This window comes from Roseovarius albus (assembly GCF_900172335.1).
In the GTDB taxonomy this organism is placed as follows: Bacteria; Pseudomonadota; Alphaproteobacteria; order Rhodobacterales; family Rhodobacteraceae; genus Roseovarius; species Roseovarius albus.
The window spans coordinates 227,964-285,634 of the sequence record NZ_FWFX01000006.1 but is presented as its reverse complement, the minus strand read 5'-3'; the positions used below and the strand labels follow the sequence as shown (position 1 = coordinate 285,634).

56 protein-coding genes (2 of these 56 cut by a window edge) are annotated in these 57,671 nt (G+C 55.2%); 37 read left to right on the top strand and 19 right to left on the bottom strand.

Annotation, left to right across the window (positions count from 1 at the left end; all coding sequences use genetic code 11):
* Nucleotides 1–3,324: the 5' portion of an indolepyruvate ferredoxin oxidoreductase family protein gene (locus tag ROA7450_RS11700; RefSeq protein WP_085805919.1), read on the bottom strand. The gene continues 96 nt to the left of window position 1, outside the view; only the first 3,324 of its 3,420 coding nucleotides appear in the window; the start codon lies at nt 3,322–3,324; its stop codon lies off the left edge, out of view.
* 166 nt (nt 3,325–3,490) lie between these two features.
* Here ROA7450_RS11700 and ROA7450_RS11695 point away from each other — a divergent pair, with 166 nt between their 5' ends.
* Complete coding sequence (locus tag ROA7450_RS11695) at nt 3,491–4,396, top strand: LysR family transcriptional regulator (RefSeq protein WP_085805917.1); 906 nt, start codon at nt 3,491–3,493, stop codon at nt 4,394–4,396.
* 298 nt (nt 4,397–4,694) lie between these two features.
* On the opposite strand, the gene ROA7450_RS11690 is transcribed toward ROA7450_RS11695, so the two are convergent.
* Both ROA7450_RS11690 and ROA7450_RS11685 read right to left on the bottom strand, forming a co-directional pair.
* Complete coding sequence (locus ROA7450_RS11690) at nt 4,695–5,825, bottom strand: M24 family metallopeptidase (RefSeq protein WP_085805915.1); 1,131 nt, start codon at nt 5,823–5,825, stop codon at nt 4,695–4,697.
* Complete coding sequence (locus tag ROA7450_RS11685; RefSeq protein ID WP_085805913.1) at nt 5,822–6,853, bottom strand: pyridoxal-phosphate dependent enzyme; 1,032 nt, start codon at nt 6,851–6,853, stop codon at nt 5,822–5,824. Before ROA7450_RS11685 ends, ROA7450_RS11690 begins: the two co-directional genes overlap by 4 nt.
* Before the next feature lie 145 nt (nt 6,854–6,998).
* On the opposite strand from ROA7450_RS11685, the gene purL reads away from it, so the two are divergent.
* The 6 genes from purL to ROA7450_RS11655 all read left to right on the top strand — a co-directional run bounded on the left by purL (nt 6,999) and on the right by ROA7450_RS11655 (nt 12,334).
* Nucleotides 6,999–9,164 (top strand): phosphoribosylformylglycinamidine synthase subunit PurL, encoded by a 2,166-nt coding sequence (gene purL, locus ROA7450_RS11680; RefSeq protein ID WP_085805911.1) that lies wholly within the window; start codon nt 6,999–7,001, stop codon nt 9,162–9,164.
* A gap of 87 nt (nt 9,165–9,251) precedes the next feature.
* Nucleotides 9,252–9,833: a hypothetical protein gene (locus ROA7450_RS11675; protein WP_085805909.1), complete on the top strand. Its 582-nt coding sequence runs from the start codon at nt 9,252–9,254 to the stop codon at nt 9,831–9,833.
* Nucleotides 9,834–9,915: 82 nt separating this feature from the next.
* Nucleotides 9,916–10,158: a BolA/IbaG family iron-sulfur metabolism protein gene (locus tag ROA7450_RS11670; RefSeq protein ID WP_085805906.1), complete on the top strand. Its 243-nt coding sequence runs from the start codon at nt 9,916–9,918 to the stop codon at nt 10,156–10,158.
* Nucleotides 10,158–10,403 (top strand): hypothetical protein, encoded by a 246-nt coding sequence (locus ROA7450_RS11665; RefSeq protein WP_085805903.1) that lies wholly within the window; start codon nt 10,158–10,160, stop codon nt 10,401–10,403. The genes ROA7450_RS11670 and ROA7450_RS11665 overlap by 1 nt, the downstream gene beginning before the upstream one ends.
* Before the next feature lie 93 nt (nt 10,404–10,496).
* Entirely contained in the window at nt 10,497–10,859 is a 363-nt protein-coding gene (gene grxD, locus ROA7450_RS11660; RefSeq protein WP_085805901.1) for a Grx4 family monothiol glutaredoxin, read from the top strand.
* A gap of 473 nt (nt 10,860–11,332) precedes the next feature.
* Nucleotides 11,333–12,334, top strand: coding sequence for a Hint domain-containing protein (locus ROA7450_RS11655; RefSeq protein ID WP_085805898.1), 1,002 nt, complete (start codon nt 11,333–11,335; stop codon nt 12,332–12,334).
* Between the two features lie 128 nt (nt 12,335–12,462).
* Here the strand turns inward: ROA7450_RS11655 and ROA7450_RS11650 are convergent, their stop codons facing one another.
* From ROA7450_RS11650 to ROA7450_RS11635, 4 genes are read right to left on the bottom strand one after another with little or no spacing between them, the layout of a single operon-like run.
* Nucleotides 12,463–13,128 (bottom strand): alpha/beta hydrolase, encoded by a 666-nt coding sequence (locus tag ROA7450_RS11650; protein WP_085805896.1) that lies wholly within the window; start codon nt 13,126–13,128, stop codon nt 12,463–12,465.
* Entirely contained in the window at nt 13,125–13,751 is a 627-nt protein-coding gene (locus ROA7450_RS11645) for a DNA-3-methyladenine glycosylase family protein (RefSeq protein ID WP_085805893.1), read from the bottom strand. The genes ROA7450_RS11650 and ROA7450_RS11645 overlap by 4 nt, the downstream gene beginning before the upstream one ends.
* Nucleotides 13,751–14,482 carry a cobalt-precorrin-6A reductase gene (locus ROA7450_RS11640; RefSeq protein WP_085805891.1) on the bottom strand — a complete coding sequence of 244 codons (732 nt, stop codon included), beginning with the start codon at nt 14,480–14,482 and terminating at the stop codon, nt 13,751–13,753. Before ROA7450_RS11640 ends, ROA7450_RS11645 begins: the two co-directional genes overlap by 1 nt.
* A complete protein-coding gene (locus ROA7450_RS11635; protein WP_085805975.1) occupies nt 14,479–15,525 on the bottom strand; it encodes a cobalt-precorrin-5B (C(1))-methyltransferase in 1,047 nt (348 codons plus the stop codon). The genes ROA7450_RS11640 and ROA7450_RS11635 overlap by 4 nt, the downstream gene beginning before the upstream one ends.
* Nucleotides 15,526–15,695: 170 nt before the next feature.
* Between ROA7450_RS11635 and cobA the strand changes: the two genes are divergently transcribed.
* The 3 genes from cobA to ROA7450_RS11620 are packed head-to-tail and all read left to right on the top strand — an operon-like array spanning nt 15,696 to nt 19,098.
* Nucleotides 15,696–16,547 carry a uroporphyrinogen-III C-methyltransferase gene (gene cobA, locus ROA7450_RS11630; protein WP_085805973.1) on the top strand — a complete coding sequence of 284 codons (852 nt, stop codon included), beginning with the start codon at nt 15,696–15,698 and terminating at the stop codon, nt 16,545–16,547.
* Complete coding sequence (locus ROA7450_RS11625; protein WP_085805888.1) at nt 16,544–17,833, top strand: cobyrinic acid a,c-diamide synthase CobB; 1,290 nt, start codon at nt 16,544–16,546, stop codon at nt 17,831–17,833. Before cobA ends, ROA7450_RS11625 begins: the two co-directional genes overlap by 4 nt.
* Nucleotides 17,834–17,874: 41 nt before the next feature.
* A complete protein-coding gene (locus ROA7450_RS11620) occupies nt 17,875–19,098 on the top strand; it encodes an MFS transporter (RefSeq protein WP_085805885.1) in 1,224 nt (407 codons plus the stop codon).
* Between the two features lie 265 nt (nt 19,099–19,363).
* Here the strand turns inward: ROA7450_RS11620 and ROA7450_RS11615 are convergent, their stop codons facing one another.
* Genes ROA7450_RS11615 through ROA7450_RS11605 form a run of 3 tightly spaced genes read right to left on the bottom strand, consistent with a single transcriptional unit; the run spans nt 19,364 to nt 23,060 of the window.
* Nucleotides 19,364–20,149 carry an FAD binding domain-containing protein gene (locus ROA7450_RS11615; protein WP_085805882.1) on the bottom strand — a complete coding sequence of 262 codons (786 nt, stop codon included), beginning with the start codon at nt 20,147–20,149 and terminating at the stop codon, nt 19,364–19,366.
* An 11-nt stretch (nt 20,150–20,160) separates the two neighbouring features.
* Nucleotides 20,161–22,527 (bottom strand): xanthine dehydrogenase family protein molybdopterin-binding subunit, encoded by a 2,367-nt coding sequence (locus ROA7450_RS11610; protein WP_085805879.1) that lies wholly within the window; start codon nt 22,525–22,527, stop codon nt 20,161–20,163.
* 47 nt (nt 22,528–22,574) lie between these two features.
* Entirely contained in the window at nt 22,575–23,060 is a 486-nt protein-coding gene (locus ROA7450_RS11605) for a (2Fe-2S)-binding protein (protein WP_085805878.1), read from the bottom strand.
* A gap of 170 nt (nt 23,061–23,230) precedes the next feature.
* Between ROA7450_RS11605 and ROA7450_RS11600 the strand changes: the two genes are divergently transcribed.
* On the top strand, nt 23,231–23,584 hold the full coding sequence (locus ROA7450_RS11600) for an ArsR/SmtB family transcription factor (protein ID WP_085805877.1): 354 nt from the start codon (nt 23,231–23,233) through the stop codon (nt 23,582–23,584).
* Complete coding sequence (locus tag ROA7450_RS11595) at nt 23,565–23,996, top strand: SRPBCC family protein (protein ID WP_085805876.1); 432 nt, start codon at nt 23,565–23,567, stop codon at nt 23,994–23,996. Before ROA7450_RS11600 ends, ROA7450_RS11595 begins: the two co-directional genes overlap by 20 nt.
* Here the strand turns inward: ROA7450_RS11595 and ROA7450_RS11590 are convergent.
* From ROA7450_RS11590 to ROA7450_RS11570, 5 genes are all read right to left on the bottom strand, one after another.
* Nucleotides 23,993–24,985, bottom strand: a complete 993-nt coding sequence (locus tag ROA7450_RS11590) for a molybdopterin-binding protein (RefSeq protein ID WP_085805875.1) — start codon at nt 24,983–24,985, stop codon at nt 23,993–23,995. The genes ROA7450_RS11595 and ROA7450_RS11590 overlap by 4 nt on opposite strands.
* Nucleotides 24,982–25,950: an XdhC family protein gene (locus tag ROA7450_RS11585; protein WP_085805971.1), complete on the bottom strand. Its 969-nt coding sequence runs from the start codon at nt 25,948–25,950 to the stop codon at nt 24,982–24,984. The genes ROA7450_RS11590 and ROA7450_RS11585 overlap by 4 nt, the downstream gene beginning before the upstream one ends.
* Before the next feature lie 72 nt (nt 25,951–26,022).
* Nucleotides 26,023–27,273 carry a vWA domain-containing protein gene (locus tag ROA7450_RS11580; RefSeq protein ID WP_085805969.1) on the bottom strand — a complete coding sequence of 417 codons (1,251 nt, stop codon included), beginning with the start codon at nt 27,271–27,273 and terminating at the stop codon, nt 26,023–26,025.
* Nucleotides 27,266–28,144, bottom strand: a complete 879-nt coding sequence (locus ROA7450_RS11575; protein WP_200812954.1) for an MBL fold metallo-hydrolase — start codon at nt 28,142–28,144, stop codon at nt 27,266–27,268. Before ROA7450_RS11575 ends, ROA7450_RS11580 begins: the two co-directional genes overlap by 8 nt.
* A gap of 20 nt (nt 28,145–28,164) precedes the next feature.
* The gene (locus ROA7450_RS11570) at nt 28,165–29,070 is read right to left on the bottom strand and encodes an AAA family ATPase (RefSeq protein WP_085805873.1); all 906 of its coding nucleotides are present in this window, start codon (nt 29,068–29,070) and stop codon (nt 28,165–28,167) included.
* A 181-nt stretch (nt 29,071–29,251) separates the two neighbouring features.
* On the opposite strand from ROA7450_RS11570, the gene ROA7450_RS11565 reads away from it, so the two are divergent.
* The 5 genes from ROA7450_RS11565 (at nt 29,252) to ROA7450_RS11545 (ending at nt 34,884) form a co-directional block, all read left to right on the top strand.
* The gene (locus ROA7450_RS11565; protein WP_085805872.1) at nt 29,252–30,211 is read left to right on the top strand and encodes a phosphoadenosine phosphosulfate reductase; all 960 of its coding nucleotides are present in this window, start codon (nt 29,252–29,254) and stop codon (nt 30,209–30,211) included.
* Nucleotides 30,212–30,263: 52 nt separating this feature from the next.
* Complete coding sequence (gene pyrC / locus ROA7450_RS11560) at nt 30,264–31,301, top strand: dihydroorotase (RefSeq protein ID WP_085805871.1); 1,038 nt, start codon at nt 30,264–30,266, stop codon at nt 31,299–31,301.
* Nucleotides 31,302–31,337: 36 nt separating this feature from the next.
* Nucleotides 31,338–32,012 carry an orotate phosphoribosyltransferase gene (locus tag ROA7450_RS11555; RefSeq protein ID WP_085805870.1) on the top strand — a complete coding sequence of 225 codons (675 nt, stop codon included), beginning with the start codon at nt 31,338–31,340 and terminating at the stop codon, nt 32,010–32,012.
* A gap of 231 nt (nt 32,013–32,243) precedes the next feature.
* The gene (locus ROA7450_RS11550) at nt 32,244–33,734 is read left to right on the top strand and encodes a replicative DNA helicase (RefSeq protein WP_085805869.1); all 1,491 of its coding nucleotides are present in this window, start codon (nt 32,244–32,246) and stop codon (nt 33,732–33,734) included.
* Nucleotides 33,735–33,810: 76 nt separating this feature from the next.
* Complete coding sequence (locus ROA7450_RS11545; protein ID WP_085805868.1) at nt 33,811–34,884, top strand: agmatine deiminase family protein; 1,074 nt, start codon at nt 33,811–33,813, stop codon at nt 34,882–34,884.
* A 19-nt stretch (nt 34,885–34,903) separates the two neighbouring features.
* On the opposite strand, the gene ROA7450_RS11540 is transcribed toward ROA7450_RS11545, so the two are convergent.
* The gene (locus tag ROA7450_RS11540) at nt 34,904–35,422 is read right to left on the bottom strand and encodes a hypothetical protein (RefSeq protein ID WP_085805867.1); all 519 of its coding nucleotides are present in this window, start codon (nt 35,420–35,422) and stop codon (nt 34,904–34,906) included.
* A 159-nt stretch (nt 35,423–35,581) separates the two neighbouring features.
* Between ROA7450_RS11540 and alr the strand changes: the two genes are divergently transcribed.
* The 19 genes from alr (at nt 35,582) to ROA7450_RS11445 (ending at nt 53,663) form a co-directional block, all read left to right on the top strand.
* Nucleotides 35,582–36,619 (top strand): alanine racemase, encoded by a 1,038-nt coding sequence (alr, locus tag ROA7450_RS11535; RefSeq protein ID WP_085805866.1) that lies wholly within the window; start codon nt 35,582–35,584, stop codon nt 36,617–36,619.
* Nucleotides 36,616–37,401: an MlaE family ABC transporter permease gene (locus tag ROA7450_RS11530; protein WP_085805865.1), complete on the top strand. Its 786-nt coding sequence runs from the start codon at nt 36,616–36,618 to the stop codon at nt 37,399–37,401. Before alr ends, ROA7450_RS11530 begins: the two co-directional genes overlap by 4 nt.
* The gene (locus ROA7450_RS11525) at nt 37,398–38,144 is read left to right on the top strand and encodes an ABC transporter ATP-binding protein (protein ID WP_085805864.1); all 747 of its coding nucleotides are present in this window, start codon (nt 37,398–37,400) and stop codon (nt 38,142–38,144) included. The genes ROA7450_RS11530 and ROA7450_RS11525 overlap by 4 nt, the downstream gene beginning before the upstream one ends.
* On the top strand, nt 38,141–38,698 hold the full coding sequence (locus tag ROA7450_RS11520) for a HEPN domain-containing protein (RefSeq protein ID WP_085805863.1): 558 nt from the start codon (nt 38,141–38,143) through the stop codon (nt 38,696–38,698). The genes ROA7450_RS11525 and ROA7450_RS11520 overlap by 4 nt, the downstream gene beginning before the upstream one ends.
* 105 nt (nt 38,699–38,803) lie before the next feature.
* The gene (locus ROA7450_RS11515) at nt 38,804–39,238 is read left to right on the top strand and encodes a paraquat-inducible protein A (protein ID WP_085805862.1); all 435 of its coding nucleotides are present in this window, start codon (nt 38,804–38,806) and stop codon (nt 39,236–39,238) included.
* Nucleotides 39,239–39,364: 126 nt separating this feature from the next.
* Complete coding sequence (locus ROA7450_RS11510; RefSeq protein ID WP_085805861.1) at nt 39,365–40,135, top strand: DNA repair protein; 771 nt, start codon at nt 39,365–39,367, stop codon at nt 40,133–40,135.
* 39 nt (nt 40,136–40,174) lie between these two features.
* Nucleotides 40,175–41,563, top strand: coding sequence for a DNA repair protein RadA (gene radA, locus ROA7450_RS11505; RefSeq protein ID WP_085805860.1), 1,389 nt, complete (start codon nt 40,175–40,177; stop codon nt 41,561–41,563).
* Between the two features lie 4 nt (nt 41,564–41,567).
* Entirely contained in the window at nt 41,568–42,128 is a 561-nt protein-coding gene (locus tag ROA7450_RS11500; protein ID WP_085805859.1) for a CvpA family protein, read from the top strand.
* Nucleotides 42,129–42,500: 372 nt separating this feature from the next.
* Nucleotides 42,501–43,568: a Hint domain-containing protein gene (locus tag ROA7450_RS11495; RefSeq protein WP_159454039.1), complete on the top strand. Its 1,068-nt coding sequence runs from the start codon at nt 42,501–42,503 to the stop codon at nt 43,566–43,568.
* Nucleotides 43,569–43,716: 148 nt separating this feature from the next.
* Nucleotides 43,717–45,171, top strand: a complete 1,455-nt coding sequence (gene purF, locus ROA7450_RS11490) for an amidophosphoribosyltransferase (protein WP_085805857.1) — start codon at nt 43,717–43,719, stop codon at nt 45,169–45,171.
* 31 nt (nt 45,172–45,202) lie between these two features.
* Nucleotides 45,203–45,634, top strand: a complete 432-nt coding sequence (locus ROA7450_RS11485; protein WP_085805856.1) for a DUF1284 domain-containing protein — start codon at nt 45,203–45,205, stop codon at nt 45,632–45,634.
* A gap of 274 nt (nt 45,635–45,908) precedes the next feature.
* Entirely contained in the window at nt 45,909–47,357 is a 1,449-nt protein-coding gene (locus ROA7450_RS11480) for an amino acid permease (protein WP_085805855.1), read from the top strand.
* Between the two features lie 68 nt (nt 47,358–47,425).
* Nucleotides 47,426–48,832, top strand: coding sequence for a glutamate decarboxylase (gene gad / locus ROA7450_RS11475; protein ID WP_085805854.1), 1,407 nt, complete (start codon nt 47,426–47,428; stop codon nt 48,830–48,832).
* Between the two features lie 101 nt (nt 48,833–48,933).
* Entirely contained in the window at nt 48,934–49,584 is a 651-nt protein-coding gene (locus ROA7450_RS11470; RefSeq protein WP_085805853.1) for an SDR family NAD(P)-dependent oxidoreductase, read from the top strand.
* A gap of 70 nt (nt 49,585–49,654) precedes the next feature.
* The gene (locus ROA7450_RS11465; RefSeq protein WP_085805852.1) at nt 49,655–50,182 is read left to right on the top strand and encodes a hypothetical protein; all 528 of its coding nucleotides are present in this window, start codon (nt 49,655–49,657) and stop codon (nt 50,180–50,182) included.
* A 260-nt stretch (nt 50,183–50,442) separates the two neighbouring features.
* Complete coding sequence (locus tag ROA7450_RS11460) at nt 50,443–50,769, top strand: hypothetical protein (RefSeq protein ID WP_085805851.1); 327 nt, start codon at nt 50,443–50,445, stop codon at nt 50,767–50,769.
* 210 nt (nt 50,770–50,979) lie between these two features.
* Complete coding sequence (surE, locus tag ROA7450_RS11455; RefSeq protein WP_085805850.1) at nt 50,980–51,765, top strand: 5'/3'-nucleotidase SurE; 786 nt, start codon at nt 50,980–50,982, stop codon at nt 51,763–51,765.
* A complete protein-coding gene (locus ROA7450_RS11450) occupies nt 51,762–52,418 on the top strand; it encodes a protein-L-isoaspartate(D-aspartate) O-methyltransferase (protein ID WP_085805849.1) in 657 nt (218 codons plus the stop codon). The genes surE and ROA7450_RS11450 overlap by 4 nt, the downstream gene beginning before the upstream one ends.
* Nucleotides 52,419–52,487: 69 nt before the next feature.
* A complete protein-coding gene (locus ROA7450_RS11445; protein WP_085805848.1) occupies nt 52,488–53,663 on the top strand; it encodes a M23 family metallopeptidase in 1,176 nt (391 codons plus the stop codon).
* Here ROA7450_RS11445 and ROA7450_RS11440 read toward each other — a convergent pair.
* Nucleotides 53,660–54,559, bottom strand: a complete 900-nt coding sequence (locus ROA7450_RS11440) for an AEC family transporter (RefSeq protein ID WP_234999502.1) — start codon at nt 54,557–54,559, stop codon at nt 53,660–53,662. The genes ROA7450_RS11445 and ROA7450_RS11440 overlap by 4 nt on opposite strands.
* A 244-nt stretch (nt 54,560–54,803) precedes the next feature.
* Between ROA7450_RS11440 and ROA7450_RS11435 the strand changes: the two genes are divergently transcribed.
* On the top strand, nt 54,804–56,105 hold the full coding sequence (locus tag ROA7450_RS11435; protein ID WP_085805847.1) for an ATP-grasp domain-containing protein: 1,302 nt from the start codon (nt 54,804–54,806) through the stop codon (nt 56,103–56,105).
* 20 nt (nt 56,106–56,125) lie between these two features.
* Here ROA7450_RS11435 and ROA7450_RS11430 read toward each other — a convergent pair whose 3' ends face one another.
* Together ROA7450_RS11430 and tatC are read right to left on the bottom strand one after the other, a co-directional pair.
* Nucleotides 56,126–56,962 (bottom strand): ATP-binding protein, encoded by an 837-nt coding sequence (locus ROA7450_RS11430; protein WP_085805846.1) that lies wholly within the window; start codon nt 56,960–56,962, stop codon nt 56,126–56,128.
* Nucleotides 56,959–57,671 carry the 3' portion of a twin-arginine translocase subunit TatC gene (tatC, locus tag ROA7450_RS11425; protein ID WP_085805845.1) on the bottom strand. The gene runs 190 nt beyond the window's last position, so only the last 713 of its 903 coding nucleotides appear in the window; its start codon lies beyond the right edge, outside the window — the gene reads right to left on this strand; it ends in the stop codon at nt 56,959–56,961. The genes ROA7450_RS11430 and tatC overlap by 4 nt, the downstream gene beginning before the upstream one ends.

Below are 57,671 nucleotides of genomic sequence, written 5' to 3'. Positions count from 1 at the left end.
CACAGGACCAAATCCACGAATGCTTAGAGGCAGTCGCGCCAGCGCAACCACGGCCTCACGGTTGTCATCTGAGACCTTTGCTAACACCGCTCTCATATCCGCCTCATATTGCCGGATCAGCGCGCGCTCCATCTTGCGTTCGGCCGAATAGCCAAACGGGTCAAACGGTGTGCCACGCAAGCCTGTCATTTTGGTCAGCACTTTCAACGGCCCAGTCAGCCAATTGCCAAATTTGCGCTTCAGTGGCCGACCATCCGGCCCCTTACCCCCAAAGATCGGCGGCGCCAGATGGTAACTCATCTCGAACTCGCCCTCAAAACTCTCCGCCGCCTGCTCTCGACTCCGCAACAACAGCCGTGCGACCTCATATTCATCCTTGTAAGACAAGAGTTTATGATACCCAAGTGCCACGGCCTCTTTTACCTCAGCGTTCGTAACACCGTCGACCAGCTTGCGATAACGCTTAGCCAACCGGCGCCCCTGATAATCTACCAAATGCGAAGCACGATAAGTGATTTTATCTTCCAAAGTCTTCGGCAGTTCCACCACATCCACATGCGCTTGCGCCATCACAGCCTCTGGGTCACACACGGCCCAACGACCAATTTCAAAAGCCCGCAGATTCCGCTCCACAGCGGTGCCATTCAACTCAATCGCATCCCGGATCGCACCAGCACTCAGCGGGATCAATCCCGCCTGCCAGGCCGCCCCCATCACGATCATGTTGGAGTAAATCGCATCGCCCATGATCTGAGTTGCCAGCACCGTCGCATCAAACAGATGCGCGCGGTCTTTCAATCGCGCCGTCAGAGACAGTTCCAAGCGCTCGGTCGGCAGGCGAAACTCTGTGTTGCGGGTGAAATCCCCCGTCATGGTTTCATGGCTGTTCACCACCGCACCTGATTTGCCCGTCTGCGTCAGTCGCAGGGCCTGCGCCCCGGCGCTCACCACCAGATCGCCGCCAATCAAAGCATCTGCCTCACCCACAGCCACTCGAATGGCGCTGATATCTTCGGGCTTGTTCGCCAGACGGCAATGGATGTGCACCGCGCCGCCCTTTTGCGCGAGGCCCGCCATCTCCATCACACCCGCGCCTTTTCCGTCGATCTCAGCTGCCTGCGCTAAAATGGCCCCAAGCGTCACTACCCCTGTACCGCCAACGCCGGTGATCACGATGTTATGCGTGCCCTTAATCACGGGCAGCGTAGGTGTTGGCAACTCCGGGATCTCAACTGCCTTACCACCGTGTTTGCGCGGCTTTGCCCCCTTCAGCGTCACAAACGACGGGCAAAACCCTTTCAGACAACTGAAATCCTTGTTGCAGGCTGATTGATCGACCGCACGCTTGCGCCCAAATTCGGTTTCTACCGGCACAATCGCCACGCAATTTGATTGCACGCCGCAATCGCCGCAGCCCTCGCAAATATCGGTGTTAATGAAAACCCGCTGATCCGGATCGGGAAACGCCCCTCGCTTGCGCCGGCGGCGTTTCTCGGCGGCGCAGGTCTGGATATAGACAATCGCAGACACGCCTTCCAACTCAGCAAACCGTTCCTGAACCTGCATTAGCGCCGCACGTTCATGTGCCTCAACACCCGCAGGAAACTGTTTCAGATCAACTTCTTCCTTGTCATCATAGACAACCGCAATCTCACGCACACCCATCGCGCGCAGCTCTGCCACGATACGCGGCGCATCCAGCCCGCCCTCGTTGGCCTGCCCGCCGGTCATGGCCACGGCATCATTGTAAAGGATCTTAAAGGTCACATTCACATCCGTCGCTAACGCAGCCCGGATCGACTGGATCCCCGAATGATTATAGGTCCCGTCGCCCATGTTCTGGAAAATATGCGCGCGGGTGGAAAACGGCGCCTCGCCAATCCAATTGGCCCCTTCACCGCCCATATGAGTGTATCCGGTGGTTTCACGATCCATCCACATCGCCATGATATGACAGCCAATCCCGGCATATGCCCGGCTGCCTTCCGGCAGTTTGGTTGATGTGTTGTGCGGACAACCCGCGCAGAAATACGGCAGGCGCGCTGCGATGTCTTCGGCATTATCTGCCTGCCGCGCCTCAACAATCCGCGCCATTCCAGCCTGCATCCGGTCGGTATTGCGGCCCTCTTCTTGCAAGATACCACCGATCTTTTCAGCAATCATAACAGGGTTCAGTGCCATGCGCGTTGGGAACAGCTCTTCTTGGTGCAAGCCGCCAGCGCCCCCTTTGTACCAGCCATAGACCCGCCGCCCGCGCCGGTCGTCAAAGATCGCCTCTTTAATCTGCACTTCGATCAGCTTGCGCTTTTCCTCGATCACTACAATCAGATCCAGCCCTTCGGCCCAATTGTGAAACCCGTGCATATCCATCGGAAACGTCTGGCCAATCTTGTAGGTAGTAATACCTAGCCGTTCTGCTTCAGACGCATCAATGTCTAGCAGGCTCAGCGCATGCACCAAATCCAACCAGTTCTTACCAGCTGCGACGAACCCGATTTTTGCACCCCGCTTCCCCCAAACTCGTTTGTCGATTTTATTTGCATGAGCAAAGGCTTCTGCCGCAAACCTCTTGTGATCAATGATCCGTGCTTCTTGTTGGATCCAATGATCTTGCAAACGGATATTCAACCCGCCGTCCGGCATGTCAAACTCCGGATCAACAAACTGCATCCGGTCCGGCCGCCCGTCGACAACGCTGGTTACCTCAACCGTATCTTTCATCAGCTTCAGCCCAGCCCAGACCCCGGCGTAACGCGACAAGGCATAACCATAAAGCCCATAGTCCAGGATCTCCTGCACACCAGCAGGCGACAGCACCGGCATATAGGCATCGACCATCGCCCAGTCGGATTGGTGGCACACGGTTGAACTTTCCCCGGTGTGGTCATCTCCCATCGCCATCAACACGCCGCCATATTTCGACGTCCCCGCCATATTGGCATGGCGCATCACATCACCGGACCTGTCTACACCTGGCCCTTTGCCGTACCAGAGGCCAAAAACGCCATCATATTTGCCCTCACCGCGCAACTCCGCCTGCTGTGTGCCCCACAGCGCCGTGGCCGCCAAATCCTCGTTCAATCCCTCCTGAAACTTGATCTGCGCCTCGGCCAATTTTGCTTCGGCCCGATGCATTTGTAGATCTACCGCACCCAAAGGGGATCCACGATATCCTGAAACATACCCTGCTGTTTTCAGCCCCGCCGCGCGATCTCGTTGGGCTTGCATCAATACCAATCGCACCAATGCTTGTGTTCCGTTCAACAAGATCTGTGATTTATCCAGATCGAAACGATCATCCAATGAAACCTGCTGCCTGGTCATAACGTACCTCCGGTCACGGGTTATCCCTGTATTATAACGCTATATTAGGTCATAATTTATGACCTACAAAGAACTATTTTTTCAAAACTTCATCGCAACCCTGTGATTCTGCGTCGGTTTTCTGCTATTGCGTTGATCAGATGAAACCATGCCGAAAGTGTCGCATATGGATTGGGATAAGCTCAGAATCTTTCACGCCGTCGCCGATGTCGGCAGCCTGACCCATGCAGGCGACCAGCTCCACCTGTCCCAATCGGCGGTCTCGCGGCAGATCAGGGCCCTCGAAGAGGCGCTCGATTCCACCCTTTTTCACCGCCATGCCCGCGGACTGATTCTCACGGAACAGGGTGAATTGCTGTTTGAGGCCACCAAAGACATGATGAAACGGCTCGATACTGCGACCGCCCGCATTCATGACAGCGAGGAAGAGATCTTTGGCGAAATCCGCGTCACCACCACAAATGCCTTTGGCACGCTCTGGTTGGCCCCGCGTCTGCCCCAACTGTACGAAAAATACCCGGATCTTAAAATCGACCTAATGCTCGAAGAACGCGTGCTAGACCTGCCCATGCGCGAGGCGGATGTCGCCATTCGCATGAAAGAACCCAGCCAGGCCGACCTTATCCGCAAGCGCCTGATGGACGTGCATATGCGGCTCTATGCTTCCAGAGAGTATCTGGAGCAGCACGGCACGCCCCAGGACTTCAAAGATCTGAAATCCCATCGCCTGATCTGTCAAAGCCCCAACGCCCATCAAATCAGCGCAGGCGCCCGCCTGATCCGCGATCTGATGACTCACAACGTTCAGGTCGGCCTCACCGTCAACAACTACTACGGCGTTTTGCAGGCCGTGCGGCACGGCCTTGGGGTCGGTGTGCTGCCCGACTACCTGATGCAGGACTATCCCGAGGTTGTGCGCATCCTGCCCGATGTACAATCCAGCGACGTACCGGTCTATCTCGCCTACCCCGAGGAGCTGCGCCATTCCAAGCGGATCGAAGCCTTCAACGACTTCGTCAAAGACGAGATCATCGCCCACCGAAAACGTGAACGGGCGCAAGCCGCTGAATGAATCTCACTCAACTCAAAGCTGTTGCAGTTTCGCCACAAGCCTGAGCGACCATCCCTTGAAATGAATTAATATTAAATTCAAATATTTAGTAATTTTTTTGTTCAAAAACATTACCCATGCAATAACTGCATAGCGGACATGACATAATGTTTGTTTGATTTTTCTTGAATGTGAAACCACAGATCCCTATCTGCATCTCATGACAGTAACAGCGCAAGCCGCGTTACTCTCATACCTCCCTGTTGGACTAAGGCCGAGCTTATAGCTCGGCCCCTTTTTTTTGCACAATCAAAACTTTTTATATCTGAACGATTTCCGGATCAGCTAGCGGCGAAATCACCCTTGGAACCCCCTCGGTGATCACAATGTTTTCTTCATGTACCATGATCTTTCCGGGTGACACTTGGGTGCCCGGCTCCAATGTGATCACCATACCGGGTTTCAGCACGGTTTCATCGCGAGGTGTCAGGGACAGCCCTTCGGTCAACTGCATTCCAAGCGCGTGGCCTAGTCGCCCTGCTTCCTCGCCTGCGCCCGCTATATCCGCCATCGCTCTCCAAACATCGCGTGCGGTGACTCCAGGGCGCGCGGCCTCCAGCCCTGCATGGGTTGCGTCAATCAAACGCGCATGCGCCGATTGTACGGCCTCAGACGGCTTACCAATGGAAAAGTTACGATCATAATCACAGAAATAGCCATCCCAAATGGCCCCGGTGTCCAGCATCAGAACATCACCCGCCGCCATCGGATCGGGTGACGCAAGTGAGATCACATCGTCATACCCGCCCGGTGCAGCCGCGCCCGAGATATAGGGCACCCAATCGGCCCCCTCTTCCAGTAGCAACCTTTGAAAGTCGCGAAAGACCTGCTCAACTGATATGCCTTCACGCGCGATCTCACCCATTCGGGCAAAGGAGCGCGCAGCAATGCCACAGGCCACTTCGATCTTGGCAATCTCCGCCTCGGACTTCACTGCCCTCAGATCAGCCACAATCCCGGCATCACCGGTAAATTCCAATCCGCTCAGGGTTTTGACGCGTTCAAAGTCGGCCAAAGGCATTCGCAAATGCGTCTCGTACCCCGATGGCACGCCAATCGGACCGCCGACTTCGCGCAGGGTATCGGCCAAAAGCGTGACTCCGTCGTCTTCAAGGTTCGGAGCTGACCAAGTGCGGATATCTTTGACCCAGCCACGCCCCATCAACACGGACCCAATCGATGGGATGACCGCAATCGGCTCACCTGCGGCAGGCACAATCAAGAACCACGGGCGGCTTGGGCTCTCCCAGAATCGCGTGAGGAAACCACTAAAATAGCGGACATTCGGCTCAGTAGTCATCAAAATTGCCCCCAAGCCCTGCGCGGCCATCAAAGCCTGTGCATTGCTGACCCGTGTGCGGAACTCGGCCTCAGGAAACCCGCGCGTCATGCTTCAGCCTCTTCGCTCAGAATGCACAGAACCCGCGCCTCGGGACCCAGTTCCATCAAATCAAGCACAGCAATTCCTGCGGCTCCCGATTCAGTCGACGCCAAATCAAGCTCGGCAATCTTGGGCAGGATATCATGACCTTCCTCCTCGGAAATCAAGGCAAAGGCATCCGCATCGCGCGACAGGCCTTTGAGCGCAATCAAAGATGCTTCTTTGCAATCCAGTCGCCCCATATTCGACACTGGCCCTTGCGTACTGACCATGTGCCCGGCCTCGACGCTTTCTTTCAGTGCCGGCGCAAACTCTGGCTCTACCACGATGATTCGCGGCTCATTCCCCCAGGCGGAACGAAAATAGGCCGCGCAGGCCCCTGCCAACCCACCGACGCCAGCCTGCAACAGGATATGCGTCGGCGCCTCTGGTATCTGCGCTACGACCTCAGCAGCCATAGCAGTGTAGCCTTCCATCAAACGATGCGGCAACTCGGAGTAACCGGGCCAAGAACTGTCTGACAACAAAGTCCAATCATTGTCATCCGCCGCCTTCAGCGCCGCTGCCATGCTGGCCTCATATTCAGCCCCGGCACGCACGACGTCGGCACCCAAACCCCGCAGGCGTTCGGCAAAGCCCTCTGGCACGGTTTCCGCCAGAAAGACCACCGCCTGCGCGCCAAACTGGGCTGCCCCAGCCGCTACAGACATCCCATGATTTCCGGCACTTGCGGTGACATAAACCCGGCCCGACAGGGCTGTTGACAGATCGTCCGCGCCAGTTTCAGCCGCCTGATGCGCAATGACATAAGCCGCACCAAGCGCCTTGAAGCTCCCCAGATCCATCCGACCTCGTTCATCCTTGACCCACAGCTTGGTGCCAAACGCATCCAGCGCATGCAGCGGCGTTTCCTTGCAACCAAAACACCGTGCCATCAACGCCGCCGGAGCGGCGGCATCCACGCTTGGATAAGGGATGTTCGACAGGTCGCCATCCGTGAGGCCTGTGCCGCGATGCGGGTTCTCGATGATGTCCATGATGTCTCCTCTCTCTTGCCGCCCACAGGATGGGAAAATCTAGCTTACGTCAAGCACTGACATCTTACCTCACACAGCCTCTTTCCCCCTGACGCACAATGCCCTAAAGAGGCCACAAAACCAGCCACCCGAGGATCAGTCCCAGATGCAAGAACCGGCCATCACGCCCGACCTTATCGAAGCCCACGGTCTTAAGCCCGATGAATATGAGCGCATTCTGGAAATCATCGGTCGTGAACCCACCTTTACCGAGTTGGGCATCTTCTCGGCGATGTGGAACGAGCACTGCTCTTACAAGTCCTCAAAAAAATGGCTGCGCACCCTGCCCACCGACGGCCCACAGGTGATCTGCGGACCTGGTGAAAATGCCGGCGTGGTTGATATCGGCGATGGTCAGGCTGTGATCTTCAAAATGGAAAGCCATAACCACCCGTCATATATTGAGCCCTATCAAGGTGCTGCCACCGGCGTGGGTGGCATCCTGCGCGACGTCTTCACAATGGGCGCGCGTCCGATTGCCTCGATGAACTCGCTCAGCTTTGGCGAGCCTGACCACCACAAAACCCGTCAGCTGGTGCACGGTGTTGTCGCGGGCGTTGGCGGCTACGGCAACTGTTTTGGCGTGCCATGTGCGGGCGGCGAGGTTCGTTTCGACCCCGCCTATAACGGCAACTGCCTTGTGAACGCCTTCGCTGCGGGCCTCGCCGACAGCGACAAGATCTTCTACTCCGCCGCCTCCGGTGTTGGCATGCCTGTTGTGTATCTCGGCGCCAAAACTGGCCGTGACGGCGTTGGCGGGGCAACCATGGCCTCAGCGGAGTTCGACGACACGATCGAAGAAAAACGCCCCACCGTTCAGGTTGGTGATCCGTTTACTGAGAAGCGCCTGATGGAGGCCACTCTAGAGCTGATGCAAACCGGTGCCGTGATCTCGATTCAGGATATGGGTGCTGCGGGCCTCACCTGCTCTGCTGTGGAAATGGGCGACAAAGGCAACCTTGGCGTCAAACTGCAACTCGACAACGTGCCACAGCGCGAAGACAACATGACCGCCTACGAGATGATGCTGTCAGAGTCACAAGAACGCATGCTGATGGTGCTCAAGCCCGAAAAAGAGGCCGAGGCCCGCGCTGTGTTCGAGAAATGGGACCTCGACTTTGCCATCGTCGGCGAAACCGTCGCCGAAGACCGCTTCCTGATCATGCACGGCAACGAGGTCAAAGCCGACCTGCCACTGGCCACGCTGGCCGGCTCGGCCCCAGAATACGACCGCCCTTGGATTGAACCCACACCAGCCGAAACACTCGATCCCGACACAGTTACATCTGTTGACCCGGTTGATGGCCTCAAGGCCCTGCTGACATCCGCCAACTACTGCTCGCGCCAATGGGTCTTTGAGCAATACGACACCTCTGTCATGGCCGACAGCGCCCGCCGTCCCGGCCAAGGCGGTGGTCTGGTCCGTGTTCACGGTACTGAAAAATTGCTGGCCTTCACCTCGGACGTGACCCCGCGCTACGTCAAGGCGAACCCGGTTGAGGGCGGCAAACAAGCCGTTGCCGAAGCCTACCGCAACCTGACCGCCGTTGGCGCGGTGCCACTGGCTACCACCGACAACCTGAACTTCGGCAACCCCGAAAAGCCCGAAATCATGGGCCAGTTCGTCGGCGCGATCAAAGGCATTGGCGAGGCGGTTGGAGCCCTGAACGTGCCAATCGTGTCTGGCAACGTTTCGCTCTACAACGAAACCGACGGTCAGGCGATCCTGCCAACCCCAACCATTGGCGCCGTTGGCCTGATCACCGATCCTGAAACCGCCATCACCGATGTGGCCCGTGACGGTCACGTCGCGCTGGTTATCGGCGAAACCAAAGGCCATCTAGGGCAGTCAGCCCTGCTGGCCGAGGTCTTCAACCGCGCCGAGGGCGACGCCCCTGCTGTTGATCTGGACGCCGAAAAACGCAACGGCGACTTCATCCGCGCCAACCACCAGTGGATCAAGGCCTGCACTGACCTGTCAGATGGCGGTTTGGCCCTGGCGGCATTTGAAATGGCCGAAGCTGGCGATGTGGGCGTTTGTCTTGATAGCAGCGACACCGCCTTCCTCTTTGGTGAAGACCAAGGTCGCTATCTGATCGCCTGTAACTTTGATCAAGCCGAAGCTTTGATGATCGCCGCCGGTCAGGCTGGCGTTACCCTCCAATCGGTTGGCCGTTTCATGGGTGATACTGTTAAATTTGGCGATGCCGAGGCCCCTCTGGCTGAGCTGTCTGACCTGTTCCGCGGCCGCTTTGGCGAGCTGTTCGACTAAAACCCACAGCCGATCACGTTTCCTTTAGCGTGGCTGTTCCAATCGGGGCAGCCATGTACATTGAGGGCAACCCTGAAAGGATGCCCGATGAAACACCTGCTCGCCGCTGCCACACTGACACTTTTGCCCTTCGCCGCCATGGCGCAGGAAGAGCCATCTGAGGCACCCGCCCCGGAGTCAGAGGCCCAATCCGAACAGCAGCCAGCCACGCCCGAAGCTCCGATGACGCTGGGGCGCATGAACGAGATCATCACCATTCTCGACCCGGAAGTTGAATCAAACGGCAAACTGTGGAAATTCACCATCGCCGAAACTGAGCTGCTGATTGTCACAGATGCCAAATCTGACCGCATGCGTATCCTGTCTCCCATCCGCAACGCAAGCGAGGTCCCTGAGAAAGAGCTCAGCCGCTTGATGCAGGCCAATTTCGACAGCGCATTGGATGCGCGTTATGCCATGGCGCAGGGCACGCTCTGGTCAATCTACATCCACCCGCTTTCCCCGCTTGAGAAAGACCAGCTCATTTCCGGCATTGGGCAGGTGGTCAATCTGGTTAAGACATACGGCACACTCTATTCCGGTGGCGCATTGCAATATGGCGGCGGCGACAGCGCCCCATTGCAGCGCAAACTGATCGATGATCTGTTGAAGAAAGGGCAAGAAATCTAATCCCCCACTCCTTCGGTTCACCTTGCGCAGGGCCTCCACGCGTTCTACATCTTGTAAAAAGACTTCAAAGGAACGAACACCCATGTCCATGCAAGCTCAGGAACTCGAGAATCTCATTCGCGAAACCTTCCCCGATGCCCAGATCACCATCACCGATCTGGCCGGTGATGGAAACCATTACGCGGCCGAGGTTATCGACGAAAGCTTCCGTGGCAAGAACCGGGTACAACAGCAACGCGCCGTCTACGCCGCTCTCAAAGGCAAGATGGACGGCCCCAGCGGCGATCTCCATGCCCTCGCCCTAACCACCAAAGCGCCTGACTGATGCTTTCAAACTTCGGCCTGATATTGCTGGTTCTGGTTGTGATTGCCGCCATCGCGCTGGCCATCACCAACCAGCGCCGCTTTCCGGGCCGACGCGGCAGCAAGCCGGGCACTGGTGATCATATCCTGCACAGCGATTACACCTCTGGCGTGGGCGGCGGGCAAGCCGTGACATGGAAGGTGCCAAAGGATCCACAGGAGTATAACAAGCTCTTTGTACCCAAAGAATCCGACGACAAAAAATGACCCCTTTTTTATTTGGGTCAAAACGCCTATTTCATGGCTAAGACAGCTTTATCTTCGGCGTGAACGACGCCGCGCCTATGAACGGAACAAGACATGACCGACGTAAAAACCCAAATCGACGAAACCGTCAAAGCCAACGACGTGGTGCTCTACATGAAAGGCACCAAGGACATGCCGCAATGTGGCTTCTCCTCGCGCGTCGCTGGCGTGCTGAACTACATGGGCATTGATTATGCTGACATCAACGTTCTGGCAGATGAAGAAGTCCGCCAGGGCATTAAGGATTATTCCGACTGGCCAACCGTGCCCCAGCTCTATGTCAAAGGTGAATTTGTCGGTGGTTGTGACATCATCACCGAGATGACCCTGTCGGGCGAGCTAGACACATTGTTCGACGACAATGGCGTTGCCTACAACAAAGACGCCGCCGACAAAATCCGCGAAGCTAACGCCTAAGGCCCCCGGCAGCAAACCACAGCTGATTGTGATTTGCTGCCTATCACAATGTCCAAATTCAGCTGTAAAACCTGCCCTAGCGGACTATGGGTTGTTGCCCTGTGTCCTTTGATGTTTTTTCCGGTTTAGTGCTGGTATTGGGGATTTTCTGCCCTCGCTCATCAAGAACACCACACCATTTCAGAACGCCTTAAATCACATAAATAACTGAAATTATTATATTTTATCGACCTTAAAATTTACACAATTTTGTGCGATAGATAAGTGTAACGGTAATTAGAAAGCATTTTAAGCAACGGCAGACATGATTCACTCATCCGGCCCATCACCTGAAAAGAAGACTGAGAGAGCCTCAGAGAGTTCGCTGCATGAATTTGGAACTCCTCTAATGGGGTGGATGAGCCGAAAGCAGATCATATCCTTAGTCAAGCAACTCGACATAGAACGTCGAAACAAACTCGAGGGCGCGAACGATGGCGACCTATGAAATAAATGGTTGGGTATGGAGCGGTTTAGGAAGTGCAACCACTCTTTCGACGATTACGATCACTGACGACGATCCAACAATGTCGCCCTATTTCACCGACGATTTCACTGAAACCCTAGAAATCGGTGGAACAACCTACACCAATCCTCGAGGCGGCACATACGAGCTGACATTTACTGATTCTGGCGGGACATCTCATACTGAAGATTTTCTACTGTGGTTCACCGGAAGCAACTTCATTTTTGCCCCGTTACCGGGCTCCAATTTTGATGACGGCTCTGTACTAGACTCGCTCGGAGGCTGGCAGGAATTCAGTAGTGGATTTAACTGGGAAGACATCACCTGTTTCACATCGGGCACTCTGATCGAGACGATCAATGGGTCGACTCCAATTGAAACCCTGTGCGCCGGAGACCTGATTAAAACCCAAAATCATGGATACAGGCCCCTCCTTTGGATTGGCAAAAGCTTTGTCTCATTTGCAGACCTATCCTCAGAAAATGCAGATAAACTGTATCCCGTGAAGATACCGGCCCACTCGTTAGGATTGGGCCTGCCTAGCCGGGATTTATGCGTGTCACGCCAACACCGCATGCTGGTGTCCTCAAAAATTGCCGCCCGTATGTTTGAAACCTCCGAAGTCTTCGTGTCTGCGGTCAAGTTGCTTGGCTATAATGGTATCCGTCAAATCACTGATCTGCGATCCGTTGAGTATTACCACCTGCTTTTTGACCAACACGAAATCATTTTTGCCGAAGATGCACCAACTGAAAGTTTCTATACGGGACGCGAAGCCCTCAGATTGATCAGTCAGACCTCTGCTGATGAGATCTTGAAACTAAAACCCGAAATCGCACAAAGCCACTACATCCCCGATGTTGCGGCTTACATTCCGTCAGGCAAACACCAGCGCAAATTGATTGAGCGACACCAGAAAAACAGTGCATGCCTGTATAACGCCGCGACCATGCGCCAAGAACGGGCCTGAAATACATCAACATGCGCGAATCCGACTGTGCCAAACTGTGCGTCGCCGATCCCTTCTAGAATGATGGAATTCTCCGTTTGGCTGCTTTTATACAAAACCCACGTACAACTTGTACAAGTTGTACAGATTTAGAGCCCCAATTTGTCCCGCATAAACGCCAGCGCGACCTGTAGCCCATCCGGTGCAATTCCATGCCCCGTGCCTTTCATGATATGCGCATAGACGTCTTTCCATCCTGCCGCTTGCAGCGCCTCAGCCGCCTCCGGCAGGGACTGTGGTGGAACAACATCATCCGCATCCCCATGCACCAGCAGAACTGGTGGTCGGCTGATCGCTTCGTCCTCCAACAGATCCGGTGACAACAAACGACCTGAGAAAGCGACAATGCCAGCCACCTCATCTTCGCGACGCGGCGCGACATGCAACGCCATCATTGTTCCTTGGGAAAATCCAAATAAAACAACCTGTTCTGGCAGAACATCCTCATCTACCATCAGCGCATCAAGGAAGGCATTCAAGTCATCCGAGGCCGCCATCAGCCCCCGCTGCGCCTCTTCCTCAGACGATCCATCAATCCACGGGATCGGAAACCATTGAAGTCCAAACGGCATGCCCGGAATGCTTTCCGGTGCGTCCGGGGCCACAAACAACGTATCTGGCAGGTGCTCTCCCAACGGGTCCGCCAGCCCCAGCAAATCCGCCCCGTTCGCGCCATAGCCATGCAAAAACACCACGATTGATCGCGTTTCCCCCGAAAGTGGCTCTTTTCGCCCTGCCTGCAAAACCCGCGTCATCTGATCCCTTCCCTGTTTTTATCCACCCGGTAGTACGCCCAAAGAATGCGCGCTGCAACCGATCTATAAGGCCGCCAGGCTTCTGATAACTGTCTGAATTCTTTCTCTTTTGGCCGCTCCGGCAATTCATAAAGAACTTTAGCTGCCTCTTGCAGGGCCAAATCGCCCGGTGCAAACACATCTGCCCGGCCCAGACTGAACATTGCATAAATCTCTGCCGTCCACGCCCCGATGCCCGGCACCTGCACAAGCGTGTTGATCACCTCGTCTGACGGCGCATCGCGCAATGCCTTATAATCAATCCGCGCCTCCGCTAAGGCCTTGGCATATCTTATTTTTTGACGACTTAAACCCACTTCACGCAAGTCATCGTCTCTGGCCCACAAGATCTTGCGCGGTCCGGTCAACCCTGCATCTTTCATCCGCCCCCAGATCGCATTGGCCGAAGCAACGCTCACCTGCTGACCAACAATCGCATTCAACAAATTCGCAAACCCATCCGGCTTGCGCCTAAGTGGTAAAAGGCCCGTCAGTTCTCGCGCATGCGCCATACGCGGGCATATCGAGGCCAGATAATCAGCACCCGCTTCGACATCCTCCAGGGTTTTGATGATGCCTTCCATCACTGGCGCCCCACCCAATCCAGCGCGGCCTCAACGGTTTCAACGATTGTCGCCCCCTCCAAAAGTGGTGGACGCCGGATCATCGCAACGCGAATATTTAGCTGCCGCGCCGCTTCGAGCTTGGAATATGACGCTTGTCCACCTGCATTCTTCACCGTCAACCAATCGACACCTAACTCTTTGAAAAGGCATACCTCTTCTTCCACTGAGAACGGCGGACGTCCGATCAAAAACTCACCATTTCCAAACGGAAATGGCCCTTCGGGCGGGTCGATCTGACGACAGATCAGACGACAGGACGACAGGTTCTCAAACCGCTCCAAGGTCTGCCGCCCAGTGGCCAGAAACACCGTGGACCCGGGTGCGATGTGTTGAACTGCATCCTCTTCCCGGTCAATCAGCGTCCAGCGATCGCCATCGATCGGCTCCCATCCCGGGCGCAGCAGTTGGCAATAGGGAACGCCTTCATCCCGGCAGATGGAGCAACTGCGCGATGAGATATCTGCTGCAAAAGGGTGCGTTGCATCCAAGACGGCAGTAATTTCATTATCTGTCAGATAGTTGCGAAACTCTTCCGATCCTCCAAACCCACCCACACGGGTTGGAATACCTATTGCTTTTGGGCTGCGTGTCACCCCCGCCAAAGACGCAATCGCATCACATCCCTGCGCTGCCAATTCCGCCGCGATCTTCTGCGCTTGACTGGTACCCGCCAACAACAAAAGTGTCATGTGCCAGTCCTTGCCAAAATGGAGCCCTTACGATCAATCACAATAATGTCGGTTTGGATGTCTTTCGGCAGCATATCTTGCATCTTTCCCAACGCCTCAATCGCCACCCATTCAGAGAATTTTTCCCCAACATTTTCATAAACTTGAAGTGCTGTATTCATGTATCTTACATCACTCACCTTTAGAACGTCTGCCAATGCGACGAAGTCCACCTGACTACGCCCTGAGTGCAAATCTCGCGCCCCCTGTGCCAGCTTTGTCAGCTTGCCGATCCCGCCACCGATCGTCACCCGAGGCACGGGATTCTTGGCAATATATTTTAGCATCCCACCAGCGAAATCGCCCATGTCCAACATCGCATGATCGGGCATGCTATAAAGATCCTTAACCGTTTTTTCACTGGTCGCGCCGGTACAACCCGCCACATGTGTAAGCCCGTCCGCTCGTGCCACATCCACACCCCGGTGGATCGAGGCGATCCAAGCGGCGCACGAAAACGGGCGTACAATTCCTGTGGTCCCCAGAATTGACAAGCCACCCTTGATTCCAAGGCGCGGGTTCCAGGTTTTTTGTGCCAAGGCCTCGCCATTCGGGATGCTTATTTCTACTTCAACATCAGGTGCTTGCGACAATCTCCTTGCCATCTCAGATACGGTTTCTGCCATCATCTGGCGTGGCACCGGGTTGATCGCAGGCTCCCCCGCCGGTATCGGCAGGCCCGGCATTGTCACCATTCCAACACCTTGGCCCGCGCGAAACAGCACGCCACCATCAGAGGCGGAAACTCGCGAAATAATCAGGGCCTGATGCGTCACATCCGGATCATCACCAGCGTCTTTGATCACACCAGCTGCAACCCAATCCTTACCCTGCTCCCAATGGGCAATTTCAAACTCGGGCCGTTCGCCTTTTGGCAAAGTTATTCGCACCTTATCCGGCCGTCCCTCGCCCCAAAACCCCATCAAAGCCGCCCGCGTTGCAGCGGTGGCACAGGCCCCCGTGGTCCAGCCACGGCGCAATGGGGTATCGGGTTTCCGGCTCATGGCGCGACTATAGGCATGGGGCTTAGCCGCAAACAACGGCAAATCAACACAACATGCCCTGCAATATTCCATGTAATTTCCTGCATTTCGCGGTATCAATGTCGTTGCAACGCGAATATATGGTCGGTCGCAAACCGTTTCGCACTTTAAAACCACGGCATAAAACGCTCATGAGCAATACACTGACCCTGCCCGATTCAACTTGGCCCGAGCTGCAACCCGGCTGGGTATGGCTTTGCGGTGCGGGCCCCGGTGATCCGGGGCTTTTGACCCTGCACGCCTTGAATGCACTGCGACAGGCCGACGTAGTGATTTACGACGCCTTGGTTCAAGACTGTATTCTGGAATGGGCTCCGCAAGCCGAGCACATCTACGCAGGAAAACGCGGCGGCAAACCAAGCGCCAAACAACGTGACATCTCCTTGCATTTGGTGGAGTTGGCCCAAGCGGGCAAACGCGTGTTGCGCCTGAAGGGTGGTGACCCGTTTGTCTTTGGTCGCGGCGGCGAAGAGGCCCAGACTCTCGTGCAACACGGTGTGCCTATCCGCATCATCCCTGGTATCAGCGCGGGGATCGGCGGATTGGCCTATGCCGGTGTGCCGGTCACCCACCGCGATGTGAACCAATCCGTGACCTTTGTCACGGGCCATGATCAATCGGGCGAAACCCCGTCGTCGCTCAACTGGCAAGCCATCGCCCAAGGTAGTCAGGTTATCGTGATCTACATGGGGATGAAACACGTCGACCGCATCGCCAACGCGCTGTTGGACGCTGGCCGCCCTACGGATGAGCCCTGTGCTGTGGTTTGTTCTGCTACCACTAACGATCAGAAGGTTCTTGAATCAACACTCGGTGCGCTGGCAAAAGACATCGATGACAGTGGTCTGGAACCCCCGGCCATTCTCTGCATCGGTCGGTCTGTCCTGATGCGACAGGTATTGGATTGGCAAGGCATGATTGCGGGTGATGCCCCCCGTGACCTTGATCCGCTGGGCCGGGGTCGCCCCGCCGAAAGCGCATGACACCTGAAACACAAGGACATGGCCTGATCATCGCGGCGCCATCCTCCGGCAGCGGCAAAACCACAGTGACTTTGGGCCTGTTGCGAGCTCTGCGTGAAACCTGCCGATATGGTTCTGTGCGCGGAGCCAAATCCGGCCCCGATTACATCGACCCCCGCTTTCACGAGGCGGCCTGCGGTCAACCCAGCTTCAATCTGGATGCCTGGGCCATGTCCCCGGCACACATCAAATCTCTCGCCACCGGCCCCGGCCTGATGATCCTAGAAGGCGCTATGGGCCTGTTTGATGGCGCGCCCCCAACGGGTAAAGGTGCAAGCGCCGATCTGGCTCGCCTGCTAAATCTGCCTGTCGTTTTGGTGGTTGATGCCGCCCGCATGGCCCATTCGATTGCCCCGATGGTACAGGGTTTTGCCAAGTTCGACTCAAACATCAAAATTGCCGGTGTCATCTTAAACCGTGTAGGCAGCGACCGCCACAAACGTATGCTGGAAGTCGCGCTGGCACCAACGGGTATTCCCGTACTCGGCGCGATCCCCCGATCCGCCTCGCTTGAGCTGCCCTCCCGCCATCTCGGGCTGGTGCAGGCCGGAGAACACAAGGATCTCAATGCATTTCTTGATCAAGCCGCAAAACTCGTAGCAGACACGGTTGATCTCGACGCCATCCAAACCCTCGCACAGCCCATTGGGACAATTGCCGAACTCCATCCCGAGGATCTATCCGACACAACGATTGCCATCGCGCGGGATGAAGCTTTTGCCTTCAGCTATCCGCACGAGTTGCAATCTCTCCAACAACGTGGTGCTACGCTCAATTTCTTTTCGCCCTTGAATAACGATCCCGTCCCGAAGGCAAATCGGGTCTATCTGCCCGGCGGTTACCCTGAATTGCACTCCGAACGCCTCGCATCCGCAGAAACCTTTCTGGCCAGCTTGAGAAAAGCCGCTGAAACAACTGAGATTTATGGCGAATGCGGTGGCTACATGACACTGGGCACCGGACTAACCGATGCAAATGGAACGCGACACAAGATGGCAGGCCTGCTGCCGTTAGAAACCAGCTTTGCGGAACGCCGCCTGCATCTGGGATACCGCACACTCAATAGCCTTAACCCGGATGTGCCCGGGAAATTCGCCGCGCATGAATTCCACTATGCAACCACGCTCAGCGCCGACGGGCCGCCTTTGTTCAGCGCAACCGATGCCGAAGGCACGACCCTTCCAGACATGGGCCTGACCAACGGCAATGTCAGCGGCTCCTTCGCACACATTATTGCCCCGCTTTGAAACCGCTGGACGTTCGTGCAGCACGGGCGTAAGCCTTGCGCATGAGCACATCAACCGCAGATATCCCAACGCCAGACAAAGCCGTGCGCAATGTCATCGTGCTGGTCTTGGCACAAGCCATTTTGGGCGCACAAATGGCCATGGTCTTTGTGGTTGGCGGTTTGGCCGGGCAAACGCTGGCCAGCAACATTTGCTTTGCTACCTTGCCGATTTCCCTGATCGTTCTCGGATCGATGTGCGCCGCTACCCCGCTGTCAGCTTTCATGCAACGGTATGGACGTCGTGCCGGGTTCCTCTTGGGCACTATGGCCGGAGCAGCCGGAGGAGCAATCGGGGCCTATGGTCTCTACCTTGCTTCCTTCCCCATCTTCCTGCTCGGCAGCCTGATCACCGGAGTCTACATGTCCGCGCAGGGCTTTTATCGCTTTGCTGCCACCGACACAGCCAGTGAAGAGTTCCGCCCCAAAGCGATCTCCTACGTCATGGCAGGTGGTCTTGCCAGCGCCATCATCGGTCCGCAATTGGTCAAGGTCACAAGTCAGCTTATGGTCATCCCTTTCATGGGCACCTATTTGGCGGTAATTGGCCTTAACATGGTCGGCGCGCTGCTGTTTTTGTTCCTCGATATTCCCAAACCCGCCAAGGCATCTCAGGAGCTGCCAGCTGGTCGCAGCCGCCTTGAGCTTTTGCGCACACCGCGCATCGCCGTCGCCGTAATTTGTGCCGCCGTAAGCTACGCGCTGATGAATCTGGTTATGACATCCACTCCACTGGCTGTCGTAGCCTGCGGCTTCTCACAAAACAACGCCGCCGATGTGGTCACTGGCCACGTGCTGGCAATGTTTGCTCCCTCTTTCTTCACCGGTCATTTGATCGCACGATTTGGCGTCGAAAAGATTGTCGGGCTGGGGTTGTTGATCCTCGCCAGCGCGGGTGTTGTTGCCCTGCAAGGTGTGGAACTTGAGAACTTCTTCATTGCGCTGATCCTACTCGGCTTGGGCTGGAACTTTGGTTTCATCGGAGCCACCTCTATGCTGGCAAGCGCCCACACGCCCGAAGAACGCGGTCGAATGCAAGGCCTCAATGATCTAATCGTCTTTGGCACCGTAACACTGGCCTCGCTCTCTTCAGGTGGCCTAATGAACTGTTCGGGCGGAGACGCGCAAACCGGCTGGGCTTCGGTCAACCTTGCGATGATTCCCTGCCTGGCTTTGGCAGGTGGCGCGCTGATCTGGCTGGTGATGCAACCCAAGGAAACCGCATAACTGGGGCGCTGTCCCAGACCCCGAGATATTTGTGGTCAGATGAAATAGACGGATTGTGTACTATTCATTGCGAAGCTGTGTTTGCGGCGCAGGCGGGGACACCGATGGCTACGCCAAGTGAAGTCCTTTGGTATAACTTTCGGAGGGAGGATTCATCTTCGTTCGGCAAGAAATATCCTCACCGGTGGCACATCCGAAGAGGAAGCCTCAGGCGAACGACGAGATTTCAAGCGCGCACCGACAGGCGCGCGCTATTTTACAAAAATCAGGCAGCAGATACAGCACGACGGGTCAAAACCCCCACCAGATGCGCGCGATAGTCGCCTGACCCATGCAGGTCCGAAATCATGCCTGATCCGGGCAATGCGACGCCGTCCAGAGCATCCGCCGCGAAATTGGAACTCAGCACAGCCTCGGCCTCCGACCAGCGGAATACACCTTCTTCGGACGCGCCGGTCACGGCCACACGCACGCCATCTGCAAACTTTGCGACAAACACACCAACAAGTGCAAAGCGCGAGGCTGGTTGTTCGAATTTTATGTAGCCCGCTTTTTCCGGCACCGGAAAGCGCACTTCTATGATGATTTCATCCTCTTCCAGCGCTGTACCAAACAGCCCGTCGAAAAAATCATCGGCGGCAATCTCTCGCCGGTCCGTGACCACCGTTGCGCCAGACCCTAGCGCAGCAGCCGGGTAACAGGCAGAAGGATCATTATTGGCAAGGCTACCGCCAATGGTCCCGCGATTGCGCACTGCCGGATCGCCGATGTTAGCTGCCAGCGAAGCAAGTGCGGCATAGCCCTCCACGCCCGCTGCCACCTCAGTATGGGTCGTTGACGCTCCGATGCAAATCCGCCCCTCATCCTCGCGGCAAATCCCGCGCATTTCCTCAATCCCAGACAGGCTGACCAACTTGCTTGGCATGGCAAGACGTTGCTTCAATGTCGGGATCAGGGTTTGCCCACCGCCAAGCGCCTGCGCGTCTTCGCCCTTCATCGCGGCAATCGCGTCGGCGATGGTGGCTGGGCGTTCGATATCAAATGCATACATGATCTTGCTCCTTACCCTTGCATCGCAGACCAGACGCGCGACGGCGACAGTGGCATATCGATGTGTGTGATATCGTGACCTGCGCGTTGCAACGCATCAATCACCGCATTGACGACTGTCGGCGGTGATCCGATTGCCCCTGCCTCGCCACAGCCTTTGACGCCCAAGGGGTTATGCGTGCAAGGCGTCTGACATGAATGATCCACAGAATAGAAAGGCAGGTCATCGGCTCGCGGCATGGCGTAATCCATATAGGAACCGCTGAGTAGCTGACCATTCTCATCATAGACACAACCCTCTAGCAATGCCTGACCGATCCCTTGCGCGATCCCGCCGTGGACCTGACCATCAACGATCATCGGATTTATCACGTTACCGAAATCATCGACCGCAGCGAAACGTTCAATCGTGACCTTGCCTGTTTCAGGGTCAAGCTCGATCTCGCAGGCATAGGCGCCAGCAGGATAGGTAAAGTTAGCCGGATCATAAAACGCCGTCTCTTCCAACCCTGGTTCCAGAGATTCAACAGGATAGCCATGAGGGACGTAAGCCTTGAACGCCACATCGCCGAATGCAACGGATTTGTCCGTACCCGAAACTGAAAACTGACCATCCTTAAATTCAATATCCGTGTCAGATACCTCTAACATGTGCGCTGCAATCTTCTTCGCTTTATCGATAATCTTTTCCGTCGCGCGGACAACGGCGGACCCACAAACTGCAAGAGATCGCGAGCCATAAGTGCCCATTCCAAATGGAATTTTCGAAGTGTCCCCGTGAACAATTTCAATCGACGTCGGGTCAATGCCCAGCATTTCACTCACGACTTGCGGGAAGGCCGTTTCGTGTCCCTGCCCGTGACTATGTGCGCCAACCATAACCGACAGACTACCGGTGGCATTTACACGTACCGTAGCGGCATCATAAAGCCCGACCCGGCTACCAAGAATGCCCACAAGGTTCGATGGCGCAATACCGCAGGCCTCGATATAGGAGTTGACGCCAAAGCCGCGCAACTTGCCGCTGGCCTTTGACGCCTCGGCCCGTGCCTCAAAGCCTGATCTATCCGCAAGCGCTTCAAGCTTATCCATAAGAGCATCATAATCTCCGGTATCATATTCAAGGCCTGCCGCCGAAGCGAAGGGAAACTGGTCCGGTTTCACGAAATTCTTGCGCCTGATCTCAATCGGATCGATGCCCAATTCGCGCGCTGCCATATCGATCACCCGTTCAAGCGAATAGGTCGCCTCAGGCCGTCCAGCGCCACGATAGGCATCAACTGGTGCAGTATTGGTAAAGACAGCCTTCACATTGACGTAGACATTCGGCACAGCATAGTTTCCCGCCATCAGCGTTCCATGCAAGAAGGTCGGCGTCACCGTTGAAAAGTTCGAAAGATACGCGCCGACATTGGCATTAGTCTCGGTTCTGAAGGCGATGAATGTACCGTCTTTTTCGCAGGCCAGCTCGATCTTTGTAACGTGATCCCGCCCCTGTGCATCAGCCATAAACGCTTCGCTGCGGGTGCAAGTCCAACGCACTGGGCGCCCCAGTTTTTTGGCCGCAGTTAACACCAGCGCTTCTTCACCATAGTGATAAATTTTGGACCCAAATCCACCACCTACATCAGGTGCGATAACTTTGAGTTTATTTTCAGGAACTCCCAAAACAAACGCACAAATCAACAAACGCGAAACATGCGGGTTCTGAGACGTTGTATAAAGAGTATAATCGCCAGTGCCAGCATCATAATCTGCGATTGAAGCGCGTGGTTCCATCGGATTGGCGACTAAACGATTATTGACGAGATTGAGCGTGGTGACATGGGGGGCAGCACTGATCGCCGCATCTGTTGCTGCGCGATTATCTTCAATCCAGCCCCAGTCGAAACACACATTTGTGCCAATCTCGTCATGGACGAGATCTTCGCCAGCTACTGCATTCGACATATCGACCACAGCGGACACTTCTTCGATCTCGACTTCAATGGCTTCGACTGCGTCGCGTGCCTGTTCTAGCCTTTCCGCAACCACCGCTGCATACGCGTCACCCACATGACGCACCTTACCATGGGCAAGAACCGGCCGCTTAGGTTCCTTCATTGGCTCTCCGTCGCGGCTATGAATTAACCAGCCTGCCGGGTTTCCACCAACATCGACAAAATCCTCTCCGGTAAACACAGCCAGTACCCCGGGCATGCTTTCTGCCAGGGACGTATCGATTGAGACGATGCGCCCATGAGCCACGTCAGAGCGCGCAAATGCCGCGTGGGCTTCGCCATGCAATTTGATGTCATCGGTATATCTTCCGGTTCCGCTCAAGAACCGCACGTCTTCGCGCCGCTTGGTGCTAGCGCCTATGCCTCCATCTGCTGGCATATCAAATCCTCCCCTTGGGAATTACGGGTCACGCCCGCCCCTGCGCCTTATTCGGCGGCGATTGCATCTGCGTCTTGGCCGCTGGCGGCAAGGATCGCTTTGATGATGTTGTGATATCCGGTACAGCGGCAGAGATTACCCTCCAGATAATCCCGGATCTCAGCCTCGGATGGCTTGGGATTATCCTGCAGCAAAGCCGCCGCTGACATCACCATGCCAGGTGTGCAGAACCCGCACTGTAGCCCGTGATGATCCTGAAAGGCTTGTTGGATCGTGCCAAGTGAACCATCGGCATTAGCCATCCCTTCGATGGTTTTCACCTCTGCGCCTTCGGCCTCGGCGGCAAACATAGTACAGGCCTTGATTGCCTTGCCATTCACATGGACCACACAGGCCCCGCACTGGCTGGTGTCACAGCCGACATGCGTCCCCGTTAAATTCAAAGTTTCGCGTAGAAAATCGACAAGTAGCGTGCGGCCTTCAATTTCACCCGACGCGGCCTTACCGTTCACGGTCATGGTGACCTGTGACATTGGCTCCTCCCAGTAGCTATTTTTTCTTGGCTGAGGCGAGTTAAACACGGGTCCGCCCACATGAGAAGAAAAATCTTATTAATTGGTCAGGTTTACGCACCAATCAACGCATTCGTGATATCATTCATCCAATTGGTTGATTGATAGTTTTGAAAATGTTATTCACCCATATGGTTGAATTAGAATCACATGATCTGTCCGAGCTACTCAAGGCCACCAGTGATCCGACAAGACGGATCATCCTGACCTTACTGGCACAGCACGGCCCTTTGCGTGTGACTCAAATCGCCACTCACTTTGACATGAGCCTCAATTCCGTTTCCAAACACATCAAGATGCTGGAACGGGCAGGTCTGGTACTGCGCCGGACCGAATGGCGCGAACATCTGATTGAAATTCAGATGGATCGCCTGAAACTCGTTGATCGCTGGTTCGAGGATTTACGCTCGATTTGGGCTCTACGGCTTGAGGCTCTCGATAACCTGATCACCAAGGAGACTGCCAATGACACAGACAACAACTGACCTGTCGCTACAGGTCGAACGCACCATCGCCGCACCGCCCGAGGCCGTCTTTGACGCCTGGCTCAACCCAGAAATGCTGATGCGCTTCATGTGCCCCGGCCCCGGCATGACCACACCAAAGGTCGAGGTCAGCCCAAAGGTCGGGGGTCGCTTTGACCTGATCATGAAGAAAGACGAGGATGAAATGCTTCATGGCGGTGTCTATCAGGAGATCGATCGCCCCAACCGGTTGGTATTTTCATGGGAAAGTCCGTTTTCGATCGAGGGTAGCCAAGTCACATTGGAATTCCGAGAGGTGACCGAGGGCACCCATGTCACTCTCACCCACATCCGTTTTCCCAATGAAGAAAGCCGCGACAATCACCAGGGAGGTTGGACCCACATCCTCGGCGTACTTGCCGATACACTCTAACGCGCACGCCCCCTGCGCGGCATCGATCGCGTGGGGATCTCCTTAAGCAACCCCCCCACGCCCATCCCGGCAATATCGGCACTTGTTACCGGAACCCCGCAGGCAACCCGTGCCAAGACCCAATCTGCACCATGCAATACAGGCGAACGAGCACTGCCCGGCAAACCAACCACCGGCCTGCCCCCTACATCTCCCAAAAACAACAGGTTTCCCGGATCCACAGGCATGCCAAACCGCTCAACCTGCCCGCCAGCCTTGCGCAGGGCCTGCGGGGCAACATCATATGCATCTGACGTCGCAGATCCCGTCAAGATCAGGACAACCTCACCCACTGAGGATGATATTTCCTCCGCCAGCGCGCCCTCGTCATGCGGGCAAATGCGCGTCTCCAAAAGATCAATCTCCAGCGCCGAAAGCCGGTTTTCAATCGCCTCCACCCCTTTGCGCCCCGGACCACCGGGTGTTTCAGTGATGATCAGGCTGGCGGATTTCATCACCGGATTCGCCAGACGGATGCCACCCCACGCCAAGTCGCAGGCGCGCCGCAAACCTGTCTCAGGGACGGCATAGGAAATGATTTTGACCGTCGCGATCATGCCCCCGGCATGGATCTGGTGATACGGCGCGACCGTCGCGACCGTGATCATCGGATCCACAGCATTTGCCGCATTGATCCGCTCCACATCCAGTTGCACAACACCGGGGCCCTCTGCGATCAGATTGACCCGCCCGGTAAAGGGCTCGCTCAATCGAATGCCCGCTGCCTCATCTCTTATAGCCTCTGCCAGTTTGAGCGCCGCCTGATCCTCGTGCACATCTCCCGGTTCCAGCCGCGCAACGGTAACTTCTGACAGCCTCGCCTGTTTCAGAGCCACAATATGTGAAGCCTCCAAAACTAACCCTTTGCGCAGGCGCTTGCCTTCAATCGCTTCGGAATGCGCCAGAATGGCCCCTTCCGCCTCGACAACAGGAACCGGGCCGAACTTCACACCTGGCCCTGCCGTAGCACTTGCGTCATTTCCGCCAATGTCGAGGTTGCAATTTCCGACGGACTTGCAGCACCAATATCCAGCCCGATTGGTCCATGAATGCGCGCAAGCTGCATATCGCTGAATCCCTTGTCTCTCAGGCGCTCCAACCTCTTGGCATGGGTGCGCTTTGATCCCAAGGCCCCAATGTAAAACACATCTGATACCATCCCGAGTTCCAGCGCCGGATCATCCAGTTTTGGATCATGGGTCAACAGCACCAGTGCCGTACGTGCATCCAGCCCAATCTCTTGTAGCGCCTCATCTGGCCAATCGTTAAGTATCATTTCCCCCGGAAACCGCGCCTGCGATCCAAAACTTTCCCGCGGATCCACCAGCACCGGATCATAGCCTGCGATCCGCGCCATCGGCACCAGCGCCTGCGTGATATGCACCGCGCCGACCACGATCAGCCTGAGCGGCGGATTATGAATGCAGACAAAGGTTTCACCATCGTCCTCAAATCCAGACCTATCCGCCCGAAATCGATCCGCAAAACCGTCTCTTACCAGTCGGCGTTCGATATCCCTTCCGGTGACATAGGCCACCGGCTCCCGTTCGGCCCGCGACGATACGAGCTCTTCCAAAACACCTGCGGGCATTACCGATCCGACCGGCTCAACCAGGATCCGAATGGTCCCGCCACAGGCCAGACCTACGGCAAAAGCATCGCCATCACTGATGCCATATTCCAGCATCACGGGCTGACCAATCTCAATCGCCTCCACAGCTTCGGCCACAACCGCGCCCTCGACGCAGCCGCCCGAGACTGAGCCTTCGATCTCTCCGGCACCGGAAATTGCCAACTGGCTGCCAACCCGGCGTGGCGCGCTTCCCCAGGTTTCCACCACGGTGGCCAAAGCTGCACCTCTCCCGGCGCGATGCCAGTCCAATGCGACCTCAGGAATATTGTCGAAACGATCCATCATATTCTTTCTGTTATGGCTTCGCTCATTGAATAGACTCTTCGGCGAAAAGACCCCGCCCCGCAACCCGGTTTACAGCAATCTCATCAGACGCGCCTTTTCACCTGCATCTTCGGGCTTTGAAATCACCGCGGCCAATTCCTCCAGCGACGCAATCGAATGCCCGGCTCGAAAACTATCGACATAGGGCAACATCGCCGCAATGCCCTGCGCCTTTGGAGCGAAGTCCTCCCACCGCAGCAAGGGATTCAGCCAGATCAGACGCCGCGCAGTGCGCTGCAGGCGTGGTATTTCTTGCTCGAGCACATCTGGCTGCCCACGGTCCAACCCATCCGTGATCAACAAAACCACCGCGCCCTGCCCCATAACCCGGCGTGACCAATCGCGGTTGAAGGCGTGCAGACATTCGCCAATCCGCGTACCACCTTCCCAATCCTGCGCTTCAGCTCCAGCAGTTGCCAACGCGGCATCGACATCTCGTGTCGCCAAATGACGGGTGATATTGGTCAGCCGCGTGCCAAAGGTGAACGCATGTACCTGCGCCCATCCCGCCCCCTTGTGGTTGGCCACTGCATGCAAGAAATGCAGCACCATCCGGCTGTATTGGCTCATTGACCCCGAAATATCGCATAGCACCACCAAATTCGGCCAACGGTCTCGAGGCTTTTGTCGGTGGATACGTCGTATTTCCCCACCACGACGCAAGGCCGCGCGCAATGTCGCCCGCGCATCGATCCGCATGCCATGAGGATTTGCCTGTCCGCGTCTTGAGGCATAAGGCTTTATCGGCAATTGCAACCGCGCCAGCATGCGTTTGGCCTGTGCAATTTCATCGGCGCTCATTTGTTCAAAATCCAGCGTCCTGAGCCGCTCCTGCGCCGACATTGTCATTGATGCGTCAATGTCGATCAAGAACTCTTCAGGATGGTGATCCTCTACTGGCTGTTCCGGCTCTAACCCATCCAGCAATGCCTCTGCAGCGCGTTTTTCGGCCGCCTTCGCCTGCCGCTCTTCCTGCACCCCACGCATAGAGGGCATCAGCAGCGACATCATATGCTCCAGATACTGTGGATCTCGCCAATACAGCCGAAAGATCTGCGCAAACACCGCCCGCTGTTCTGGCCGGTTGATGAAACAGGCCCGCAGGGTGAAAAAGAAATCCTGTTTCGATGTGAACCCAGCCGCCTGCACCGCCCGCACTGCATCCAATACACGCCCCGGCCCCGCCGGCAGCCCCGCCCGGCGCAACGCCCGTGCAAAATGGGTGATGTTATGGGTCAGACGCGGATTGTCCGGCAGCCCAAGGGGCGCGTACTCAGGCATGGCCATACAGCTTTAGAACGGATGCGACGTTGGCCGCATGTACCTCACGATAGGCCTCAAACCACTTCAGCGTTCCTGCATCTACATCTGCAGACAAGATATGTTCAGGCGTTTCATTTGCCTGATCAGGGTTGGTTTCCAGCGCCATTAACCACTGAATGTAGCGTTTCATTGCCCCGATAACTTCGGGACCAAAGCCACCTTTGGCTATTGTCTCGGGCGCACCATGGTCTGGTAAAATGTATCGCGGCCCCAGTACTGCCAAACGATCAAGGTCGCGCAGGTGATGCGCTAATTCTGCAGGCTCATCGACATAGGTCAGCGGATCCTCAACCGTGTCGCCCGCCAGTAAAATTCTCTCATCCGGCAACCACAAAACCGTAGCGTCATCGCTATGGACATTCACCTCGATCAGCACAATCCGGCGCGTGGCCAACGACAGTTCCAATTTACCTGTGAAGGTCTGTGTCGGTAAAATCAGCGGATTGATGGCCGGTGGCCCATCATAGTCTCCGGCCTCAATTGCGATCTGACGCATTGCCAAATGGCGCGCGGTCTTGTCATTGGCTATCACGTCACAGCCCGCAAAGGCCGAGGTTCCCGCCACATGATCAAGATGCCAATGGCTATAAATTATGGTGATCTTAGAGACCCCCAACCCATCCAAGTGCGAACGGATCAAGGCACCATGCTCTGGTGACACATGAGTGTCATACACCAGTGCCTCGTCGCCTTCGACCACGGCATAGGTCGCGATCCCAAGGGCAATGGCCCCATCATCAACCCAGTTCTCGCCTTCCATGAAACGATGCCCGGGCACACGCCCGTCGTAATAGGCGTAGATCCCGGGGTGCGGCTGCAAAATCCTCACGTGCCGTGTCTTCGAACAGTTCATGTCAACGCCAATTCCGACTTCGCTGCATCTAACACCCGCGACGCCTCGCTGCCCAGAACCTTGGCGATGTCATCTTGATACTTCAGCAAGGCGCCCAAGGTGTCAGAGATCACTTCGGGGCTCAGGTTTACCACGTCCAAAGCCAGCAGGCATTTCGCCCAATCAATTGTTTCCGCCACACCGGGCTTTTTAAATAAGTCTTCGGTGCGCAATTTTTGGACAAAAGCCACGACCTCCTGGCTCAATTTCTCAGACGCCTCGGGGACACGTGCCTGCAAAATCTCGATCTCGCGACCGAAGTCGGGATAATCGACCCAGTGGTACAAGCACCGACGTTTGAGCGCATCATGCACCTCACGTGTACGATTCGAGGTCAGGATCACAATGGGTGGCTCTGGTGCGGAAATCGTGCCCAACTCAGGGATCGTGACCTGAAAGTCACTCAAAGCCTCCAGCAAGAACGCCTCGAACGGGGCGTCAGTGCGATCAAGTTCATCAATCAGGAGAACCGGAGCCCCTCCGGACTGCGGCCGCATCGCCTCTAAGAGCGGTCGTTCAATTAGATATTTTTCGGTAAACACCTCTTCTGTAAGGTGTTTTTCATTCACCCCGCTCGCCTCTGCGGCGCGAATCGCAATCATCTGTGCTGCAAAATTCCACTCATATACCGCCGTGGAAGCATCCAAACCTTCGTAACATTGCAATCTGATCAAACGTCGACCTAGGGCGCTAGAAATGGCCTTGGCGATTTCAGTTTTGCCAACACCGGCCTCACCTTCCAGAAACAATGGTCGCCCCAACCGCAGGCCCAAAAACACTACTGTCGCCAAGGCTCTGTCGCAAATATACCCGTTTGCGTTTAATTTGTGCGTTACATCACTGATGGTTGAGATCGTCTGCATTAAGACCTCCATTCAGGGGAAACCCTGCACAGTCTACAGTCGTGGTCAAGAGGTCAAACTGTTCACATATTACGGGTAACATCAAGAAACCTCTTGGATTCTTCGAATTTATGCCCAACTTTATGATCAGCCCCGCGTTGGGGTGGATCGCTGTTTGTAATGGTATTTGGGATTGAACGATATGCACGATACACCGCCCTCTTTGGATCAATCACTAGGAGGGTTACAATGGCAAGGCTGGTTGGAAGCGGCAGAAGATGTCGCGGACCAAGATGGATATGTCGAATATCTGGGTCCAGATCATGCCGCTATCCTGATCGAAAAGAAACCCATCCTGCTGGTCACATTTGAATCCTTCGGCTCTGTTTCGGCCAGGACCGAAAACGCTCATCCATTAGGCTGGTCCATGGTGCGCACTCTGGACTGGTCTCATCTGTGCCTGATCAGCAAGGGTGACACTTGGTTTCGCGACGAGCGGGTTTATGGTTATTTCGACCGTCTGGTGGATGACGGTTTCTTTGAAGATTTTGAACAGGTCATTTTCTATGGTGCAGGGGCTTGCGGCTACGCTGCAGCGGCCTATTCAGTTGCCGCACCAGGTGCCAAAGTACTGCTCTTGCAACCACAGGCCACCCTAGCCCCCGAATTGACCGAATGGGACGACCGCTTTCGCCATATGCGGCGCACTGATTTCAGCAGCCGCTATGCCTATGCGCCAGATATGATCGAAGCTGCCGAAAAGGTTTTTCTGCTGTACGATCCCGAGATCCGGGCAGATGCCATGCACGCAGCTTTGTTCAACCGCCCGAATGTTGAACAATTCAGAACCCGCTTTATGGGAGCCGCGCTAGAACCGGCGCTGGTGCGCATGGAGGTCATCCTTCGGATGCTAGCACAAGTCAGCTCGGACCGACTCGACATCACCAACATCGCACGACTCTGCCGGGCACGGCACGGAGACCCACGCTATCAGCTCAATCTACTCAGACGTCTCCGCCAAGAAGAGCGTCACAAGTTGATAGTCCTGCTCTGCAAGCGGGTGCTCAAGGAACGCTCTGCCCCGCTGTTTCGCACGGCACTGGAGAACAGCGAACAAATGTTAGGTGCGCAAGTTCGAAACGAGCAGCAAACAATCGAATAACTTCGTCACTGGGGTACTGGCACTGCGCAGATGTATTGTGTAAAGCCGAAGCATGACCCAAAGCCTGACAATCCACCGCCCCGACGACTGGCACCTTCATCTACGCGATGGCGCAATGTTGCGAGCAGTCCTTCCGGAATCCGCACGCCATTTTGGCCGCGCAATCATCATGCCCAATCTGGTACCCCCCGTAGTGACCGGCGATCAGGCCGCCGCTTACCGCGACCGCATCTTGGCCGCCCTGCCCGACGGAATGACCTTTGAGCCGTTGATGACACTCTACCTCACCGAGGACACCGACCCTGATGACCTTGCTGCCGCCCATGCCAGCGGGCTGATCAAAGCGGTCAAACTCTACCCGGCCGGGGCCACGACAAATTCTTCGAGCGGGGTCAGCAACTTCAACAACGTACGCCCGGTATTGGAGCGCATGGCCGAGATTGGTTGCCCGCTCTGTGTGCACGGCGAAGTCACTGACGCCGATATCGATATTTTCGACCGAGAAGCCGTGTTCATCGACCGTGTGCTTGACCCAATCCGCCGGGCCACGCCGGGCCTGCGCGTAGTGATGGAACATATCACCACTGCCAATGGTGTGGATTATGTGAAAGCCAACGATAGCGATCTGGGCGCGACCATCACAACCCATCACTTGATCATCAACCGCAACCATATTTTGGTCGGCGGGATCAAACCGCATTATTACTGCCTGCCCGTGGCCAAGCGCGAAGAGCATCGTCTTGCTCTACGCAAGGCTGCCACTTCTGGCGACGCGCGGTTCTTCCTTGGCACCGACAGCGCGCCGCACACTGATGACAACAAAGAAAGCGCCTGTGGCTGTGCTGGCTGTTTCACCGCCACAAACACCATGTCACTGCTAGCGCATGTATTTGAAGAAGACGACGCACTGGACAAGCTGGAAGATTTCTCCTCCCTCAACGGCCCTGCCTTCTATGGCCTGCCGGTCAATGAGACCAAGATCACCCTCACCAAAGGCAATCAGGTGACCTACCCCAGCCATATCGACACCGACGATGGCCCTGTGACCGTCTTTGACCCCGGTTTCAAAACACATTGGCGGGTGGAGTAACCCTCCCCGTCCCACGAGTTTAACAAGGACAAGATTATGATCCCAACCTCCTACCCTGATGCCCAAGAAATCGCCCGTCTCAGCGCCCGCATGTTGCTGGAAATTCAAGCCGTGCATTTCAACGCGGACGAGCCATTCACGCTGGCCTCAGGTCTGCTCAGCCCCACCTATATCGACTGCCGTAAGCTGATCAGCTATCCACGCATCCGCAGCACCTTGATGGACTTCCTGACCGTCACGGTAATGCGAAATGCGGGATTTGAGGCGTTTGACAACATCGCCGGAGGCGAAACAGCAGGCATTCCCTTTGCCGCGCTAGTTGCCGAACGTATGGCCCTGCCGATGACTTATGTGCGCAAGAAACCCAAAGGCTATGGCCGCAATGCCCGGATCGAAGGTGCAATGTCCGAAGGCGAGCGTGTTCTGCTGGTCGAAGACCTGACCACCGATGGCGGCTCCAAGCTCAGCTTTGTTGATGCCATCCGCGATACCGGTGCCCGTTGCGCCCACACGGCGGTGATTTTCTACTACGGCATCTTCCCCGAAACAGAAAAGACACTGGGAGATCACGGCGTGAACCTGCATTACCTTTGCACTTGGTGGGACGTTCTGGCTGAGGCGCGTTCCCAGGGTTCTTTCGACAAAGCCACGCTCGACGGTGTCGAATCGTTCCTCAACGATCCACGCGCCTGGCAGGCGGCGCGCAATTGATCACATTGAACCAATCACAACCACAGCCTTGGGAAAAATCTCTGGCTGTGGTTTTGACGTGACGGCAGTCTGGTTGAAAACCACGCTAAAATACCAAATATTGACGAAACACCCCTCTATGGGCCAATATATGGGCGCAGGCAGATATCCACAGCCTGTCCACAAAAACATACAATTTGCCCTCACCAGCTTGGGTTTTGTATGACACCCCAGAGCAGACAGGGGACGGACATGAACGAGGTCACAAGCTTCAACGCCACAGGCGTCGAAGTCGAGCAAGCGGAATCGATGCCGCATTCCATCGAGGCTGAGCAACAGCTTCTGGGTGCGATCCTGACCAACAACGACGTCTACGACCGCGTGGCCAGCATCATTGGCGCACAGCATTTCTATGATCCCGTCCACGCCCGCATCTACGAGACCGCCGCCGCACGCATCGCCAAAGGCAATCTGGCCTCCCCCGTTACACTGAAAGCCTTTCTTGAAAGCGACGAGGGCCTAAAGGAACTTGGCGGCCCCGCCTATCTAGCTCGCCTCGCCGGTGCTGCGATCAGTAGCTTCGCCGTACGCGACTACGCCCAAATGATCTATGACATGGCGATCCGGCGCGAGTTGATCACTCTGGGCCATGACATTGCAGGAAAGGCGACCCGGGCCGAAATCGGATCAGAGCCCAAGGATCAGATCATCGAGGCCGAGCAAAAACTCTATCAGCTCTCGGAACAAGGCCAAACCGAAACCGGTTTCCAGTCCTTCCTTAAAGCCGTAACCGATGCCGTAAATGTGGCCAATGCCGCCTATCAACGTGAGGGTGGCCTCGCGGGTGTTTCTACCGGCTTGATTGACATGGACGGCAAACTTGGCGGCCTGCACAAGTCGGACCTGTTGATCCTTGCCGGTCGTCCTTCGATGGGGAAGACCTCGCTGGCCACCAACATCGCCTTTAACGTGGCCAAAGCCTACAAACGTGGCACCCTGCCCGATGGCACCGAAGGCGCAATCGAAGGTGGCGTTGTCGGCTTTTACAGCCTTGAAATGAGCGCCGAGCAGCTGGCCGGCCGGGTTCTGGCGGAAGCCTCGGAAATTTCCTCGCATAAAATCCGTCAGGGCGATATGGACGAAGTTGAATTCCGCCGCTTTGTCGAAGCCGCCAAAACGCTGGAATCCTGTCCGCTGTTCATCGATGATACCGCCGCGATCCCAATTGCCCAGCTGGCCGCGCGTGCGCGTCGTCTGAAGCGGACCCATGGTCTGGATCTGCTAATCGTCGACTATCTCCAGCTGGTTCGTGGTACATCAGACAACCGGGTGCAGGAGATTGGCGAGATTTCCATGGGCCTCAAGGCCATCGCCAAAGAGCTCAACATCCCGGTCATCGCTCTGTCCCAGCTTTCACGTCAGGTCGAGAGCCGCGACGACAAACGCCCGCAGTTGTCAGATCTGCGGGAATCCGGTTCCATCGAGCAAGACGCCGACGTGGTTATGTTCGTGTTCCGTGAAGAATACTATGTCGAACGCGAAAAACCCTCTGACGAGCGACTTGAGGAAATGGCGGAATGGCAGGAGAAAATGGCCCGTCTGCACGCCAAGGCCGAAGTCATCATCGGCAAACAGCGTCACGGTCCCATCGGCACAGTTGAACTCAGTTTCGAGAGCCAATTCACCCGCTTTGGCAACTTGGTCAAACCTTGGCAACAGGCTGCTGGGGATCAGGAATTTTAAGCGCCTTAAGTCTGTCATATTTTATCAGTAATTCTGTCAAATCGATTCATTCTTGTTGATTTGGGGAAGCATAGATATGAACCGTCGCTCTTTATTGGCTGGTGGCACAACGGTTGCAGCCTTCTCTTGGCTGGGAATTCAGACGGAAGCACAATCTCCAACCTCACTCTGGGTTCCGCCAGAAGAATTCCCCCACGCGCTGACGTTCATGCAGTGGCCTGCCAGCAAAGTGATCCACCCAGATCCGGTCTTTCTGGACATGTTGCGCGGCTCAATCGCTGACATTGCCAACGCGATCGCCGAATTTGAACCCGTAATCATGCTGGCAGAACGCAGCCTCCATAAGCAGGCCAATAAATACCTATCATCCAAGGTGCAACTTTGGGATATCCCGACTGAGGACCTCTGGTGCCGCGACTCCGGCCCCCTCTTCGCGCAAAAGGATGATGGCACGTTGGCCGTCAGTCACATTCAGTTCAACGGTTGGGGCAGAAAACAAATTCACCAGCGCGATGGCCAAATCGCTGCGGCGATTGCTGACCGCCTCAGCCTCGAGCTTATTCCTAGCGGCCTCCAAGGAGAATCCGGTGGTGTGGAACACGATGGACACGGGCTGTTGATGGCGCATGAAAGCTCTTGGGTGAACCCGAACCGTAACTTGAATAAGACCCGAGAAGAGGTCGAGGAAAAACTTCTCCGCGCCTATGGGGCTGAGCGCATGATATGGTCAGCCGGTGTTTGGGATGAAGATATCACCGACTATCACATCGACAGTCTGGCGCGCTTTACCGGTCCTGGCCGGGTTCTTATCAACATGCCGGACCGCCCTGACATGCGCGATCCATTTCATGTGGCCGCCCTGGAAACCCATGATCAGCTTGTCGCTCAGGGATTGGATGTCACCGTGATCCCCGAACCAAATCAACGCCGGGTCAAAAGCATCGACTTTGTGGCGTCCTATGCCAACTATTATGCCTGCAATGGTGCGATCATCGCCACCGAGTTTGGCGACCCAGAAACTGACGCCATCGCGGTTGATGCACTCAAAGCACATTACCCCGGACGAGAGATTGTCACCTTGTTCGTTGATCCGCTTGGCGAAATTGGTGGCGGGATTCACTGCGCTACGCAGCAGCTCCCTGCCGTCTAACAAAAGATTTCGAATTCACTCAGAACGACCAGCCCCCGGTCGAGAATGCAAGAACCAGGCTTCCAGCGACAACACAGATGCTGGCAAGCCGGATGACGTTGGAGTGCTTTGGCTTCGCAGCAACCGGTGGGGCAACCTGCACTTCTTCGACCTCAATCGGACGAGCATTCGCTACATGATCGAGAAATTGCTCGATATCAAAGCCGTTCCAATTCTGTGACAAGACAGAACGGTTACTCACAATGACCTGGGCTAGGCGATTGACACAGTCGGACCGACCAACCTCTTCGCTGGCCAGATAACACCCCTCGGGAGCTCCGGAATCGTATACATTCAGGCCAAAGCCCGCATTCAGAAATACTTGCCTCACTTCGTCATCGGCATTTTGCAACGCCACGGCCAAAGCCGGATCACGAAACATGGCGACCTTTTCTTTGCTTTGTCCTCCCATGCCCAATTCGTCAAAAGCATTCTCAAATTCCTGCTTCATCTCATCTGGCACGACCGAGAACATGTCGAAATCATACTTGAAACTCATGGCTTCTCTCCAAGTCACATCGCAAAAGGACATAATTTATCAATCAGACGACAATTTGGCGGCAATGTGGATATTTTGACCGTATTGTGGCTGTGATAGAGACAAGCACTAGCTCAATTCCCCCTTGACCTTACGCGCTGCCATGTCAAGAACAGCACCATGAGCAGTGGACTACTTACAATTGATCTGGGCGCGGTCTGCGCCAACTGGCGCGCGCTGGACACCGTGACCCGCGCAGAGACCTCTGCTGTAGTCAAAGCCGACGCTTACGGCCTTGGGATGGCACGCGTCGCCCGTGCTCTTGCGACAGCTGGCGCTCGCACATTTTTTGTCGCCAATGCTGAGGAAGGCGCTGCCCTGCGACAAGCGCTAGGCCCCGGTCCTGCAATTAATATCTTGTCTGGGCACATGCCCGGCGACACGGATATGATCGGCGATCTCGAACTGGTACCAATGCTCAATTCGGTGGACCAGATGATCCGCCATGTTGAATCTTTACCCGGCCATTCCTTTGGCATCCAACTTGATACCGGCATGAACCGATTGGGCATGGAGCCTTCAGAATGGTCCGCCGTTCGTGAAATCATGTTGCAGATGAATCCACGGCTGATCATGAGCCATCTGGCTTGTGCTGATGAGCCAGATCACCCCATGAACCAGCACCAACTCTCGGTTTTCAAAGAGATGACAGATGGTCTGAATACGCAAAAGTCACTTGCTAATACCGGCGGTATCCTGCTGGGACGCGAATTTGACTTTGAACTGACCCGTCCCGGCATCGGCCTCTATGGTGGCCACCCATTTGACGAGGCACAATCGGTCGTCTCGCTGGATATCCCCGTCATCCAATGCCGCGATCTGGAGCCGGGTGAAAGCGTCGGCTATGGGAATAGCTTTATCGCCGAACGTCCTACACGCATCGCCACGATTGCGGCAGGTTACGCCGATGGCATTTTGCGTGCGATTTCATCTGGCGCCACGCTTTTCGCGAATGAAATCGGCTGCCCCCTCGCCGGGCGTGTTTCCATGGATATGATCGGCGTGGACGTCACAAAGCTAGATGAAGATCCGAAATCTCTGCGTTTGCTTGGTGCGGAACAATCAGTTGATGATCTGGCCGATTGCGCCGAGACCATCGGTTATGAAATCCTGACCTCACTGGGGTCGCGCTATACACGGCGGTACATCGGTATATGAGTTATATCCTTGGTTTTCTGGCCTCTTTGGGGCGCCTCACGCTCAATGGGCTGGCCGCATTGGGACGTCTGACCACTTTTGCAGGTCAGACTTTCATGCACATTCTGCGCCCTCCTTACTATCCGCGCGAACTGCTGATTGCACTGTTACAGATCGGCTGGATGTCTCTTCCTGTTGTGGGCCTCACCGCCCTTTTCACCGGTGGTGCTTTGGCGCTGCAAATCTACGCTGGTGGTGGGCGCTTCAATGCCGAGGCGGTGATGCCGCAAATCGTGGCCATCGGCATGGTGCGCGAGCTTGGCCCCGTCCTTGTCGGCCTGATGATTGCCGCGCGTGTGACCTCTTCGATCGCGGCTGAAATCGCGACTATGAAGGTGACCGAGCAAATCGATGCCCTCGTCACGCTGTCCACACATCCGATGAAATACCTCGTCGCGCCGCGTGTGCTGGCCGCGCTGATCACAGTGCCTGTTCTGGTGGCTGTGGGCGATATCATCGGCATCATGGGCGGCTTTACCGTTGCGGTGCAGAACCTTGGCTTCAACCCAGCCACCTATCTGCACAACACTGTCAATTTCCTTGAGATGCGCGATATTGTCTCCTCGCTGGTCAAGGGCGCAGCCTTTGGCGTCATCGCCTCCCTCATGGGCTGCTACTTCGGCATGAACTCGGGCCGGGGTGCCCAAGGCGTGGGCCGCGCCACCAAAAGCTCGGTTCAGGCGGCTGCCGTGCTGATCCTTGCCGCAAACTTTGTTCTTACAGGGGTTTTCTTCTCGCTATGATCAGAATGGAAAACGTCCACAAGGCCTTTGGCCCCAACCACGTCCTGCAAGGCGTGAACCTTGAGATTCCCAAAGGCACCTCGATGGTAATCATCGGCGGTTCCGGCACCGGCAAATCCGTCACGCTGAAATGCGTATTGGGCCTCATTCACCCCGACAGCGGCAAGATCACACTGGACGACGAAGACGTCACAAAGGCCGACCGCGATGCCTTCCTTGCCCGCTTTGGCATGCTGTTTCAGGGCGGCGCGTTGTTCGACTCCCTGCCCGTCTGGCAAAACGTCGCCTTCCGCCTGCTGCGTGGTTCACTGAAACGCCCCAAGGACGAAGCCCGTGAAATCGCGGTCGAAAAACTACGCCGCGTTGGTCTCAAGGCCGATGTCGCCGACAAGTTCCCCGGCGAGTTGTCCGGCGGCATGCAAAAACGCGTGGGTCTGGCCCGCGCGATTGCGGCCGAGCCCGAGATCATCTTCTTTGACGAACCCACCACCGGCCTTGACCCGATCATGTCCGGCGTGATCAACGACCTGATCCGCGAGATCGTGGTCGAAATGGGCGCCACCGCCATGACCATCACCCACGACATGTCTAGCGTCCGCGCCATCGCCGACAACGTCGCCATGCTGCATGACGGCGTGATCCAATGGACCGGCCCCGTGGGCGACATGGACCAATCCGGCGATCCCTACCTAGAGCAATTCATCCAAGGCCGCGCCGAAGGCCCGATTGAGGCGGTGCGTTGAAGAATCCGGACAAGGATTTTGAATCTATTAGTCCTATTCTATTCTGTGATATCTCAAAGCAATATTTATTGGCGGCACAGATTATTTGGAATTCTGAGTTTTCGGGTAAAAATCCGTTTTTTTGGAACAAGCCGATGATATTGCGCCCTCTTTCGCAATTACTCGGGGTAGCAATTGAAGCTTCTTTAAAGGGGCTGATTTCATCACGGGGCGACAAGCCGCCCAAGACCCATTGTATTTCGAAGCTTTTTCAAGACCTTGCAGATACCAAACTCGAAGCTGCAATTAATCTTAAACTGCGAGGCATGGTCCTTCCGGAGGAGGTCGCCATAAACAACCCTAACCTAGACAATGAAGAACTAAAAAAATTATACCGACAACTCAAAACGCATATCGAATTATTGGACTTAGTTTATAGTAGGCCATTCGTCTCCAGATATCCTATTCTCGGAGTCCATAGTATGCCTGACGTTCCCGCGTTGATCATAATCGCGGAAGAATTCCAAAATAGATTAGATATTGAAAAATCGAACTGGGTGCCCAATCAAACCTGATCCTCTTTCATCTGACCAAAAATATCTCGGGGGAGTCGCGCCTTGGCGCGGTAGGGGCAGCGCCACCACCTTGCACCCCTCGCCCCATGTGATTAGATCGCGCTCATGATCCTGCGCTATGCCAACCTTGCCCTGCTGATCCTTTTCCCCATCGCGTGGTTTGCCCCGCTGATGCGCGCAGGTGTCCTACCGCTGTTCGGCCTGTCAGAAATCAGCGTCATCTCGGGGCTGCAATCTTTGTGGAAATCTGACGTTTTCCTCGCCCTTGTGGTCACCGCCTTCGCGCTTTTTGCACCCTATATGAAAACCATCGGCCTTGCCCTGATCCACTTCCGCCTGATGCGTCGCCGGGCTCTGCCAGCACTGCAAATTCTTGGCAAACTGGCCATGGCAGACGTTTTTCTAATCGCGCTTTACATCACTATCAGCAAGGGCATCGGTGTCGGTCGGATCGAGGTCGCGTGGGGTCTCTATCTGTTCACGGCCTGCATTCTGGCCTCGATTCTCATCGGGTTTTTGACCGAAAAGAAAAAACACTAGGCAACTAATTTTCATTAAATATTAACCGCCTAAGCCTATCCTCACGCGTTTTCACGCAGTTTTCACGCCAAAATAAGCGAAAAATTGCTATATTGAGCATGGTCGTTTCTGTGTACGGAGGGCGCCATGAATAATAACCAGTCAATTCAACCAACACTTTTTTACGTTCAACAGATTTTTCAACGCGTGGCTTTGCTGGCCTTAATCCTGATCACTGCCATCTTACTTGGTGCCACAGTTTTGGCTGCCGTGGGGTTTCTTCCCTGGCTCAAATTTGAAATGAACTACGGCACGTTAACAATTGAAAATGCGGGAATGTTTATGCAAATCGCCGCAACCCTATTTGCGCTTTTGTTATGCTTCTTCGTGCCAACAAATACCCGTGTCATGCAACTCGAAAATTCGCACCGCTCCTTCACCATCGGCATGCAGGATGTGGCACAGGCCTATGCGGTGGCCCACGCCAATGATCGCGCCAATCTTTTCAGCCTGTCTTCCGAATTTGACGCTGTACGTGAACGCATGAATTTCTTGCGCAACCATCCAGATCTGCAGCAGCTAGAACCCGGCGCGCTCGAAGCTGCAGCGCAAATGTCCCATGTAAGTCAGGAACTTGCAGACACTTATTCAGATGAAAATGTCGCGCGCGCGCAAACTTTCCTAACACAGCGCCAGCAGGAAATGGACACATTCAACACTCGTCTCGAACATGCCAAGCAGATCAGCAGTGATCTTAAACATTGGCTTCACGAGGTCGAGATGGAAGAAAGTGTTGCCGCAAGTCAACTCGCTCGTTTGCAAGAGGAGTTGAACGAGGTTCTGCCCAAACTCAAACGCGCCGTCAAACCGCGTAGTGATGGCACAGTGATCAAAATTCCCCGTCACGCCGCCGAATAGGTATTTGACGCCCTCGCCCACATCGGGCAAGAGCAGGACATGGCAAAATCAACCACTGTCTTTTCCTGCACCGCCTGTGGCGCAACCCATTCACGCTGGTCTGGTCGTTGTGATGCTTGTGGTGAGTGGAACACGATTGCTCAGGATGCGCCACTTTCAACAGGCCCGTCCTCTAAATCGCTTGGAAACAAACGCGGCACGCCGATCACTCTCAGCGATTTGAACCATGACGAAGCTCCGCCTCCGCGCAGCCATTCCCGCATAGGCGAACTGGACCGTGTCCTCGGAGGCGGTCTGGTTCCCGGCAGTGCAGTGTTGGTCGGCGGTGACCCCGGCATCGGGAAATCAACACTTTTGCTGCAAGCCGCAGCGAAATTCGCCCAAACGGGCTTGCAAACCGTCTACATTTCCGGCGAAGAGGCCAGCGCACAGATCCGCCTGCGCGCCCAACGTCTTGGTCTGGGCGACGCTCCGGTCAAACTCGCTTGCGCCACCGCCCTGCGCGATATCCTGACCACGCTCGAGGCGGAAAAGCCGCAATTGGTAGTGATCGACTCCATTCAAACCATGTGGGCCGACACGGTCGACAGCGCGCCCGGTTCTGTCAGCCAGGTCCGGGCTTGCGCCCATGAGCTAACAACATTCGCCAAACGCACTGGTACATCTGTCATTTTGGTCGGTCACGTCACCAAAGAGGGCCAGATCGCAGGCCCCCGCGTCGTTGAACACATGGTCGACACGGTGCTTTATTTTGAGGGCGAGCGCGGCCATCAGTTCCGCATCCTGCGCAGCGTTAAAAACCGATTTGGCCCCGCGGATGAGATTGGTGTCTTTGAAATGACCGGTCGCGGTCTATCTGAGGTCACCAATCCATCTGAACTCTTTCTTGCGGGACGTGGTACCCCGACCCCGGGTTCCGTGGTCTTTGCTGGTATCGAAGGCACCCGTCCTGTGCTGGTCGAGATGCAGGCGCTTGTCGCTCCCACCCCGCACGCGCAACCCCGTCGCGCCGTGGTTGGCTGGGATGGCGCACGTCTTGCGATGATTCTCGCCGTACTCGAGGCCCGCTGCGGCATCCCTTTTACCGGCCTCGATGTCTATCTCAACGTTGCTGGCGGCATCCGCATCACCGAGCCTGCCGCCGATTTGGCCGTCGCTGCCGCGCTTTTGAGTGCGCGGGAAGATGCCGCTTTACCTGCGGAAACAGTGATTTTCGGTGAAATCAGCCTTTCAGGGGGCCTCAGACCGGTCTCGCAGACCGAAAACAGGTTGAAAGAGGCGCAAAAACTTGGTTTCACCTGCGCAACCATTCCGTCGGGCGGCAAACCCGGAGGTACGGCCGGTTTGAAGTTGACACAGATGGGTGAACTTCAGATGTTTGTGAATGACTTAGTCGGTGCGGATCAACCGCCCAAAGGGACAGGATAATACCATGGAAGGTTTCACCATCATTGACGGCGTTGTTGCGCTTTTCATCGTCATGTCCGCCCTTTTGGCCTATTCCCGCGGTCTGGTCCGCGAAGCCCTCGCCATCGCAGGCTGGGTTGTTGCCGGTATTCTGGCGTTCATCTTTGCGCCACAAGCTTACCCGCTGGTCAAAGAAATCCCCGTCCTCCGCGATATCATCGGTGACAACTGCGAATTGGGCATGATCACAGCGTTTACCGGTGTGTTTGTGATTGCTTTGATCATTTGCTCCTTCATCACACCGCTGTTTTCGTCTGTGGTACAGCGCTCAGTTCTGGGTGGTTTGGACCAGGGGCTGGGCTTCCTCTTTGGGGTTGCACGCGGCGTTCTATTGGTCGCCATCGCTTATTTCGTTTACGAAACCGTTGTGACATCGCAAAGCATCGAAATCATCGACGACAGCCGGTCAGCACGTGTGTTCTCTAACCTGACCTCCAAGGTCGAAGAAGGCGACCCAGAGCAAGCGCTAGGCTGGATCACGCAGCAATACGAAGAACTGGTTGCCGTGTGTGACGCCCCAGAATAGGGCCATATCTCTCGGCCACTTACATGTACCAACCATCATACTGAATGATATCAACACCCGTCTGGACGGTTTGCTGGAGTTTGCGCGTCCGAGATTCCGCGTAACGCCCCCCACTCCGACACACGGCCGTTCATTTCCTCGTGTGCAGTCAATTCTGGGTCTGTCAAATTAACCTTCTGCCATGATTTGCATCTGATACAGGTGCAGTATCCACTAACCAAATTTATCTCAGTCACGTAACGCCTACGATTTCGTGATTTGAAGTGTCCAATTTTGAGCAATAACTACTTGTATCATGGCATATTAATGTGCTTTCAGGTCGATCAACCTGCTCTGGGGACCGGCAAAACTATTTTCGATCGAGGGAAGAACATGGTTGCTCAATCGTTTGTTGCATTTAACAGCAATAACTTTGTCGTCACATCAAGCTCCAGTTCGGGCCTTGTAGGTAACGGAATTATTAACAACTCTGACACGCCCGACGGCACCGTTTTTCTTTATTCTGCCGGTAGCGGAACGGAGATAATAGTCGATGATACCAATTCTGGTGCAAACGCCGACATATTCGGAGATGACGACACGGCCAATCATAGCATTATTGACGGTGGCGGAATCGTTGCAAACGGTACTCCGGTCGAGGCGGAGTCCCGCATTTTTGTACAGGCACTTGATATAAACGGTGCACCAACCGGCCCAACCATAACGGTCACTGTATTTTCGCAAAATGGTCAGTTTGGCGATGTTTGGGGTTTTTCCACAGATATCCCTCTCGTGGACGGCGTATCTTACATAAAAACCAGCGGCAGCAATACCGGGTCAAGTTCCTACGACAGCTTTGTTACCTGTTTCGGCAGCGGCACTCTGATCCGAACCAAGAACGGGGCAAAGGCAATTGAAACGCTATCCGTTGGAGAACAGGTTTGGACAAAGGACAATGGACATCAGACGGTTCGTTGGATTGGACGCACACGCGTTGACGCTCTCGGCGCGTTTGCCCCCGTCGTATTCGCACCTGGAAGCATTGGCAATGACCGGGAATTGATCGTATCTCAAGAACATCGGATGCATCTAAAGTCGGCCATGTCGGAATTGCTCTTTGGCATCGACAACTGCCTTGTTGCCGCCAAACACCTATGTCGCCTGCCCGGTGTCAGCCTGCGCGAAGGCGGGATGGTCGAGTATTTTCATCTCATGTTCGGCCGTCATGAAATAATCTCTGGCAACGATGTGCTGAGCGAAAGTTTCTTTCTCAGTGAAACTTCGGTTAGTGCGATTGAGCAAGTCCAACGCGCTGAATTGCTGTCGCTTTTCCCGGATTTAGCCACGGGTATGCAAACGCAGGGAGCCACTGCAACACTCACGCTCAAAGCCCATGAAGCGGCCCTACTCATGGCCTGTGCTGCCAATCAAAACATCAGTTTAACAACCACAGCAGCGTGACCCTCCTCTCGGACAGCCTGCCCCTCCTCTCGGAAATGTTACATAATGGTTATGTTTTGATGATCCTCGCGTGACATATGCTATATTACCCCTTATGAGAGGCGCAAATACGCAATCGGAATCGGAGCTGCTCCCCGTGTCCTTAGAAATGCCCCCCGCCCATCCCTTTGACGATGATAAACTGCGGGAGGAATGTGGCGTATTCGGCGTTATCGGCGTCACAGATGCCGCTAACTTTGTAGCCCTAGGCCTGCATGCCCTGCAACACCGTGGTCAAGAGGCGGGCGGCATTGTCTGCCACCATCCTGAACATGGTTTCAACTCGGCGCGCCGGTTTGGGTATGTACGTGACAACTTCACTAAACAATCCCTGATGGAAACCCTGCCCGGCCCGCTGGCCATTGGGCACGTGCGCTATTCGACAGCCGGTTCAAAAGGCGCGGCGATCCGAGACGTGCAGCCGTTCTTTGGCGAATTTGCCATGGGTGGCGCGGCCATTGCTCACAACGGAAACATCACTAACGCCGATGCGCTGCGTCGCGAACTGATTGAGCGTGGTTCAATCTTCCAATCCAGCTCGGACAGCGAATGCATCATTCATTTGATGGCGCGCTCACTACAGCGCACCATTCCAGAACGTATGGAAGACGCCCTGCGCCGCGTCGAAGGTGCGTTTTCTGTCGTGGCCATGACCCGCACGAAATTGATCGGTGTGCGTGATCCACTGGGGGTCCGCCCACTGGTTTTGGGTAAAATTGCTGATGGCTATGTGCTCAGCTCGGAAACCTGCGCGCTCGACATCATCGGAGCACAGTTCGTGCGCGAAGTTGAACCCGGCGAAATGGTGGTGATCACCGAGAAGAAGGGTGTCGAAAGCCACTACCCCTTCCGCCCAGCCAAATCCCGGTTTTGCATCTTTGAGCACGTCTATTTCTCTCGCCCCGACAGCATCATCGGCGGTCGCAGTGTCTATGAAACCCGTCACCAGATCGGCGTGGAACTGGCCCGCGAAACCCCGGTTGAGGCGGATCTTGTCTGCCCGGTGCCTGATAGTGGCACACCGGCGGCGATCGGGTTTAGCCACGAATCCGGCATCCCATACGCAATGGGGATCATCCGCAATCAATACATGGGCCGGACCTTTATCGAGCCGACCGAGCAAATCCGCAACATGGGTGTGCGCCTTAAGCTGAACGTGAATCGCGCCCTGATCGAAGGCAAACGCGTCATTCTGGTTGATGACAGCGTCGTGCGCGGCACCACCAGCCGCAAGATCAAGGACATGATCCTTGATGCGGGTGCGAAAGAGGTCCACTTCCGCATCGCCAGCCCACCAACCGCCTGGCCGTGCTTCTACGGCGTGGATACGCCCAACCGTGAAAAACTTCTGGCGGCGACCATGTCCGAAGAGGAAATGCGCGAACATCTGAACGTCGACAGCCTCAAGTTCATCTCACTGGATGGGCTCTATCGCGCTGTAGGCGAGGCTCAAGGCCGCAGCCCCTCATGCCCGCAATATTGTGACGCCTGCTTCTCCGGAGAGTATCCTGTCGCCCCAACCGACATGATCAACAAAGGTTTTGAACTTAAAGCCGCAGAATAAAGCAGCGCCCCAATCACATTGGGGCGTGTAGATGGCTGACGATCCACTCCAGTTTCGCCCGCACCACTTTCTGTGTTCGCTTGGGTTTCAGGGCAAAGGCTATTCCGACGGCTTCACTGCCAATATGGCCGACATTGTTGTCGGCCAATTGCGCGCCCCGGGTGGCGATGACACGCAGATCGAAGTCATCGGCCACACCGATTCCATCTGCGCCCCCTGCCCTAAACGGCGCGATAAACTTTGTGAAGATCAGGAAAAGATCGCCACGCTCGACGCCCGTCACGCCCGCGCGCTTGGCGTATTTGTGGGGTCGTCTCTGACATGGGGCGAAGCCAAGCGCCGCATCGTTAAACGCGTTCCGCCTGGGTCCCTGACGCAACTCTGCAAAGGCTGTCAATGGCTAGAGCTTGGCCTCTGTGAGCGTGCACTGAAGGCATTGCACGACGAAAAAACAGGGCAGTAAAGCTGCATTTCGAAGAAACGGGCGGGCACATTTTTTTTCGATAGCACTCGCGTCCCGCACAAATCTTCAAAATGGGTGTGCTTGCCAAGCATCATACCACAGCTGGGACACGATGATCGGCAATCAATAAATCATTGTAATTGAAATATAAATATGTTGGACTTCGATACAAGACATTAAAGAACTGAGCTATTTAATAATCCGGTCAACCTGTCTCTTTGCCAGCAGGGTACTTGTTGATGTTCGACCAAGCGCAAAGAGGAAAGATTAGACGATGCCTCAAACTGCCTCCAAAAAACTAAGCGTGATGACGTTGGCGCTTATGACCGTGGCCGCCGTAGTAAGTCTCCGAGGGTTGCCACTCATGGCAACCGAAGGCTTAAGCATGCTGTTCTACATCGGCTTTTGTGCAATTTTCTTTTTAATCCCGGCTTCGCTTGTTTCTGCGGAATTGGGTGGTGCGTTCTCGGATACTCAAGGGGGCGTGTATTCTTGGGTCTCTGCTGCTTTTGGCCCGCGCTGGGGTTTCGTCGCGATCTGGTTGCAATGGATACAGAATGTGGTTTGGTATCCGACCGTTCTAGCGTTTGCGGCCGGAGCGCTCGCATATCTTTTCCTAAAACCTGAAATGGCCGGCCTCGGATGGTTCAATACCGTAATTATTCTGGTGATCTATTGGGCCGCGACCTTCATGACCCTTCAGGGCGCAGGTTTCGCCGCCAAGATGACCAAGTGGTTTATGTTGCTGGGCACAGTCCTACCCGGATTGCTCATCATCGGCCTCGGTATCGTTTGGGTGGCACAAGGTAATCCCATCGAATTTCTGAAAGAAGCGGACCCAAGTGGAACAAGTATTTCAGAAGAACTGTCCCATGCGCGTCTGTTCCCACATATAACCGGATTAAGCAGCATCGCTTTTCTTGGGGGCATCTTGCTGCTGTTTGCAGGGATCGAAGCCCAAGCGGTTCATGCCAATGATCTTGCCAATCCCTCACGCGACTATCCCAAATCCATGTTCGTGGCTGCGATCATCATATTCGCGTTGTTCACGATGGGGTCTTTGGCTGTGGCGGCGGTAGTCCCTGCTGACCAGATCAGTTTGAACGCAGGCTTGATGCAAGCTTTCGAAAGTCTGCTCACCAAATTCGGGTTGCAATTTTTCACACCAATCATCGGCCTCTTCGTTGCTTTCGGTGCGATTGGCGGCGTCATGGCATGGATCGGCGGGCCCAGCCGTGGCCTGCTGCAAACCGCGCAAGAAGGTGAAATTCCACCGTTCTTGGCCAAAACAAATCATCATGGTGTTCAGGTTACAATTTTGATGGTTCAAGGCGCCATCGTCACTGCCCTGGCAATGATCTACTTGATCTTCACAGACGTCAGCGTGGCCTTTTTTGTTCTATCGGCAATGACAATCGCACTTTACCTGGTGATGTACATGCTCATGTACGGGGCCGCGATCAAACTGCGCAAAACCCGACCTGACCTGCCAAGAACCTACAAGATACCTGGCGGAATGGCGGGCATGATCGCTGTCGCCGGCGTTGGTTTCATCGCTGTCTTCTTCGCGTTTGTGGTCGGGTTCTTCCCTCCCGCACAATTAAAGGTTGGCAGCCCAACAACCTATGTCGCGCTCGTCGCTGGCGGATTGATCGTATTCGTCGGATTGCCACTTTTGATCAATGCCTTCAAAAAGCCAAGCTGGCGCCAATCGCAAGGCTGAACTCTATCAGTGGCAAGAAGCGCCACTCGAACACTTGCTCAGGAATTCTTTAAGAAAGGAAGTTCGTCATGACCCTTTACAACGCAGATAAAACTGATTTGCGAAGCGACGTTCTTGATGACGACTACGCCTCAGAGGATCTGGCACGGGATTTACCGAAATTCTCATTTCCCAACCATGAACGTAACCCAAGACATGTTTACGACGCCATCCATGATGAATTGATGCTTGATGGCAATTCGCGTCAGAACCTAGCCACCTTCTGCACCACCTGGTTAGAGCCAGAGGTTCGCGATCTCATGGCTGAAACTGTCGATAAAAACATGATCGACAAAGACGAATACCCGCAAACCGCAGCAATAGAAGAGCGCTGTGTGCATATGATCGCCGATCTTTGGAACGCCCCTCAATCCGCGCAAACAATTGGCTGTTCCACCACCGGGTCAAGCGAAGCCGCCATGTTGGGCGGTCTGGCCATGAAATGGCGCTGGCGCGACAAACGCCGCGCCGAGGGAAAACCCACCGACAAGCCAAACCTGATCTGCGGCCCGGTTCAGATCTGCTGGCACAAATTCTGCCGCTACTGGGATATCGAAATTCGCGAAATCCCAATGGAGGGTGATCGCCTCATAATGACACCCGAAGAAGTCATCAAGCGCTGCGACGAAAACACCATCGGTGTTGTCCCCACACTCGGGGTCACCTTCACCGGACAATACGAACCCGTGGCAGAGGTTTCCGCTGCATTGGACAATTTACAAGCAGAAACTGGGCTCGACATTCCCATTCACGTCGACGGTGCAAGTGGCGCATTTCTGGCCCCATTCTGTGACCCAATTCTTAAATGGGATTTTCGACTGGAACGCGTTGTGTCGATCAATGCCTCGGGCCACAAGTTCGGGTTGGCTCCGCTCGGGGTGGGATGGGTCGTCTGGCGTGATCAGGAGCACCTGCCTAAGGACCTGATCTTTGAGGTAAATTACCTAGGCGGCAATATCCCCACATTCGCGCTGAACTTTTCTCGTCCCGGGGGAGAAATCATCTGCCAGTATTATAATTTCCTGCGTTTGGGGCGTGAAGGGTACCGCAAGATTCAATCCGCCTGCTACAGCACCGCACAGGCCCTTGCCCACCAAATCGAAAAGATTGGTCCATTTGAAATGCTCTATGACGGCACCGGTGGAATGCCTGCTTTGTGCTGGTCCATCAAAGAAGGCGCAGATGTGCCTTATACACTTTTCGACTTGGCCGACCGGCTGCGCTCGCGTGGCTGGTTGGTGCCGGCTTATGCGATGCCACCCAATCGCGAGGATATGGCCATACAGCGGATTATCGTTCGGCACGGATTCGGCCGTGATCTGGCGGATCTATTGGTGGAAGATATGGTTCGGGCCATAGAACATCTGACAAAACACAGTCCCTCTAAATCTTTGGGTCGTGAAGATGCAACTGTGCACGACCATAGCGGTCGATAAGGGCGTCAAACGTAAGAAGATCACGCGTTTTTTGTTGCAGATAGGCAAAAGACGGGGGATGCCCCTTGATTTATGTCGTTAGGAATGAAATTTCCGGCGTTATGACAGATCAGAATCCTTCCCCAATTGCCCTAGTCACTGGCGCGTCTCGTGGCTTGGGCGCCGCACTGGCTGAAGAGCTTGCCAAAACTCATCACGTCGTAGCCGTTGCCCGTACGACCGGCGCGCTTGAGGAGTTGGATGATCGAATTCAGGCCGCAGGCGGCACCGCGACATTGGCCCCGATGGACATCACCCAACCGGACGCCATGGCGCAGCTTTGTCGTTCGATCTATGACCGCTGGGGCAGCGTTGATCTCTGGGCGCACGCGGCTGTGCACGCCCCGCCCATGGCCCCGGCCCCGCATATGGACATGAAAGACTGGGACAAAACCCTCGCCTGCAACGTCACCGCCATGGGCCGTCTGATCACCTTTGTCGCGCCACTCTTGGGCGAACAGGGTCAAGCGCTGTTCTTTGACGACCCCTGCGCAGGCGACAAGTTCTTTGGCGCCTATGGTGCCAGCAAAGCTGCGCAGATGGCATTGGCCCAAAGCTGGCAGGCGGAAACCGCCAACACCGGCCCCAAGGTGCATATCCTGACCCCACAACCAATGCCGACCGCCGTTCGCGCCCGGTTCTTCCCCGGTGAAAACCGTGATGGACTGACGTCTGCAGAAGCCGAAGCAAATCGCCTGTTGGCGCAGCTTTGACCTAAGGTCGCTCTTGCATCACGATCCTGTTACCCCATCTACTGTGGGTAACAGTCACAGGATGCACGACATGTCAGTTTCAAAAGCCCTCACCACCGCCCTCTTGCTGGGCCTCGCCTCACCCGCTGTGGCCAAGGACATGCATCTTGTGCTCGAACTTGAAACCCACGTAGATGACGAGGTGACCGAGGTTGTTTCGCTCTACGCCAGCGGCATTGACCCCAATAAACGCTCCGCAGATGACGCCTACCGGCTTGAAATCAACGGCGCGGAAGTGAACGTGCCGCAAGAATTGCTCGCCCAGATCAACAATCAGCGTCGCGGATATAGCTATGACACCCTAAGCGGTGGCATCGAAACAACGGAACCCCAAGCCATCTGTATGCTCGGCGGCCCTGCTGTGGGTGAAGTCCTGAAATCGCTCTACCTGACCTACGAAGATCATCAGATCACCGGTAGCGAAATACGCCCGGTCCTGTCCGAGGCAACAAACTGCCTGTTCACACTTGACATCAATCCATCCGAACAAAACGCCTACATGGCTGCAGTTAAAGCATTGGCTCAACTTCAGACGCTAAGGGCCGTGAACCAAGAATGAGCGACTGACGGGCACTTTACTCCCTATAAGAAAGTAGCAACTTTTGTGAATAGCAGCTTTGCGGGACAGAGCAAAAATTCGGTGTGGCTGCTCCAAGGTTTGATCCGTGGACCCCTGCAAACATTCACAGAACGTGCATCAAATGTAGCTTTCAACCGGGAATAAACGTGAGCCCCGCGAAAATCTGTGTTAAGATTTTGTTATGAAGTACAAAAAAAAGGAACTTCGCCCAATTCTGAAGACGATTACTGGAGAACGCCATGAAACCCGTTGTGCTCTTAGTAGGACGATTGCCAGATGTAATCGAAAATGTTGCTAAACAACTCGAAGACCTGCCAATCCAATGGCTTGGCGCGCACAATCGTAAAGAAGTAGTCAGGCAACTTAAAGCAGAACCGAATATCAGGTGTGTCGTCATAGGGGCGGGCTTGGATGATATTGTTCGAGGCGATTTGGTGGGCGTCATTGCGACCCATCGGCCAGATATTTGTATTCATCTAAAAGACCGAGCCTCTGGACCGGCTGGAATGGCGCCGTTTGTGCGCCGTGTTGTTTCTGTCGAAGCCATCCATGAAACGTCGAGCTAACCTGCGCTTGTTTTGCGAGGTTACGCCGACGTCTGAAATTACATCGCTGTAAGTCCGATCAGGGCTCCTTTCAGGCCTTCAATGCCCCCTTCTCCACCTGAGAATGGCCTTTTTCTCACACCTGCCCAAGAACTTTGCAGCTCGTCCCTTGAGACTTGCTCGTTTTGCTTCGCGCAGCTAGTACAAACCCGAGTATTGCAAGGACAAATCGTGCGCATCCTGATCACCAACGACGACGGAATTAACGCCCCTGGACTGGTGGTGATGGAAGAGATTGCCAAGGCCATCGCCGGTAAGAATGGCGAGGTTTGGGTCGTGGCCCCGGCGTTCGAGCAATCGGGCGTCGGCCACTGCATTTCCTACACCCAGCCGATGATGGTCTCGCAAATGGCCGAGCGTCGGTATGCGGTGCAAGGCAGCCCGGCTGACTGTGTGCTCGCTGCCGTCCATGACATCATGGTCGATACCCGCCCCGATCTGGTGCTGTCGGGCGTCAACCGCGGTAACAACTCGGCTGAAAACGCGGTCTATTCCGGTACTATTGGCGCCGCGATGGAGGCAGCCTTGCAAGGCATCGATGCCATTGCGCTCAGCCAATATTATGGCCCCGCCACCAAGGATCTGACCGATCAGTTTGAAACCGCCCGCGCCTATGGTTTGAAGACCTTGCGCCAATTGCTGGATCATGGCGTCTGGACAGATGACGATTATGGCATCTTCTACAACGTCAACTTCCCCCCTGTCCCGGCCAAGGACGTGCAGGGCATCCGGGTCGCCCATCAGGGATTCCGCCGGGACATGGGGTTTGGCGTCCAAGCGCAGCATTCACCCTCCGGGCGGCGCTTTCTCTGGATCACCGGCGCACCGCAGCAACAACCTACGTCCCAAGGCTCAGATGCCGACGTCAACCTTAAGGGCTATGTTTCGGTAACGCCTATGCGCGCCGACCTGACCGCCCATGATATCCTCTCCCCCCTCAAGGCGATTGAGCTATGAGCAACACTGAGGATATCGCCGAACGCAAAATGCAATTTCTCTTTGCGTTGCGCTCAAAGGGCGTCACCGACAAGCGTGTCCTGACAGCGATGGAAAACATCGACCGTGGTCCATTCATCCGTGGCCACTTTGCTGATCGCGCTTACGAGGATACACCGCTCCCAATTGCTTGCGGCCAGACCATCAGCCAGCCGTCAGTGGTGGGCTTGATGACACAGGCGCTCAAAATCAACCCGCGCGACACTGTGCTCGAGGTTGGTACAGGTTCCGGCTATCAGGCCGCGATCCTCAGCCAACTCGCGCGCCGGGTCTACACCGTGGACCGTTTTAAACGCCTGGCAACCGAGGCAGCGGCGATTTTCCGCCAACAGGATCTGACCAATATCACCACTTTAATCGCCGATGGCAGCTTTGGCCTGCCTGATCAGGCCCCTTTCGACCGTATTTTGGTCACCGCCGCTGCCGAAGACCCTCCAGGCCCGCTCTTGGCGCAGCTGAAAATTGGGGGTATTATGGTCTTGCCGGTTGGTCAGTCCAACACTGTCCAGAGCTTGATAAGGGTCACACGTTCCGAATTCGGCTATGACTATGACGAGTTGCGCCCGGTCCGTTTTGTCCCCTTGGTCGAGGGGCTGGGACGCGATACAGAATAATAATTGACCAAAAACAAAGAGCATTAAAGCCCCGGACAACAAAGGGCGCGTGACGAGGAATAGATCGAGATGACCCACCGCAGAGCATCCCTCCGCCTGAGCTTGGCTGGCTCAGCCTTGCTTGCACTCACCGCCTGTGAAGAGCCCCTGGACTGGGACTTGCGCAATCAGGTCGGCAACGGGGCCGCCACCTCAAACGCCGCAATCAATGCGACAGCTGATCGGCCACAACCGGATTCTCGCGGGATCATTTCTTATCCCGGTTACCAGGTGGCCGTCGCCCGGCGTGGCGACACAGTCAACAGTGTTGCCACCCGCATCGGGGCCAATCCAGCGCAACTGGCCAACTTCAACGGCATGCAGCCCAATGACGCCTTGCGCGAAGGCGAAATCCTTGCCCTGCCCGGTCGGGTTTCTGAACCTGCTGGTGGCCCGATCCGCCCGACGGACGGTGTCGACATCAGCACGCTCGCCGGATCCGCCATCGACAAAGCGGATGCCCAAGATGTGCAAACGTCCACCCTAAAACCCGCACCCGTAAAACAAAGCGGCGTTGAGCCGATTCGCCACAAAGTCGAACGCGGCGAAACCGCCTTCAGCATCGCACGGCTCTACAATGTATCGGTCCGCAGCTTGGCCGAGTGGAACAGCCTCGACAGCAACTTTACAGTTCGCGAAGGGCAATTTCTGCTGATCCCCGTCGCCCTGCCTGACAAAAAGAGCGAACCTTTTGATGCCGGTGCGGCCGCAGTCACAACCCCGGGCTCTGGCAGTCCGACGCCAACCCCACCAAGCGCCTCAAAACCGCTACCGGATGAAAAGACCATTCCTGTTGCAAAACCGGTTGAGACCAAGACCATCGCCCCGGATCTGGGCGCAGAGCAGTCCAAGTCAAACGCCCGCATGGGATATCCGGTGCAGGGCAACATCGTGCGCGACTATGAAGCAGGCAAGAACGAAGGCATCGACATCGCCGCCAATGCCGGTACGCCGGTCAAAAGCGCCGCTGATGGCGTTGTCGCCGCAATTACACAAGACACCCGTGGCACGTCGATTGTCGTGCTGAAGCACCCTGGAAACCTGTTGACGGTCTATTCCAATGTCGATGGCGTCGCAGTCAAGAAAGGGGCGACTGTCAAACGCGGTCAAAAGCTGGCCCAGGTCAGTAAAAACGGCCCTGCCGCGCTACACTTCGAGGTCCGTAAAGGCACCAAAAGTACTGATCCAATCCCCTATCTGAATTAGATCCAGAACGTCAGTGCAAGTGGCAGTACGATAAACGTCGCAATTGTCGAAACCAGTATGTAACCCGCAACCTCTGGCGCTTCTTCCGGGCTGTACTCATCTGCAAACAAATACCCCGCAACAGAAGACGGCATCAAACACGCAACGATCACGACACCGCGTTCTACTCCGGTAAAACCAAAGACGTGCACAACAAGCAAGGCAACAAAGACTGCAATGGCAAGGTGCACTGCGGTCAATATCAATGCGCGGGTTGCATCGGTGACTTTGAAGGTGGCCAAAGTATGCCCCATGGTCAGCAGCAAAAGTGGAATTGCAAGCCCGCCAAGAATGTTGAAAGTGGCGTTAATTGGCTTCGGTAACTCTATCCCCATGACAACCAGGCCAATCGCGAAAATTGCCGCGTAGATGACCGGAGATGTGAACAGCATTTTCAAAGAAACTGTACCCGATGGCAGCCAAATCCCGATCGTAAACATGCTCAGCAAAATTACGATGACAAAGCCCATCGCATAAGCCATCCCGACATCGCCAAATGCAAGAAGTACAATCGGCAATCCGATGCTTCCCATATTGCCGTGCATCAAAGGGCCTAGAAAAGCGCCAACTGGATACCTGAGCACCTTTAACGCGAGAAAACCTAATACGCCAAATCCGGCAACCATCATTAACGCCGCAGCAAGCACGTTGAAAAATGTCCCCGTGTCCAAGCTGGTCGATGACAAATGAGAAATAACCAGCGTCGGAAAACCGATCCGATTGATCAGCCCATTTATGACATTATTATCGAAAGAAGCTTTGACGATCGCAAGCCAGTAGCCCGCTCCGATGCATATAAGAATGGGCAGTATAATATTGAAAACATTTAGAAAAATATGTTCCATATGCGTGATCATCTCGTACTAACTAACCCACTCCAATGGCAAACGATAGTAAAGAAACACTAAGTCAAGGCTTCGATGGCGACAAGCAAAGTATACATCATGTCCGCTTGCCCTTACTTTATTCAAAAGCCCGTTTTGCATCCCCTTCCAATCAAATTGAAGCTCACCGTATCGCAATCACAATTCAATATGTCGTATCCGTTGCGCGCCCGCCCGCTGTTTTGGTGCACATACGCAGCAATTCAGAGGGCACAATATGGCCAACAGCACACCAATCATCGGGTTTCTGAACCCGCAGGCCTATATGCAGGACGCTATCACTGACATGCGCCAACGGATGGATGTGCGTATTCTGTCGCCTGAATCGTGGGATGATGGGGAAATCAGTTCGCTGGTTGAACATTGCAAATCCGAGGACATTCAAGCCGTCGCAGGTTTCGCGCAAAAGGATGCCTTTCATCACATCCTGATAAACGAAGGTCTGGGGAATTCCACCATCTCTCGCCTCGCATTTTTGTACTGCATGAACAAATACTTGATGCGCATACTTGAAGCCAATCCCTTCTGGTTTGCCCCCATAGATCCTCTGAACGAAAGCGACGAAGACATCATCGCCAAAATTACCGAATGGCCGTTCATGCTCAAGAACACCTCGCTGTCTTTGGGGCGTGGCATCTTCAAAATCGAAACCCCCGATGGCCTGCGTGCCGTGCTGGCTGACTACCGCGCTGATACTGCCCTGCAGGATCTGATCTCCTTCCAGAACGAAACCTTCTCAAGAGGCATTCCAGCCGATCAGATGCCGCCCGTGGTGCCTCCCTTCATCGCCGAACACTTGGTCGATATGAACACGGCGATTGAGTACTGCTACGAAGGCTACATTACTGCCGATGGCGAAGTTGTGCACTACGCCCTGACCGAAGAGGTCTATTTTTCCAACCACCAAGCGCTTGGTTATCTGACCCCGCCCCTGTCCCTCTCGGCCGAGCAAACCCAGCAGATTGAAGAGTGGGTCAACGACTATATGGGCCGCCTGTCCGATCTGGGTTACCGCAACCAGTTCTTCAATCTCGAATTCTGGATCATGCCCGACGGCACCATCGCCCTGACCGAGATCAACCCCCGTGCAGCCCACAGCTATCATTACAACTACGTCTACTCCTTCGGCTCATCCCTGTTCGAAGACAACCTGTCCCTTGTTGCCAGCGGTGGTAAACTCCCCGACACCCCCTGGCGCAAATGGCGCGCGGGCGAGGATCACAGCTACACCCTCATCGTGCTGATCACCGCCAAACAAACTGGTCATGTCGATGACATTCTTGACTATGGCTACGTCGACAATCTGGAACAGAACGAAGGCATCCTCATCCGCCACACCAAACAACGTGAGGATGAACTGACCGACGCAGATATGACCGCAGCCGGCGTGATGCTGCAACAGATCTGGATCACCGGCCACACAGCTCAGGAACTAATCGCCAAAGAACGAGAAATCAGGTCTAATATTTACCGACAGCCACAAAAAGGCTCTGAGTATCCTGACTATTGGGTCGCATAAGAGCGCGGTTTCGTCTGCAATCAGACCTTCACACCCAGGCGCCCCGCTAGATCCGTAAAATACTGCCACGCCACCCGGCCCGAACGGGCCCCACGAGTGGCCTGCCATTCAATCGCCTCCGCCCGCAGGGTCTCGTCATCAATCTCAACGCCGTGGGCATCGCAATAGCCGCGGATCATCGCCAGATAATCATCCTGATCGCAGGGGTGGAAGCCCAGCCACAGACCAAAGCGATCCGAAAGCGAGACCTTCTCCTCGACCGCCTCTGATGGATTGATCGCCGAAGAGCGTTCATTTTCGATCATATCACGCGGCATCAAGTGACGGCGATTTGAAGTCGCATAAAACACCACGTTATCAGGCCGGCCCTCAATACCGCCGTCCAGAACCGCCTTCAGTGATTTGTAATGCTGGTCATCATGGCTGAAGCTCAGGTCGTCACAAAACAGGATAAACCGTTCTTCCGCTCCGCGCAGATGGTTCAGCAGCCGTCCGACACTGCTCATGTCCTCACGTTGTAGCTCCACCAGCTTGAGCGGCAACCCCTCAGCCCGCACAGACCCATGCACTGCTTTCACCAGCGATGATTTTCCCATACCGCGCGCGCCCCACAAAAGCGCGTTGTTCGCCGGCAAGCCCCGGGCAAACTGTCGGGTGTTTTCCAAAAGCGTATCCCGCGAGCGGTTGATCCCGACCAACAGGCTCATATCAACGCGGTTTACATCCGCCACTGGTGCCAGACGGTCCGGCTCCACATGCCAGACAAATGCATCTGCCATGCCAAAATCAGGCGCATTCAACGGCGCTGGGCTCATCCGCTCCAGCGCCGCCGCAATCCGCTCCAGCGGGTCACTCATGCTTTGGGATCCTCTGCCGCATCCTCGGCATCTGCCAGATCGTCCTCAGCCTCGGCTTCATCCTCGTCGTCATCGAACCACAGGCCCTCGGCACGCAGCTTCTTTTCGCGGTCTTTTTCGACCCGCATCACAAGGAAGATCGACACTTCATAAAGGCCGTACACCACGACAAACAGAATGACCTGCGTGATCACGTCCGGTGGAGTGACCAGAGCGGCCAGTACCAGAATACCAACCACGGCATATTTACGCACCGTGCGCAGCCCCTCGGACGAGACCAACCCCGCCTTGCCCATCAACGTCAGCAAAACCGGCAGTTGGAAACACAGACCGAAGGCCACGATAAACTTGATCGTCAGGTTCAGATATTCTTGCGCAGAACCTTGGAAAACCACCGATAGCCCCTGTTTGACCTCTTCGCCGACCACAGCCTCGCCCTCTTGGCCGAACTGTTGGAACCCAAGGAAGAAGTCATACGCCAATGGCGTGACTACATAAAAAGCAAATGAAGCACCCAGAATGAACATAAAGGGCGAGGCAACCAGGAACGGCAAAAACGCCCCCTTCTCATTCCGGTACAGCCCCGGTGCCACAAACCGCCACATCTGGTTGGCAATATAGGGAAATGCCAGAATAAGCCCACCCAAGAGCGAGACTTTGATGGCAACAAAGAAGCCTTCCTGCGGGCTGATAAAGATCAGATCACAGT

Coding starts and splice junctions, on each gene's coding strand:
- ROA7450_RS11695 (WP_085805917.1), top strand. CDS start 3,491: ATGGATTGGGATAAGCTCAGAATCTTTCACGCCGTCGCCGATGTCGGC.
- ROA7450_RS11690 (WP_085805915.1), bottom strand. CDS start 5,825: ATGACGCGCGGGTTTCCTGAGGCCGAGTTCCGCACACGGGTCAGCAAT.
- ROA7450_RS11685 (WP_085805913.1), bottom strand. CDS start 6,853: ATGGACATCATCGAGAACCCGCATCGCGGCACAGGCCTCACGGATGGC.
- purL (WP_085805911.1), top strand. CDS start 6,999: ATGCAAGAACCGGCCATCACGCCCGACCTTATCGAAGCCCACGGTCTT.
- ROA7450_RS11675 (WP_085805909.1), top strand. CDS start 9,252: ATGAAACACCTGCTCGCCGCTGCCACACTGACACTTTTGCCCTTCGCC.
- ROA7450_RS11670 (WP_085805906.1), top strand. CDS start 9,916: ATGTCCATGCAAGCTCAGGAACTCGAGAATCTCATTCGCGAAACCTTC.
- ROA7450_RS11665 (WP_085805903.1), top strand. CDS start 10,158: ATGCTTTCAAACTTCGGCCTGATATTGCTGGTTCTGGTTGTGATTGCC.
- grxD (WP_085805901.1), top strand. CDS start 10,497: ATGACCGACGTAAAAACCCAAATCGACGAAACCGTCAAAGCCAACGAC.
- ROA7450_RS11655 (WP_085805898.1), top strand. CDS start 11,333: ATGGCGACCTATGAAATAAATGGTTGGGTATGGAGCGGTTTAGGAAGT.
- ROA7450_RS11650 (WP_085805896.1), bottom strand. CDS start 13,128: ATGACGCGGGTTTTGCAGGCAGGGCGAAAAGAGCCACTTTCGGGGGAA.
- ROA7450_RS11645 (WP_085805893.1), bottom strand. CDS start 13,751: ATGGAAGGCATCATCAAAACCCTGGAGGATGTCGAAGCGGGTGCTGAT.
- ROA7450_RS11640 (WP_085805891.1), bottom strand. CDS start 14,482: ATGACACTTTTGTTGTTGGCGGGTACCAGTCAAGCGCAGAAGATCGCG.
- ROA7450_RS11635 (WP_085805975.1), bottom strand. CDS start 15,525: ATGAGCCGGAAACCCGATACCCCATTGCGCCGTGGCTGGACCACGGGG.
- cobA (WP_085805973.1), top strand. CDS start 15,696: ATGAGCAATACACTGACCCTGCCCGATTCAACTTGGCCCGAGCTGCAA.
- ROA7450_RS11625 (WP_085805888.1), top strand. CDS start 16,544: ATGACACCTGAAACACAAGGACATGGCCTGATCATCGCGGCGCCATCC.
- ROA7450_RS11620 (WP_085805885.1), top strand. CDS start 17,875: ATGAGCACATCAACCGCAGATATCCCAACGCCAGACAAAGCCGTGCGC.
- ROA7450_RS11615 (WP_085805882.1), bottom strand. CDS start 20,149: ATGTATGCATTTGATATCGAACGCCCAGCCACCATCGCCGACGCGATT.
- ROA7450_RS11610 (WP_085805879.1), bottom strand. CDS start 22,527: ATGCCAGCAGATGGAGGCATAGGCGCTAGCACCAAGCGGCGCGAAGAC.
- ROA7450_RS11605 (WP_085805878.1), bottom strand. CDS start 23,060: ATGTCACAGGTCACCATGACCGTGAACGGTAAGGCCGCGTCGGGTGAA.
- ROA7450_RS11600 (WP_085805877.1), top strand. CDS start 23,231: ATGGTTGAATTAGAATCACATGATCTGTCCGAGCTACTCAAGGCCACC.
- ROA7450_RS11595 (WP_085805876.1), top strand. CDS start 23,565: ATGACACAGACAACAACTGACCTGTCGCTACAGGTCGAACGCACCATC.
- ROA7450_RS11585 (WP_085805971.1), bottom strand. CDS start 25,950: ATGGATCGTTTCGACAATATTCCTGAGGTCGCATTGGACTGGCATCGC.
- ROA7450_RS11580 (WP_085805969.1), bottom strand. CDS start 27,273: ATGCCTGAGTACGCGCCCCTTGGGCTGCCGGACAATCCGCGTCTGACC.
- ROA7450_RS11570 (WP_085805873.1), bottom strand. CDS start 29,070: ATGCAGACGATCTCAACCATCAGTGATGTAACGCACAAATTAAACGCA.
- ROA7450_RS11565 (WP_085805872.1), top strand. CDS start 29,252: ATGCACGATACACCGCCCTCTTTGGATCAATCACTAGGAGGGTTACAA.
- pyrC (WP_085805871.1), top strand. CDS start 30,264: ATGACCCAAAGCCTGACAATCCACCGCCCCGACGACTGGCACCTTCAT.
- ROA7450_RS11555 (WP_085805870.1), top strand. CDS start 31,338: ATGATCCCAACCTCCTACCCTGATGCCCAAGAAATCGCCCGTCTCAGC.
- ROA7450_RS11550 (WP_085805869.1), top strand. CDS start 32,244: ATGAACGAGGTCACAAGCTTCAACGCCACAGGCGTCGAAGTCGAGCAA.
- ROA7450_RS11545 (WP_085805868.1), top strand. CDS start 33,811: ATGAACCGTCGCTCTTTATTGGCTGGTGGCACAACGGTTGCAGCCTTC.
- ROA7450_RS11540 (WP_085805867.1), bottom strand. CDS start 35,422: ATGAGTTTCAAGTATGATTTCGACATGTTCTCGGTCGTGCCAGATGAG.
- alr (WP_085805866.1), top strand. CDS start 35,582: ATGAGCAGTGGACTACTTACAATTGATCTGGGCGCGGTCTGCGCCAAC.
- ROA7450_RS11530 (WP_085805865.1), top strand. CDS start 36,616: ATGAGTTATATCCTTGGTTTTCTGGCCTCTTTGGGGCGCCTCACGCTC.
- ROA7450_RS11525 (WP_085805864.1), top strand. CDS start 37,398: ATGATCAGAATGGAAAACGTCCACAAGGCCTTTGGCCCCAACCACGTC.
- ROA7450_RS11515 (WP_085805862.1), top strand. CDS start 38,804: ATGATCCTGCGCTATGCCAACCTTGCCCTGCTGATCCTTTTCCCCATC.
- ROA7450_RS11510 (WP_085805861.1), top strand. CDS start 39,365: ATGAATAATAACCAGTCAATTCAACCAACACTTTTTTACGTTCAACAG.
- radA (WP_085805860.1), top strand. CDS start 40,175: ATGGCAAAATCAACCACTGTCTTTTCCTGCACCGCCTGTGGCGCAACC.
- ROA7450_RS11500 (WP_085805859.1), top strand. CDS start 41,568: ATGGAAGGTTTCACCATCATTGACGGCGTTGTTGCGCTTTTCATCGTC.
- ROA7450_RS11495 (WP_159454039.1), top strand. CDS start 42,501: ATGGTTGCTCAATCGTTTGTTGCATTTAACAGCAATAACTTTGTCGTC.
- purF (WP_085805857.1), top strand. CDS start 43,717: ATGCCCCCCGCCCATCCCTTTGACGATGATAAACTGCGGGAGGAATGT.
- ROA7450_RS11485 (WP_085805856.1), top strand. CDS start 45,203: ATGGCTGACGATCCACTCCAGTTTCGCCCGCACCACTTTCTGTGTTCG.
- ROA7450_RS11480 (WP_085805855.1), top strand. CDS start 45,909: ATGCCTCAAACTGCCTCCAAAAAACTAAGCGTGATGACGTTGGCGCTT.
- gad (WP_085805854.1), top strand. CDS start 47,426: ATGACCCTTTACAACGCAGATAAAACTGATTTGCGAAGCGACGTTCTT.
- ROA7450_RS11470 (WP_085805853.1), top strand. CDS start 48,934: ATGACAGATCAGAATCCTTCCCCAATTGCCCTAGTCACTGGCGCGTCT.
- ROA7450_RS11465 (WP_085805852.1), top strand. CDS start 49,655: ATGTCAGTTTCAAAAGCCCTCACCACCGCCCTCTTGCTGGGCCTCGCC.
- ROA7450_RS11460 (WP_085805851.1), top strand. CDS start 50,443: ATGAAACCCGTTGTGCTCTTAGTAGGACGATTGCCAGATGTAATCGAA.
- ROA7450_RS11450 (WP_085805849.1), top strand. CDS start 51,762: ATGAGCAACACTGAGGATATCGCCGAACGCAAAATGCAATTTCTCTTT.
- ROA7450_RS11445 (WP_085805848.1), top strand. CDS start 52,488: ATGACCCACCGCAGAGCATCCCTCCGCCTGAGCTTGGCTGGCTCAGCC.
- ROA7450_RS11440 (WP_234999502.1), bottom strand. CDS start 54,559: ATGATCACGCATATGGAACATATTTTTCTAAATGTTTTCAATATTATA.
- ROA7450_RS11435 (WP_085805847.1), top strand. CDS start 54,804: ATGGCCAACAGCACACCAATCATCGGGTTTCTGAACCCGCAGGCCTAT.
- ROA7450_RS11430 (WP_085805846.1), bottom strand. CDS start 56,962: ATGAGTGACCCGCTGGAGCGGATTGCGGCGGCGCTGGAGCGGATGAGC.